This window comes from Micromonospora sp. HB375 (genome assembly GCF_017872985.1).
GTDB lineage: Bacteria > Actinomycetota > Actinomycetes > Mycobacteriales > Micromonosporaceae > Micromonospora > Micromonospora chalcea.
Genome location: NZ_JAGGJO010000001.1, coordinates 4892834 through 4948298, shown reverse-complemented (window position 1 = coordinate 4948298; position 55465 = coordinate 4892834). Strand labels below are relative to the sequence as shown.

The window sequence follows — 55465 nt, the reverse complement described above, 5'->3', positions numbered from 1 at the left end:
GGCACGGCCACCACGAGCGCGTCCGCGGCGTGCGAGGCCACGCTGCCGAAGGGCACGCACACCGTCACCGCGACAGTGGGCGGCAACTACACGGGCAGCACCACCGCGCAGGTCACAGTCGCCGTCTCCGACGGCGGGTTCCTCACCGGTGGCGGTCACCTGACCGCCACCCGCTCGGCGGGCACCTACCCGGCCGACGTGAACTCCACCGTCGAGGTGGAGCTGAACGCGAAGCCGGGCAAGGCGAACAAGCCCGCCACCGGCAAGGCCGAGATCGAGTTCCGCTCCGGCGGGAAGGCGTACACGATCAAGTCCGGCACCGTCGACGCGCTCGGCGTCACCTCGGCGGGCAAGGTCGCCCAGGTGCGCTACCAGGCCGCCCTGTACGACAACAAGGGCAAGCTGGTGGCCTCCGGCCTGACCCTGGCCGTGACGGTGACCGACCGGGGCGCCCCCGGCAGGAACGACACCGTCGGGGTCACGCTGTGGAAGGGCGGCGCGCTGCTGTTCTCGTCCGACTGGACGGGCGGCGGCACCGCCGAGGTCACGCTGAAGGGCGGCAACCTCACCGTCCACTGATCCACCCGGTAGACGCGGGAGGGCACCGGTCACGGTGTCCTCCCGCGTTGCGTTCCCGGGTCCGGCGATGGCGTACCGTCGGGCCATGAGCAGCCGACCCGCCGCCGGCGGCGGCCGGTGGGTCGAGGTCGACCCCGGCCGCGTCGCCCGCTGGGTCGAGGGTTTCACCGACCGGCACGGCCCGCCCACGACCACAGTCCAGGAGTACGGGCTCCTCCTCACCGCCCCGGACGACGCCACCGCCGAGCTGCACACCCCGCCCGGGGCGAGCGCGTCGGCGGACGTACCCGGATTCGTCGCCTCCGCCACCGCGGCCCGCCGGATCGGTCTGCTGCTTGCCCGCAAGGGCGCTGTCGCGGTCGGCGTCGCCGACGGCGCCGACCTGGTGGTCTCCAAGGTGGACACCCGGTACGTGCAGGGGCGTACCGCGGCGGGCGGCTGGTCCCAGCAGCGGTTCGCCCGGCGGCGCGACAACCAGGCGAAGGCGGCCCTGGGCGACGCGGCCGAGCTGGCCGTACGCCTGCTGTTGCCGGAGGCCGGAACGCTGTCGACGCTGGTGTGCGGCGGCGACCGGCGCGCGGTGGACACGGTGCTGGCCGACCGGCGGCTGGCCCCGCTCGCGGCGCTGCGCGCGCCGCGCCTGCTCGACGTGCCGGAGCCCCGGCACGCGGTGCTGGTGGCCGCTGTCGCCGCCGCCCGGGCGGTCCACATCCTGGTCCGCTGAACAGGAAAGATCACCTCAAGACGGCTCAATCCCGCTCCTCGATGGTGCATCGAATCGACTCGATGCCTATCGTCGGTGTCACGAAGCAGCGGGTCTCCGGGCGACCCGCAGGGGCAGCTTCACCTCCGCCATCACGCGCCGACATCGTTGGGAGACAACAACTTCATGAGCGGATATCAGGACGGCCGCCTGCGGGCCCGGTGGCGCCGTGCGACGAGACTCCTCGTCGCGGCGGCGGCAATGAGCGCCGGAAGCCTCGTGCTCACCGCCACACTCACCGCCGGTACGGCGAACGCGGGCCCGGCGCAGCGCGCCGCGCTCGCCGCGCCCACCGTCAGCAGCGTCACCGCGGGCGGCGCGCACACGTGCGCGATCAGCACCGACGGGGGACTGTGGTGCTGGGGCTCGAACTACGGCGGTCAGCTCGGCGACGGGACCACCACGAACCGCAGCGCCCCGACGCGGGTCGGCACCGCCACCTGGACGAACGTCGACGCCGGCACCGGCCACACCTGCGCGGTCCGCACGGACGGGACGCTGTGGTGCTGGGGCTCGAACTTCCGGGGCCAGCTCGGTGACGGGAGCACCACCAGCCGCAGCGCCCCGGTGCAGGTCGGCACCGCGACCACCTGGGCCCGGGTCGACGCCGGCCCCCAGCACACCTGCGCGATACGCACCGACGGCACGCTCTGGTGCTGGGGCTTCAACCGGACCACCCAGCTGGGCGTCGGCGCCTCGCCGTACGTCGCGAACACCCCGCTGCAGGTCGGCACGGCCACCGACTGGGTGAGCGTCTCGACCGGCTACGGGCACACCTGCGGTATCCGGACCGGCGGCACGCTCTGGTGCTGGGGGGCCAGCTCGGACGGCCAGCTCGGGCTCGGCAACCTGACGCCGCAGACCGCGCCCGCGCAGGTCGGCACCGCGACCGGGTGGACCGGCGTCGCGGCCGGGTACGCGCACACCTGCGGGGTCCGCGCCGGCGGGCTGTGGTGCTGGGGTGAGAACGGATACGGTCAGCTCGGCGTGAGCGGCTCGTACCGGACCGCGCCGGTGCAGATCGGCACCGCCACCACGTGGAACCGGATCGCCGCGAGCAGCGACACGTCCTGCGCGTCGCGTACCGACGGGACCCTCTGGTGCTGGGGCAAGAACTCGGCCGGCCAGGTGGGCGACGGCAGCACCACCCACCGGTCCGCGCCCGCGCAGGTCGGCACCGCCACCAGCTGGACCGGCGGGCTCGCGGTCACCGACCACGGCTGCGCGATCCGTACCGACGCCGGCCTGTGGTGCTGGGGCGACAACAGCGGAGGCCAGCTCGGTGACGGGACGACCGTCAACCGGTCCACTCCGGCTCAGGTGACACTGCCGGCCTGACCGGCCCCGGAAACGACATCGGCCCGCACCGCCGTCCGTGGCGGTGCGGGCCGATGCGCCGAGCGGGGATCAGGCCCCGGCGCCGAAGGTGTCGCAGGACTTCGGGTCACCGGTGGTGAAGCCCTTGGTGAACCACTGCTTGCGCTGCTCCGAGCTGCCGTGGGTGAACTCGTCCGGGTTCACCGGCCGACCGGAACGCTCCTGGATCGCGTCGTCGCCGATCTTCTCGGCGGCGTCGATGGCCTGGGAGATGTCCTCCTCGGTGATGCTCTTGAAGATCTTCTGCCCGCGCTCGTCGGCGGTGCCGGTGGCGTTCTTCGCCCACGCGCCGGCGTAGCAGTCGGCCTGCAGCTCCAGCTTCACCGACAGCGCGTTCGCGCTCTGCGGGTCACGCTCCTGCTGGCGGCGCATCTGCGCCTCGGTGCCGAGCAGGTCCTGCACGTGGTGGCCGTACTCGTGGGCCAGCACGTACGGCTGGGCGAACTCGCCCTTGGCGCCGAGCTGGTCGGCCAGCAGCCGGTAGAACGTGAGGTCGATGTAGACCTGGTCGTCGGCCGGGCAGTAGAACGGGCCCACGCCGGAGTCGGCGGCGCCGCAGGCGGTGCTGACGTTCTGGCTGAAGAACACGGTCTTCGACGGCTTGTACTGCTCGCCGAACGCCTCCGGCATCGCGGTACGCCAGTACGCCTGGATCGAGTTGACGTAGAGAGTGTTGCGGCAGTCGAGCTGCTCCAGCGCGTCCTGCGCCGAGCACTTCTGCTCCAGCGAGGTGTTGTCGCCCTGCTCGGAGCCGCCGCCGTTGGTGGCGGCGTTGAGGCCGAAGCCGCCGCCCACCAGGGCGACGAGCACGGCGATGATGATGCCCACGATCCCGCCCCGGCCGCCGCCGATCGGGATCGGAATGCCCATCCCGCCGCCTCCGCCGGACCCTCGCCGGTCGTCCACCTGGCTGGTGTCGACCCGCGCGTTCTCGTTCAGCTCCATGTTGACCCCGATCACCGATGTGTCCGTTTGTGATGGTTGCGGTACCGGACCGGGTCCGGACGGCGGTTTCGGTACCCGATGATCTTGCCCGGTAATCCGGCGGAAGGGACCTGCGGGGCCCGGTACACTTGCCCCCGTGCTGCGCTGCGAAGGCTGAACCGCCCCGCGCCGACGGGAAAACACCACCCGCCGGCGCTTTCGCGTGCCCTGAATCAGCCCTTCCGGACCCGAGAGCGAGTACTCCGAGATGATCACTGCCACCGGCCTGGAACTGCGCGCCGGTTCCCGGATCCTGCTGTCCGACACCACCCTGCGGGTGCAGCCGGGGGACCGGATCGGCCTGGTCGGGCGCAACGGCGCCGGCAAGACCACCACGCTCAAGGTGCTCGCCGGCGAGGGACAGCCGTACGGCGGCCAGATCGACCGGCGCAGCGCCATCGGCTACCTGCCGCAGGACCCGCGCACCGGTGACCTGGACGTCACCGGCCGGGACCGGGTGCTCTCCGCCCGTGGGCTGGACGCGCTCATGGCGCAGATGAAGGAGCTGGAGAACAAGCTCGCCGAAGGCGCCGACGACGAGCGGCTGGTCCGCCGCTACGGCGCGCTGGAGGACCAGTTCGCCTCCCTCGGCGGCTACGCGGCCGAAGCCGAGGCCGCCCGCATCTGCGCCAACCTCGGCCTGCCCGACCGCGCCCTGGCGCAGACCATCGGCACGCTCTCCGGCGGTCAGCGCCGCCGCATCGAGCTGGCCCGGATCCTGTTCCGCGACGCCGGCGAGAACGGCGGCGGCATCCTGCTGCTCGACGAGCCCACGAACCACCTCGACGCCGACTCGATCACCTGGCTGCGCGGCTTCCTCGCCAACCACAAGGGCGGCCTGATCGTGATCTCCCACGACGCCTCGCTGCTGGAGGCGGTGGTCAACAAGGTCTGGTTCCTGGACGCCACCCGGTCCGTGGTCGACACGTACAACCTGGGCTGGAAGGCGTACCTGGAGGCGCGGGAGACCGACGAGCGGCGCCGCCGCCGGGAGCGCGCAAACGCCGAGAAGAAGGCCGGCGCGCTGATGGCGCAGGCGGACAAGATGCGGGCCAAGGCCACCAAGACCGTCGCCGCCCAGAACATGGCCCGGCGCGCCGAGCGCCTGCTCTCCGGCCTGGACGAGGTCCGCGTCGCGGACAAGGTCGCCAAGGTACGGTTCCCGAGCCCCGCCCCGTGCGGCAAGACGCCGCTGACCGCCACCGGCCTGTCCAAGTCGTACGGGTCGCTGGAGATCTTCACCGACGTCAACGTGGCGGTGGACCGGGGTTCCCGGGTGGCCATCCTCGGCCTCAACGGCGCCGGCAAGACCACGCTGCTGCGGATGCTCGGCGGGCTGCTGGAGCCGGACACCGGCGAGGTACGCCCCGGGCACGGGCTGCGGCTGGGCTACTACGCCCAGGAGCACGAGACGCTCGACGTGGACCGGACGATCCTGGAGCACATGCGCAGCGCCGCGTCCGACCAGACCGACACCGACCTGCGCAAGATCCTCGGCGCGTTCCTCTTCTCCGGCGAGGACGTGGACAAGCCGGCCGGCGTGCTCTCCGGCGGCGAGAAGACCCGGCTGGCGCTGGCCACGCTGGTCTGCTCCGGCGCCAACGTGCTGCTGCTGGACGAGCCGACGAACAACCTCGACCCGGTCAGCCGTGAGCAGGTGCTGGACGCGATCGCCCGTTACCCGGGCGCGATCGTGCTGGTCACGCACGACCCGGGCGCGGTCAGCGCGCTCAAGCCGGACCGCGCCATCCTGCTGCCCGACGGCGACGAGGACGCCTGGTCCGACGACCTGCTGGAGCTGGTCGAGCTGGCCTGACCCGCCCTCTTTTCCCCGTGGGCCGGGTCGGGGCGGGTCGGGTCGGTCAGGTCAGGAGATCGGCCAGGTGGGGGAGGACGCCGGAGGTGAGCAGGATGGTCGCGCCGATGACTATGAAGATCACCGGCACCAGCCAGTGGCCGGCGCGGCCGACCAGGGCCACCACCCGGGGGTGCCCGCCGAGCGCGGCGGCGACCGCGCACCACACGGCCACCAGTAGCGCGAACACCAGCAGCCAGACCAGGCCGGTGGCCGGGTCGAGGGAGCGGAACACCGGCACGTAGACGGCGACGTTGTCGGCTCCGTTCGCCACGGTCACCCCGGCGACGCCGAGCAGGCTGCCGACCACCGCCGGCGGCTCGTCGTCGTCGCCACGGGACATCAGCGCGCGTACGCCGAGCGCGACCGGCAGCAGGCCGAGCAGGCCGGGCCACGGGTCCGGCACCACGAGCAGCCCGGCGGCGGCCACCACCGCGACCGCGACGAGCGCGCCGATGCCCGCGTACTGCCCGGCGACGATCTGCCAGGGCCGGGGGCGTCCGGTGTGCCGGAGGGCCACGAACAGCACCGTGAGCACGACGATGTCGTCGAGATTGGTGGCGGCGAAGACACCGGCGGCACCCGCCGCGGCCGTGATCACGTCAATCACCCCGCGCACGATACGGCCCGCCGCACCGGCCATCGCATGATCCACACCAGTTCGCCGAAGTGGAGGTGTCCGGAGCACGGTGACGCAGCCACTTCGGGGAACTGGTGTCGATCATGAGGGAGGATGCGCTCGTCCGGCGGGGCGGTACGGATCAGCCGGTCGGAAGGATCACTCTATCGGGAAGCTGACATTGCGTAGCGTGTCGGTTGGCGAATAGTTGATATCTGGCGCATGATCGTCCGAGGCGGTCTAATAGGTGGGACCGTATCCGAACCGCACAGTCTGGGACGTGAGGGATCAGCATGGCAGCCACCGGCACAGCCACCAGCACTGAGAAGGGTCGCCGGATCGTCGGGGCCGAGCGTCAGACGCTCGCCAAAGACCTGGTAAAGCGGTACACCGGGGGTGAGAGCATCCGTGCTCTGGCGGCCTCTACCGGCCGTTCCTACGGGTTCATCCACCGTGTGCTCACCGAATCCGGCGTGCAGCTGCGGCAGCGCGGCGGCGCCCGGCGCCGGAAGAAGGCGTGACCCGCCGCCCAGCGTCGTCCATCAGCGCAGTGTTCCGGGGCGTCCGGTGACCGCCGAGACGACCGGAGTGCGCTTCGACTGCGACGGGCCGGTTGCGACGGTGACGTTGTGCCGGCCCGACGTGCTCAACGCCCAGACCCCGGCGATGTGGCGGGCGATGAGCGACTTCTCCCGCGACCTGCCCGGCGACGTCCGCGTCGTCGTCGTACGCGGCGAGGGGCGCGCCTTCTCCGCGGGCCTGGACCTGGCGGTCGCCGGTGCCACCGGGCCGGGCTCCTTCGCCGAGCTGGCCGCGCTCCCGGAGGCGGAGTGCGCCGACCGGATCGCCGAGTACCAGGGCGGCTTCACCTGGCTGCACCGGCCGGACGTGGTGTCGATCGCCGCGGTGCAGGGCCACGCCATCGGCGCCGGCTTCCAGCTCGCGCTCGCCTGCGACATGCGTGTGCTCGCCGCCGACGCCAGGCTCTCGATGGCCGAGGTGACACTCGGCCTGGTGCCCGATCTGGCCGGCACGCGCCGCCTGGTCGAGCTGGTCGGCTATTCGCGCGCCCTGGAGATCTGCGCCACCGGCCGCCGGATGGACGCCACCGAGGCGGACCGGATCGGCCTGGCCACGCTCGTGGTGCCGAACGACGAGCTGGACGCCGCGGTGCGTGACCTGTCGGCCGGGCTCCTCGCCAACAACCGGGACGCGATCGTCGAGATCAAGGCGCTCCTGGCGGGCGCGGCCGACCGTACGCACGCCGAGCAGCAGCGCGCCGAGCGGGAGGCGCAGACCCGGCGTATCCGGGATCTGGCCGGCCGGGGCGAGTAACCGGCCCGGAGCGCGATTTCGTAAGGACCGTTTGGGAAGATCTGGGTTACTCGCGAGGTTGTCACAGGCGTCTGGAGAATGGACTCCGACGATTCATGCTGCCTGACGACCTGGAGGTGACGAGTGTCCCACCCGATGGCCGGCGGCGGCATGGGCGGCTGGAGCATGCTCCGGTCGCTGCGCAACCGGGACGAGGTCTCCGCCCACGAGCTCAAGCGCGGCACGGCCCGGCGGATCGTCGCGTTCGCCCGGCCCTACCGGCGTGACATCGTCGTCTTCCTGATCACCGTGATCATCGCCGCGGTGATCGGCGTGGCCACGCCGCTGCTCGCCGGCGACGTCATCGACGCGATCGCCGGCGGCGGTCCGGACGCCCGCACGACTGTGGTCCGGCTCGCCCTGATCATCGCCGCGCTCGCCGTGGCCGATGCCCTGTTCTCCCTGGTCCAGCGGTGGTATTCGGCCCGCATCGGCGAGGGCATCATCCTCGACCTGCGCACCCGGGTCTACGACCACGTCCAGCGGATGCCGCTGCAGTTCTTCACCCGCACGCAGACCGGCGCGCTGGTGAGCCGGCTCAACAACGACGTGCTCGGCGCGCAGCGGGCGTTCACCTCGACGCTGTCCGGGGTGGTCAGCAACGTCATCCAGCTCGTGCTCACCGCCGGCGCGATGCTCGTGCTGTCCTGGCAGATCACCGTACTGGCGCTGGTGCTGCTGCCGATCTTCATCATCCCGGCCCGCCGGGTGGGCCGGCGCCTGGCCGAGATCACCCGCGAGTCGTACAACCTCGACGCGAAGATGAACGCGACCATGACCGAGCGGTTCGGCGTGGCCGGAGCGCTGCTGGTCAAGCTGTTCGGCGCGCCGGAGGTCGAGGCCGACCGGTTCGCCCGCCGGGCCGAGCGGGTGCGCGACATCGGCATCCAGTCCGCGATGTACTCGCGGACGTTCTTCGTGGCGATGCTGCTCGTCGCGTCGCTGGCCCAGGCGCTCACCTACGGGGTGGGCGGCTGGCTGGCGGTCACCGGTGCGGTCAGCGCCGGCACCGTCGTCAAGCTGGCGCTGCTGCTGACCCGCCTCTACGGCCCGCTCACCGCGCTCTCCAACGTCCGGGTCGACGTGATGAGCGCGCTCGTCTCGTTCGACCGCGTCTTCGAGGTGCTCGACCTGCGTCCGGGCATCGCGGAGAAGCCCGACGCGGTGCCGGTGCCGCGCGGCAGCGGCCGGGTCGAGTTCCGCGACGTGCGCTTCCGCTACCCGAGCGCCGCCGAGGTGTCGCTCGCGTCGCTGGAAGAGGTCTCGACCCTCGACCGTACGGTGAACGAGCCGGTGCTCAAGGGCGTCTCGTTCGCAGTCGAGCCCGGGCAGATGGTGGCCCTGGTCGGCCCCTCCGGCGCCGGCAAGTCGACGCTGTCCATGCTGATCTCCCGGATCTACGACGTCAGCGAGGGCCAGGTGCTGGTCGGCGGCGTCGACGTGCGGGACGCGACGCTCGCCTCGCTGCGCGACGAGATCGGCGTGGTCACCCAGGACTCGCACCTGTTCCACGAGACCATCCGCGAGAACCTGCGGTACGCCAAGCCCGACGCCACCGACGACGAGATCTGGGCCGCCCTGGCCGGCGCGCAGGTGGCCGACCTGGTCCGGGCGCTGCCGGACGGGCTCGACACGACGGTCGGCGAGCGCGGCTACCGTTTCTCCGGCGGCGAGAAGCAGCGCATCGCCATCGCCCGGTTGCTGCTCAAGGCCCCGTCGATAGTGATCCTGGACGAGGCCACCGCCCACCTGGACTCGGAGAGCGAGGCAGCGGTGCAGCGGGCGCTGTCGGTGGCGCTGACCGGCCGTACCGCGCTGGTGATCGCGCACCGGCTCTCGACGGTGCGCGACGCGGACCAGATCCTCGTGCTCGACGAGGGGCGGATCGTGGAGCGCGGCCGGCACGACGAACTGGTGGCCGTCGGCGGCCTGTACGCCGAGCTGTACCGCACCCAGTTCGCGGTCACCGACTCGCCCGCGCCTCATGCCGAGGCGGAGCAGCCGGAGCCGGTGGTGACCACTGTGCCGATGGGCACCTACGTCGCCCACGAGGCCATGCCCCCGGCGGCGGCCAACTAGCGGCCCGCGAGGCCTCAATCCCGGTGCCGACGGGCGTGGATCGGCACCGACCGGGTGGACGGGCACCCAGCGGCCGGGCCGTGGCGACCCGGACGGCCGCAGCCCTAGCTCGCGGCGACCGGGGCCCTAACCCGCGGCGACCGCGGCACGCAGCTCGGCGAACGCGGCGCCGAGCGTCTCCGGGGTGAAGTGGGCGTTCAGGCCGCTCGGGTTGGGCAGCACCCACAGCCGGGCCGGCCCGAGCGGCTCGGGCTGCGGCCCGAAGCCGGCCTTCGGCCGGGTGAACCCGATCCGGTACGCGGTCACGCCGACCACCGCCACCCAGCGCGGCCGGTACCGCTCGACCTTCGCGGTGAGCGTCGCCGCGCCGTCGACCAGTTCGGCGGCGTTCAGCTCGTCGGCGCGGGCACTGGCGCGGGCCACCATGTTGGTGATCCCGAGGCCGAGTGCGGGCAGCGCGTCCTGCTCGCTGGGGTGCAGCAGACGCGGGGTGAACCCGCCCCGGTGCAGGGCGGGCCAGAACCGGTTGCCCGGACGGGCGAAGTGCCAGCCGGTCGCCGCCGACCACAGACCCGGGTTGATGCCGACGAAGAGCACGTCCAGGCCGGGCGCGATGACATCCGGCAGCAGCCGGTCGGTCGCCGCCGCGAGCTGCTCGCGGCTGGGGCGTGGGTGCCGCCGGGCGGGCGTGCCCGGCCCCGGGGCCGCCTCGGGCCGCCCACCGCCCGGGCGCCGTCGGTCGCTCACCGGCCCGCCGCCCCGGGCGCCCGGCCCACCACAGCGGCCACTGTCACAGCCCGCGCAGCGCGCCGCCGTCGACCGGGACGGTCACCCCGGTGACGTACCCGGCGGCGGGGGAGAGCAGGAACGCCGCCACCCGGCCGAACTCCGCCGGGTCGCCGATGCGCCCGAGCGGGATCGCCGCCTCCGCCTGGGCGCGGGCGCGCTCGGGATCGCCGGAACCGGCCAGCAGCTCCCGGTTGCGGTCGGTCATGATCCGCCCGGGTAGCAGGCTGACCACACGGACGCCGCGCGGGCCGAACTCGTCGGCCATGTCCTTGGCCACGCCGGCCAGGCCCGGTCGCAGCCCGTTGGAGATGCCGAGGCCGGCCAGCGGTCCGCGTACCGAGGTGGACAGCACCAGCCCGATCGCGCCGCCGTCGGTGAGCGCGCCGGCCACCGTGCGGGCGAGCCGGACGCTGCCCAGGAAGACCGTCTCGAACGACTCGCGCCACTGCTCGTCGGTGACGGTGGCGGCGGTGCCGGGCGGCGGGCCGCCGACCGAGATCAGCGCGCCGTCGAGGCGGCCGAAGTGTTCGCGGGCGGCGGCGACGAGCCGCTCCGGGGTGGCGGAATCGGCGAGGTCGGCGGTCAGCCCGATCGCCCGCTGCGGGTCGCCGAGCGCCTCGATCGCGGCGGCCACCCGTTCCGGGGTACGCGCGGAGATGACCACCCGGGCGCCGTCGGCGACGAGTTGTTCGGCGGTGGCGAAGCCGAGGCCGCCGGAGGCGCCGGTCAGCACGTACACCCGGTCGGCGAGTCCGAGATCCATACGCCCGATCCTGCCGTACCCGGGGGCGCGTGTCAGCGCGGGGCGGGCCGCAGCAGGCGTACCCGGCCGGCGAACTGGGCCGCGACGGCGCCGCCGGCCCGGGCGACGGCCGGCATCCGGCGGGGCCGGGGCGGGCGGTGGCCGTCGTAGCGGCTCGCGGCCTCGCGTGCGGCCAGCTCCTCCGCGCCCAGCGGCGGCAGCGTGCCCTGGTCGCGCAGCTCGCGGGCCAGGTCCCAGCCGTCGCGCAGGGAGCCGTTCGAGGGGCGTCCGTCCGCCCACGCGGTGAACGTCGCCGGCCAGTGCGCGCCGAGGCCGGCGGCGAGCAGCGGCCAGTGCCGGGCCACGTCCGCGGCCCGCTTGCGCAGCAGCGCCCGGCGGGCCGCCTCGACCGGGGCCGGTGCGAAGCCGGGCGGCAGCGGTCCACCGGCGACGAGCGCGGCGACCAGCTCGGCCTGCCGGGCCGCCAGGTCGCCGCTCACGTGACCGCCGGGTGGCCGGAGGCGGCGGCGAGCGCGTCGAGCTCCGCGCGCAGCTCGGCCGCGGGCGGGTAGTGCCCGTCGCGTTCCAGCAGCAACGCGGGCGGCCGGCGCCGCCGGCACAGCTCGCGGACCAGGTCCAGCACGGCGGCGGGCACCGGGTCGGTGTGCGTGTCGTGGTAGAAGCCGCCGTGTTCGGCGCCGCCCGCGACGTGCGCATAGGCGATGCGTTCCAGCGGCAGCCGGTCCAGCAGCGCGGTCGGCTCGCCGCCCCGGTTGCGGGCGTTGGCGTGCACGTTCGCGACGTCGAGCAGCAGCAGCGCGCCGGTGGCGTCGAGGATCTCGGTGAGGAAGTCCGCCTCGTCCAGCTCGTCGTCGGGCCAGTCGAAGAGCGCGGCGATCGGCTCCAGGGCCAGCGGCACCGGCAGCTCCGCCTGCGTCCGCCGCACGTTCGCCACCACCGCGGCGACCGCCTGGCGGCTGCGCGGCAGCGGCAGCAGGTGACCGGCCTCCAGACCGCCGGCCCGCACGAACGCGATGTGCTCACTCACCAGCGGCGCGTCCAGGGCCGCGGCCACCGCGGCCAGGTGCGCCACCCGGGCCGGATCGACCGGTTCCGCGCCGCCGAGGGACAGCCGCACCCCGTGGGGTACGACATCGACGCCGCGTCCGCGCAGCTCGGCGAGCCCGTCCGGGAGCGGCCCGGCCGGTGCGACCGCCTCCGCGACCACCTCGACGAAACGCAGCCCCGGCAGCCCGGCCACGAAACCGGCGATCTCGGGACGCCAGCCGATGCCGACGCCGGACGGGCCGCTCATCCGCCGCACCCGCCTCCGCCGCAGCCACCGCCTCCGCCGCAGGAGCTGCCACCGCCGCACGTGGAGGCGCCGCCTCCACAGGAGGTGCCGGAGCTCGCGCCGCCGACGTTGCCCATCGCCTGCCGCTGGATCTCGGCCTGCTCGGCGAAGCCCGGATCCATGGTCCAGAGCGTGGCGGTGCCGAACAGCGCCACGCCCAGCGCCACATCCGTCGCGCCGTACGTGGCGTACGCGGGGGAGGCGGCCGGTCGCAGCCAGGCGTGCCGGCGGCGCATGTCGTTCAGCGCGGCGGTGGCCGCCCGGGTACGCCAGGGCACGCGGTTGAGCAGCAGGAACGCGAGGCCGAGCGGGAACAGGCTGAGCAGCAGCCAGCCGGTGGGCCGGTCGTTGAGCAGGCCGGAGATCGCACGCACGACGCCAATTGCCAGCAGGAAGCCGATCAGCAGCGCGCCGCGCCGCAGCGTCCGGCGCCGCTCCTGGTCCAGGGCCAGGCCCCGGCGTACCAGGCCGTCGCGCAGCTCGTCGAGCGCGCGCCGCACCCACTCGTCGGCGGCCAGGTCCCGGGTCCGCAGGCCGCGGCTCGCCGCGTGGTGGACCGCCTGGTCCAGCGGGGTGGCCCCGGCCGGCAGCGGACCGCCGGTGGTGAGCCGCCGGTCGGGTCGTACGCCGACCGCGCCCGCGTGGCGCAGCGCGCCGAGCGTGGCCCAGACGGCGAGCTGGTCGCCGCCGTTGAGGTAGGCGACCTGCTGCGGACCCAGCGCGCCGTGATCGGTCACCGGCGTGCCGGCCAGCATCCGACGCCGGTACACGATCGCGCCGATGACCAGGACGACGGCGAGCAGGAGGTACCAGCGCAGGAATACGGGGCCGGGGATGCCCCAGGTGTCGGAGGGGGTCATCGTCTGCTCCTGTCGCGAGGAGGGGTCGCGGCTCATTGTGGAGCAGGCGTGCCAGAGTCGATCTCCTGGAGCGGCGCAGTTACCGGACCGAGACCGGCGGTCTCAGTGCCGGCGCACTGCCTCCTCGACCAGGTCGAGCACCCGGGCCAGGTCGCCGGCCGGGCGGCCCATCGCCAGGTGCAGCACCAAGCCGTCGTAGGCCAGCTCCAGGAACTGGGCCAGCACGTCGATCGGGACGTCGTCGCGCAGCACGCCGGCCTCGCGCTGGCGTACCAGGCGCTCCCGGGTCGCCGCGGCGATGGCTTCGGAACGCTCCGCCCAGCGCTTGGCGAAGGCCGGGTCGGTACGCAGCCGGCGCGAGACCTCCAGCTGGCTGCCGAGCCAGCCGGTCGTGTCGGGCGAGACCGCCCGGGCCAGCAGGTCGCGCATGACCTGCACCAGGCCGTTACGGGCGACCGTCTCCACCATGGCGGCGGCGTCGTCCTCGGCGACGGCGAGGAACAGGGAGTCCTTGTCCCGGAAGTGGTGGAAGATCGCGCCCCGGGACAGGCCGGTGGCCTCCTCCAGCCGACGCACTGTGGCGCCCTCGTAGCCGTGCCGGGCGAAACACGCCCGCGCCGCCGCGAGGATCTCCTGCCGGCGCGCGTCGAGCTGGTCCTGACTTACTCTGGGCACGAACGGATCGTCGCAGGTGGAACCGCGTGATGCAAACCGTACGTACGGCTTGAGATGCGAATTCGGAAGATCATCCGGCCGCGTCCGATGGTTAGGATCGGTGTGTGACCGCCCTTCCCGCGCGCCCGCTCACCGTCGCCGCCGTCCAGGCCCAGCCCGTCCCCGGTGACGTCGCCGGCAACGCCCGCGCCGCCGCCCGCCTCGTCGCCCGGGCCGAGGGCGCCCGGGTCGTGGTGCTGCCCGAGCTGTTCCTGCCGGCGTACCACCCGCCGACGCTGGGCGCCGACCCGGAGGGCACCGACGTGGCCGCCGACGCCGACGGCCGGGTCGCCGACCCCCGGCTGGACCCGCTGCGGACCGCCGCCGCCGACACGGGCGCGGCAGTGGTGATCGGCGCCGCCGTCCGCCACCCCGACCGGCGGCGCACCATCTCCTCGCTCGTCGTCGACCCGGCCGGCACTGTCACCGCCGCGTACGACAAGCAGCAGCTCTGGAGCGGCGAGCGCGAGCTGTTCGACGCCGGCCGCCGGGGCGCCACGCTCGAAGTCGACACGTGGCGGCTGGGCCTGGGCGTCTGCTACGACGGCTGCTTCCCGGAGCACGCGCGGGCGGCGGCCGGGGACGGCGCGCACGGGTACCTCTGCCCGAGCGGCTACCTGGCCGGCTCGGCACACCGCCGCGACCTCTACTACGCCGCCCGGGCGCTGGACAACACGATGTACGTCGTGTTCGCCAACGCGGTCGGCGGCGCGGACCCCTGGCGGTTCAACGGCGGCGCGGCGGTGTACGACCCGGAGGGCCGGCCGCTGGCGCGGGGCGCCGACACCGGCGAGGACGTGCTGGTGGCGACGCTGGACCCGGACGCGCTGGCGGCCACCCGCGCGGCGCACACCATGCTGCTCGACCGGCCGGCGGACGCCGGCGCGGCCCGTACGGCGCTCGTCGCCTGACCGTGGCTGGGCCCGGGGCCCTGTCGGTGCTCCGAGCGTTCCCGTAGGGTGCCCAAGTGCCGTTGCTCCTGCTCGATCTGGACAACACCCTGCTGGACCGCGACGGGCCGTTCCGTGTCTGGGGAGAACGCTTCCTGGCGGGCATCGGCGCGCCGCCCGCCGACCTCGACTGGCTGGTGTCGGTGGACGCCGACGGGCTGACCAACCGGTGGGACGTCGCGGACGCGATCCGCGACCGGTACGCGCTGCGCATCCCCTCGATCGACCTGGTGGACGAGCTGCACGACGGCGTGGTGGCGCACATGCGGCTCGATCCGCTGGTGGCCTGCGCGCTGCGGATCGCCGCCGACGCCGGCTGGGTGCCGGTGGTGGTCACCAACGGAGCGTCCCGTCAGCAGGACGCCAAGATCCGCAAGACCGGCCTGGACCGCTACGTCGCCGACTGGGTGATCTCGGAGGAGGCCGGCGTCAGCAAGCCGAACCCGAGGATCTTCGCGCTCGCCGCCCAGCGGGCCCGGATGCCGCTGCGCGGCGCGTGGGTGGTCGGCGACAGCCCGGAGGCGGACATCGGCGGCGCGACCGCGGTGGGCCTGCCCAGTGTCTGGCTGCACCGGGGGCGCCGCTGGTCGGACCCCCGGTTCGCGCCGACCCGGATCGAGGACGGGCTGATCGCGGCCGTCGCCGCAGTGCTGGCCGGCTGACCGGCGGCGCGGGCCGGCAGGCAGCGCGGCGGCACCGCGCGGAAATCCGTTGACCCGCGCCGGGGCGCGTACGAGCATGGTGCCGCGCGAGTGCGCAGCCGGGGGTGCCCGGTCGAGGAGAGGAGGTCGGTCATGGCCGTTTTCGCAGGGTCGTACCACCTGCCTCCACCAGCCTCGATCGAAGGACAGATCCACCCGTGCGCGATCACGACTTCCCGGCGCCGCAGCGCCGTGGCCGCGGCAAGAGCCGCTTCGACGACGACGAAACCGACTTCCTGAAGCGGGGGCGGCCCACGCCGACCCTCGCCGACCCGGACGCCGAGCCCGACGCGGAGGACAGCTGGTCCTCCTGGGACCGGGCCGTCCACGGCCCCGAGCCGTACCCGGACTGGCTGGTCACCGAACTGGCCGCCCGGGACACCGAGCTGGGGGTGCTCAAGACCGGCAAGGAGGCGGACGTCCACCTGGTCCGCCGCGCCGTGCCGGACACCGACCGCTCGTGCCTGCTGGCGGTCAAGCGGTACCGCGACGCCCAGCACCGGCTCTTCCACCGCGACGCCGGTTACCTGGAGGGCCGCCGGGTACGCCGGTCGCGGGAGATGCGGGCGATGACCGGCCGGACCGCGTTCGGCCGGCAGATGATCGCCGGGCAGTGGGCGGCGGCCGAGTTCGCCGCGCTGTCCCAGCTCTGGGAGATCGGCGCCGCCTCCGGGCGGATCGCGGTGCCCTATCCGGTGCAGCTGCTCGGCACCGAGCTGATGCTCGAGTTCGTCGGCGACGCCGAGGCGGGGGAGGCCGCGCCACGGCTGGCGCAGGTCCGGCCCGACGCGGCCGAGCTGCGTGACCTGTGGGATCAGCTGGTCGAGGCGCTCACCGTGCTGGCCCGGGCCGGGTACGCCCACGGCGACCTGTCTCCGTACAACCTGCTGGTGCACGCGGGCCGGCTGGTGATGATCGACCTGCCGCAGGTGGTCGACGTGGTGGCCAACCCGCAGGGCGGCGAGTTCCTGGGCCGGGACGTGCGGGTGGTGGCCGCCTGGTTCGCCGCCCGCGGCATGCCGGCCACCGTCACCGATCCGGAGGCGCTCACCGAGGCGCTGCTGCGGGAGGCGGGGATCCGCTGACGGGCGGGCGTCCCGGGTGGTCGAGCCGCCCGGGACGCCCACCCGTGCGGGTCATTGCAGGTAGCGCTCGACCTCCGGCACCGGGCGCTCGCCCTGGGCGTCCGGGTCGCCGTGCGCCTGGCGCGCGGCCCGGCGACGGCGCAGCAGGTCCCAGCACTGGTCCAGGGACTCCTCCAGGGCCCGCAGCCGCTCCCGGGCCTCGTCGTCGGTGCCGGACTCGTGCTGCTGCGCGTCGGCCCGCAGCCGGTGCTCCTCGTCGACGAGTTCCGAGATCCGGCTCAGGATGGTCTTGTCGTCCATGCCCGAAGCTTGGCACAGCGGACGGGTCCGCGCCCGCGTTCTGCCGGCGTCCGCGATAGGTGAGCGCTGCTCGCGCTCCGCAACCACCACTGTGTACGGGAGTGACGCACATCCCACGGGCTCCATTCTCGACAAAGAGATTGTTGTTGCGTGAAATATCCTCCGACCTGCCTTTTGATCTGCGGCTCAGGATGGCATGCTCGCGAGCAACGTCACGGGTCGATACGAAGCCGCGACCCTGAGTCAACCGAGGGAGCGTTCAGGTGCCCGAACCAACGGACACACCGGGACCCACCGGCCGACCCCGAACCGTGCCGCTGCGGCAGATCCTGCCGGCGGTGCTCCGCGACCCCGCCCGGGCGCTCATCGACATCGGCAACCGTACCGAAGGTGAACTGGTCCGGCTGAACCTCGGCTCGTTCCGCCCCTACCTCGTCACCCACCCCAAGCACGTGCAGCACGTCCTGCGCGACCGGGCGGACAACTACGAACGAGCAGGCGACGGGCTGTTCTGGCGTCCGGTCAAGCGGCTGTTCGGCGAGGGCATCCTCGGCGAGGGGCAGATCTGGTCGGCCAGCCGGCGCATGCTCCAGCCGATGTTCACCGCCAAACGGGTCGAGGCTCTGGTCGACGGCATGGCCGACGCGATCCGCGACGCGGTCGACGAGCTGGACGAGCCGGCCCGCGCCGGCCGTCCGGTCGACATCGGCGTGGAGCAGGCGCGCATCGTCAGCCGGGCGATCATGAAGGTGCTCTTCGCCGACCGCATCTCGGTGCCGGACGCGATGCGCGTGATCGAGGCGCAGGACCGGATCGCCACCGCCGTCATTCCCCGCATCATCGTGCCGTTCGCGCCGCTGTCGCTGCCGATGCCGGGCGACCGCACGTTCGCCCGTGCCGTACGCATCGTGGACGACGTGCTGGTGCCGATCGTCCGCGAGACCCGCGAGTCCGCCGACCAGGGCGACGACGTCATCTCGACGCTCTGGCAGGCCCGCACCGACGACGGGCGGCAGCTCGACGAGCGGCAGGTCCGCAACGACACAGTGGCCATGTTCGCCGCCACCACCGAGACCACGATCAACGTGCTGACCTGGGCCTGGCCGCACCTGGACCAGCACCCCGAGGTGGCCGAGCGGCTCTACGCCGAGATCGACGAGGTGGTCGGGGGCGAGCCGGTACGTCGCGAGCATCTGAGCCGGCTCACGTACACCCGGATGGTGCTGGACGAACTGCTGCGGCTCTACCCGATCGGATGGATCATCCCGCGCCGCGCGGTCGCCGGGGACGTCATCGACGGCGTGCCGATCGAGCCCGGCGCCACGATGGCGGTCAGCCCGCTGATCACCCAGCGGATGCGGCAGTTCTGGGACCGTCCGGACGAGTTCGACCCGGAACGGTTCCGGCCCGAGCGGGTCCGGGCCCGGCACCGGTACGCCCACTTCCCGTTCGGCGGTGGGCCGCACCAGTGCCTCGGCATGTACCTGTTCTACCTGGAGGCGCAGCTCATCCTCGCCACCATGCTCAGCCGCTACCGGTTCCGGCTGCACCGCCCCGGCGTACCCGGGTTGCGGCTGGCCGCGGCGCTGCGGCCGCGCGAGCGGGTGGAGCTGACACTCGTCGCGGCCGGGCGGGCGGAGCGGGCATGACCGACGGGCCGACACCGGATTCACTCGCCGTCGCCGCGGAGCAGGGCCGGGTCTGCGCGCTCGCCGCGCAGGGCCAGCGCGGCCTGCGCAAGGCCGCCGCCGCGCACCCGGAGCTGTTCCCCGCGGACCCGTTCGACGCGACGCTGTTCAGCAGCATCGCCCAGGCGATGGCGTTCAGCGCCCCCTGGCACAGCGCCGCCGAGCTGGCCGTGACCAACCGCGCCGTGCTCTGGGGCTTCGCCGTGGACTGGCTGGTCGACCACCAGGCCACCAGCCGGGCCGAGGTCGACCGGATCACCGGCGTCTGCCTGGACGTGCTCGACGGCGCCGGCACCGACGACCCACTGGGCCGGTTCCTGGCCGAGCTGCGCGACGACGTGGCCGCCGCGCCCGGCTACCCGGCGCTGCGCGGCCACTGGCGTGCGGCGATGGAACGCACGCTCGGCGCGATGGCCCGCGAGTGGGACTGGCGGCGCACCGGCCGCCCCACGCTCGCCGACTACCTCGCAAACGCCGACAACCTCGCCGCCACAGTGGTCAACGTGGCGCACTGGATCCACACCGGATCGGTGTCCACCGCCGAGGCGATGGACCACGCGGTCGCCGTCAGCGACGAGGTGCAGCGGGCCCTGCGGCTGGTGAACGACCTCGGCACCCACCGCCGCGACGCCGAGTCCGGCGACCTCAACGCGCTGCTGCTGGTGGACGACCCGGCCGAGGTCGAGCGGCGGTTCGCCGAGCAGGTCGACCACTGCCGCGTCCGGCTGGCGAAGCTGGCCGGTGAGGCGCCCCGGGAAGCCGACTTCCTGTCCCGGCAGCTCGGCTTCACCACCGGCTTCTACCGCAACACCGACTTCTGGGGCGTGCGGTGACGCTCACCGCCGGATCGGTGCCCGCCACCCGGTCCGGGACCGCGCACGACCTGGTCGCCGCGCTCACCGGCGAGCCGGCCGGGCAGACGTCGCCGTCGGTCTACGAGACCGCCCGGCTGGTCGCGCTCGCGCCCTGGCTGGACGGCCACGACCGGCGCCTGGCCTGGCTGCTGGCCCGGCAGCGGCCGGACGGCGGCTGGGGCGGTCCCGGCGGGTACGCGCTGGTGCCGACGCTGAGCGCGGTCGAGGCGCTGCTGACCGTGCTGCGCCGCGACGGCCCGGCTGCCGTGCCGGCCGCCGCGGCCCACCGGGGCCTGACGTTCCTGTCCGGCGCGCTGCGCGGCGACGCCCCGCCCGACCTGCCGGCCACCGACCTGATCGTGCCCGCGCTGCTCACCGCCGTGGACCGGCACCTCACCGGACCGGCCGGGCCGCCACCCGGGCTGGCCGAGTGGGCCGGCCGGCCCCGCCTGCCGCTGCCGGCCGGTCTCGACCCGGCCCGCCTGACCCGGGTACGCGCGCTGCTGGCCGCCGGGCGGCCCGTGCCGGAGAAGCTGGCGCACGCGCTGGAGGTCGCCGGTGAGCTGGCGTACCGGGCGGCCGGCGTGCGTCCCTCGGCCAGCGGCGCGGTGGGCGCCTCCCCGGCCGCCACTGCCGCCTGGCTGGGCCGTCCGGAGCCCGGAGCGGCGCTGGACTATCTGCGCGCGGTGGCCCGGCCCGGCCCGGTGCCCTGCGCCAGCCCGATCACCGTCTTCGAGCGCGCCTGGGTGCTCGGCATCCTGGTCCGGGCCGGTGTGCCGGTCGGCGCGCCCGAGCCGGTGCTCACCGAGCTGCGCGCCGCCGTCGGCCCGTCCGGCGCGGCCACCGCGCCCGGCCTGCCCGCCGACGCGGACACCACAGCTGTCGCGCTCTACGCGCTGGCCCGGCTGGGCCGCGCCCCCGGCGTCGGGCCGCTGGCCGGGTTCGACACCGGGCGGCACTTCTGCACCTGGCCGGGGGAGGACGGCGCGTCGCTGACCACTAACGCGCACGTGCTCGACGCGCTCGGCGAGCAGCCGAGCGGACCCGGCGTCACCGGCGCCCGCCGCCGGGTCACCGAGTGGCTGGTGGAGCGGCAGCAGCCGGACGGGCGCTGGGAGGACCGCTGGCACGCCTCGGCCTGCTACGCCACATACGCGGTGCTGCTGGCGCTGGCCGACCACGCGCCCGACGGCACGGCGCGTGCCGCCGTCGAGCGGGGCGTCGCCTGGCTGCTGGACACGCAGCGCCCGGACGGCTCCTGGGGACTGTGGCACGGCACCGCCGAGGAGACCGCGTACGCGGTGCTCGCACTGGCCGGCGCGGGCCGTTCCGGGGACGCGCGGATCGCCGCGGCGCTCGCCCGCGGACGCCGTCGACTGTCCGAGCTGGACGGATGCGACGACGAACCGGCACTATGGCACGACAAGGATCTCTACCGCCCGACGCAGATCGTGCGCGCGGCGGTGCTGGCGGCCTCCGGCCGCGCCGTCGAGGCCGGACCCACCATGATCAGGATCGCTTGAATGGAGTTCACGACGGCTGCTAGCGTGCGCCGGAGTCGATCGGATTTCGGACCGACCGTAGACCGGGCCAGGACGGTGTGATGGGTTCCCGCAGTACGAATCTCCGTACGAAGATCATCGCGCTGCTGGCGTCGCTGACCGCGCTCTGGGCGTTCGCCGCGTGGGTGACCGTGCGGGACGGGTTCAACCTGCTCGGCGTGCAGACGCTCAACGCGCGCGTCTTCGAGCCGAGCGACCCGCTGCTGCAGGAGCTGCAGGCCGAGCGGCGGCTGTCGCTGCGCTATCTGGGCGAGTCCGATCCGGGCCGGCTGCGGGAGCTGGACGCCCAGCGCGCCCGTACCGACGAGACCGCCACCGCGCTGTGGCGCTCGGTGCAGGACTGGCGTACCGAGATCCCGGCCAGCGAGGAGCTGATGCAGCGGCTCGGCGAGCTGAAGACCGAGCTGGACCAGATCGGCCAGGTACGCGCCGACGTCAGCCGCAAGACCATCGACCGCACCGCCACGCTCACCGCGTACGACGAGGCGGTCGACGCGATCTTCGCCGTCTTCGACGCGCTCGGCGGCCTCGACGACGACGAGATCGCCAAGGACACCGCCGCGCTCATCGACCTCAACCGGTCCCGGGAGCTGCTGTCCCAACAGGACGCGCTGATCACCGGCGCGATCGCGGCCAACCGGATCACCGTGGCCGAGCAGACCGCGTTCGCCCGCCTGGTCGGCGCGCAGTGGTTCCTCGCCGACCGCACCGCCCGGGAGCTCGCCCCGACCGACCGCGCACGCTTCGAGCGGATGGTCGAGGGCGACGCGTTCCAGCAGTTGCAGACCCTTCAGGACCGGGTCCTCGCGGCCAAGGGCGCCGACGTGCGCCCGCCGGTGACCGCAGCGGCGTGGCAGGCCGCCGCCGAGCAGGCGATGGCCGACCTGCGCGGGGTGATCCTGGCCGGCGGCGAGGACATCGTGTCCCGGGCGATGCCGGTAGCGATCGGCGTCATCGTGCGGCTGGTGCTCGCCGCCGGTCTCGGCCTGCTCGCCGTCATCGCCTCCGTGGTCGTCTCGATCACCACGGCCCGGTCGCTGGTGCGGCAGCTCGAACGGCTGCGCGAGGCGGCCTTCAACCTGGCGCACGAGCGGCTGCCGAGCGTGGTGGAGCGGCTGGGCCGCGGCGATGAGGTGGACGTCGCCCGCGAGGCGCCGCCGTTGCAGTTCGGCGACGACGAGATCGGCCAGGTGGGCAAGGCGTTCAACGTCGTGCAGGAGACCGCCGTCCGCACCGCCGTCGAGCAGGCCGAGCTGCGCCGCAGCGTACGCGACGTCTTCCTCAGCCTGGCCCGGCGCACCCAGGCGCTCGTGCACCGGCAGCTCACGCTGCTGGACGCGATGGAACGCCGGGAACACGACGCCGAGGAGCTGGAGGACCTGTTCCGGGTCGACCACCTGGCCACCCGGATGCGGCGCAACGCGGAGAACCTGATCGTGCTCTCCGGCTCCACGCCTGGCCGGGCCTGGCGACGCAACGTGCCGATGGTCGACGTGGTCCGCGGCGCGGTAGCCGAGGTCGAGGACTACACCCGGGTCACGGTGCGCCCGCTCGGCGAGGTGTCGCTGACCGGCCGCGCCGTCGGTGACGTCATCCACCTGCTGGCCGAGCTGATCGAGAACGGGCTCTCCTTCTCGCCGCCGCAGACCACTGTCGAGGTTCGCGGTCAGCTCGTGGCGAACGGCTTCGCCATCGAGATCGAGGACCGGGGCCTCGGCATGAGCCCCGACGAGCTGGCCGCCGCCAACGCGCGCATCGTCGACCGGTCCGAGCTGAACCTGGCCGACGCCGCCCGGCTGGGCCTGTTCGTGGTCAGCCGGCTCACCGAGCGGCACGGCGTCAAGGTGCAGCTCAAGGAATCCGCGTACGGCGGGACCACCGCCGTGGTGCTGATCCCGCGTGAACTGATCACCGCTGACGGCGCCGACGCGGCCGAGGCCCTTCCCGCACCCGGGATGGCCCTGCCCGTGGCGCCCGCGCCGGACCCGGTGCGGAGCACTCCGGTCGGCGACGGGCCGGCGATCCCGTCCGGCCCGGACGGCGCCGCCGAACCGGACCAGCCGGCCGAGCCCGCCCCGCAGGTGCCGGAGCCGGTGACGCGGGCGCCCCGGCTGACCCCGTCCGGGCTGCCGGCGCGTACCCGCAAGCGGCAGCCCGCGGTGGCCGGGCCCACCACGGAGCTGGCGGTGGTGGAGCGGCGGCCCGCCGCCATGACCGACGCGGCGGAGGCGTCGCCGGAGCCGGAGACCGAGGCGGAGACGACGCCGGTCACCGACGCGGGACTGCCGGTCCGGGTACGCCAGGCCAGCCTCGCGCCGGAACTGCGGCACGACCAGACCGAGGCGGACGACGACGCCGCCGACGATGACACGGCGCGTGCACCGGAGCAGGTGCGCCGGATGATGAGCTCCTACCAGAGCGGCACCCGACGCGGCCGTACCGATGCCGCGCGCCTGCTCGGCGGGGCTCAGGGGGCCGGCGGTGCGCCGGCCGACGCGGACGAGCAGGTTACCTGACCGGGACGTCGACGCGACGGAAACCGGAAGCTGACGGCACACAGCCGGAAAGAAGAGGACGACGAGTGGCGCAGAAGACGGCTTCGAGCGCGGATCTGACGTGGCTGCTGGATGACCTGGTCGGCCGGGTCAAGCAGGCGGAGCACGCCGTGGCGCTCTCCACCGACGGACTGCTGATGGCCTCGTCCCGCGGATTGAGCCGGGACGACGGCGAGCACCTGGCCGCCATGGCGGCGGGCATCCAGAGCCTGGCCCGTGGCGCGGGCAAGCGGTTCGGCGGCGGGCAGGTGCAGCAGACCATCATCGAGATGCAGTCCTCCTTCCTGTTCGTCACAGCGGCCGGGCGTAACGCCTGCCTGGCGGTGCTGGCCTCGGAGGACGCGGATGTCGGCCTGATCGCGTACGAGATGGCCATGCTCGTCACCCGGGTCGGCCGGTTCGTCGCGTCACCGACCCGGGAACAGCCCCTCGGCGAGAACGCGGCACGATGACCGGCCGGGGGGAGTCCGCGGAGCAGGAGTGGGTGGACGACCACGCCGGCCCGGTGGTGCGCCCGTACGCGGTCACCGGCGGCCGGGCCCGCCCGGTGACCGGCACGTTCGACCTGATCTCGCTGGTCACCGCGACCCGCACGGATGTCGGGTCGGAGTCCGGGCTGGGCCCGGAGCACGTGGCGATAGTCGGCCTCTGCCAGCGGATTCTCTCCGTGGCCGAGATCGCCGCCCATCTCGACCTGCCGGTGGGCACGGTCCGGGTCCTCCTCGGAGACCTGGCCGCCCGCAGTCTGGTGCAGGTACGCGAGCCGCGCGCGACCACCGCCGGCCTTCCCGACGAGCACGTTTTCGAGGCGGTTATCAATGGACTACGGGCGCTCTGAGCGGCCGGCGGGCGCCGGGCCGCTGCCCACCGCGATCAAGATCCTGATCGCGGGCGGGTTCGGCGTCGGCAAGACCACCATGGTGGGCGCGGTCAGCGAGACCAAGCCGCTGCGCACCGAGGAGGTGCTGACCGAAACCGGGATCGGCATCGACGACCTGTCCGGCGTGGAGGAGAAGTCGACCACCACCGTGGCGATGGACTTCGGCCGGATCACCATCAGCGACGACCTGGTGCTCTACCTGTTCGGCACGCCCGGGCAGGACCGGTTCTGGTTCGTCTGGGACGAGCTGGCGCTCGGCGCGCTCGGGGCGGTGGTGCTCGCCGACACGCGCCGCCTGGCGGACTGCTTCCCGTCGATCGACTACTTCGAGGGGCGCGGCACGCCGTTCGTGGTGGCGGTGAACTGCTTCGAGGGGGCCAAGAAGTTCCGGCTCGACGAGGTGCAGGCGGCGCTCGACCTGGACCCGGGCGTACCTGTGGTGCTGTGCGACGCGCGCAAGCGTGAGTCGGCCAAGGAGGTGCTGATCACGCTGCTGGAACACGCCATGAAGCTGCGCGAGGCGCGCCGCCGCGCCGCCGGCGACTGAGGCTGCGTCGCATGACCGAGCTGAGTGTCCGGGCGATGTCACCGGAGGAGTTCGACAGCTGGCAGGACGAGCTGGCCGCCGGGTACGCGCGCGAGCACGTCACGGCCGGCAACTGGACGCCCGAGGAGGCGCTCGACCGGGCCCGGGAGGCCACCGCCGGCTTCCTGCCGCAGGGCATGGCCACGCCCGGCATGCTGTTCCTGGTCGGCGAGCTTGCCGACGGCTCACCGGTCGGCTGGCTGTGGATCGGCCTGACCCACCCGCGCGGTCTCGCCGACTGCGCGTTCCTCTACGACATCGAGGTGGCCGCCGGGCACCGGGGCCGGGGGCTCGGGCGGGCGCTGCTCGCGGCGGGGGAGCGGGTGGCCCGGGAGCACGGCGCCCAGGCGCTGGAGCTGAACGTCTTCGGCACCAACGAGACGGCGCGCAAGCTGTACGAGACGTCGGGATACCGGGTGGTCACCCAGCAGATGCGCAAGGACCTGCGGGCCTAGGCGCGGGCGTCAGAGGCGGGTGGCGGTCCGGATCAGGCCGGCCAGCGCCCGGGACCGGCTGTGCGGTGGCCACGCGATGACTGTGGTCACCGCCGGCGCGTCCGGCACCGGCACGGTGGCCAGGTCGGCGAGCAGCAGCGACCGGGCCGACTCCGGCAGCACCACCACGGTCCGGCCGAGCGCGATGAGCTGGAACAACTGGGCGTGGTCCCGGACCTCGGGGCCGGGCCCGTCCGGATACGACCCGTCGGCCCGGGGCCAGCGCGGCATGGGCAGGCCCGGCAGCGCCTCCACCTCGGCCATCAGCAGGTGCGGTCGCCGGGCCAGCGGATGCCCGGCCGGCAGGATCGCCACCTGCGGCTCGGTGATCAGCTCTTCGGTGTCCAGCCCGGTCGTCGAGTCGTACGGCAGGTGCAGCAGCGCCACGTCGGCCCGCCCGTCGCGCAGCAGCCGTTCCTGCTCGCCGATGCCGCACAGCAGAACCTCGACCGGGACCGCGTCCGGCTCGGCGGCGTACGCGCCGAGCAGTTTCGGCAGCAGCTCGCTCGACGCCCCGGTCTTGGTCGCCAGCACCAGCCCGGGGCCACCGGTAGCGGCCTGCCCGGCGCGTCGGGTGCGGCGGTCGGCGGCGGCCACGGCGTCGAGTGCGGCCCGGCCCTCCCGCAGCAGCACCGACCCGGCCGCGGTGAGCGCGACGCTGCGGCTGTCCCGCTCCAGCAGAGTCACGCCGAGACGGCGTTCGAGCTGCCGGATCGCTCGCGACAGCGGCGGCTGGGCGATGCCCAGGCGGCGCGCGGCGCGGCCGAAGTGCAGCTCCTCGGCGACCGCCACGAAGTAGCGAAGCTCCCGCGTCTCCATCCCGCCACCGTACCGCCGCATCGATGCCTTCCGGGTATCGCGCGCCACCGAAGCGGTGTTGGAGGCCCGCGCGGCCCGCGGACAGGATCGAGGGCATGAGCGAACGGACGATCGCGCTGGTGACCGGCGCGAACAAGGGAATCGGGTACGAGATCGCGGCCGGCCTGGGCGCGCTCGGCTGGCGGGTGGGCGTCGGCGCCCGGGACGAGCGGCGGCTCGCCGAGGCGGTGGCGAAGCTGCGCGCGGGCGGCGTGGACGCGTTCGGCGTACCGCTGGACGTCACCGACGACGCGAGCGTTTCCGCCGCCGCCCGGCTGCTGGAGACGGAGGCCGGCGGTCTGGACGTGCTCGTCAACAACGCGGGCGTGACAGGTGGCGTGCCGCAGCACCCGGGCGACGTCGACCTCGCGACCATCCGGACCGCCGTCGAGGTGAACGTGATCGGGGTGGTCCGGGTGACCGAGGCGATGCTGCCGCTGCTGCGCCGCTCGGCGTCGCCCCGGATCGTCAACATGTCCAGCGGTGTCGGCTCGCTGACCCGGCAGAGCGCCTCCACCGGAGAGGACCAGACCGGGCCGCTGTCGGTGGCGTACTCACCGTCGAAGAGCATGCTCAACGCGGTGACCATCCAGTACGCGCGGGCGCTGGCGGACACCGGCATCCTGATCAACGCCGCCTGCCCGGGCTTCACCGCCACCGACCTCAACAGCTTCCGCGGTGTGCGGACCCCGCAGCAGGGAGCGGCGATCGCGATCCGGCTCGCGACGCTGCCCGACGACGGGCCGACCGGCGGCTACTTCGAGGACGCGGGCACGATCCCGTGGTGACTCCGGTCAGCTTCTAGACGTGACTGAGCGTGACGCTCACGGCGGGGTATACCGCTCTCAGGTGACGTCATCTTCCCCGGACGACACGCCCAGACATGCGGTGGTCCATCAGAGCGCGGTGCGGACCGGCTGTCGAGGGTGGCCCGTCAGAACCACATGACCGGGTTGCCGGTCGCCACCGACGCCGCGCACAGCCGGCGCAGCGGCTCCACGATGTAGGCGAAGTCGCTGCCCGACCGGCTCCGGGTCCGTACCGCGAGCCGTTCGGGCGGCGGCTCGCCGTGCTCGCCCACGGGTCGCATCGCCAGCACCGTCCGTGTCCCGCCGGCGGTGAGCTCCACCCGGTCGCCGGGCAGCGGCCGCTGGCCGAACCGGACGGCCCGGAACAGCGTGGCGGGCGGGTCGGCGGTGTCGACGACGAAGAAGCCGTCCGGATCTACCCCGGCCCGGAAGTCCGGGCCGAGCATGAACACCCCGTGGTAGCTCTCGACGTACTGCATCAGCACCCGGCCGGTCGCCTCGTCGATCAGTTCGACCCCGTCGGTGATCCGATCGGTGCGCGCGAACGCGTCCAGCTCGGCGAGCGCCACCGCCGCCCGCTCGGCCGGCAGCGAGCCGCCGTTGAGGTTCGGCAGCGCGGTGGCGAGCGTCGGGAAGCGCTCCGGGCCGGCGGCGCGTAGCGCCTGCTGGAACAGGCGTACGCCGGCCCAGTTGGAAACGTGCTCGCTCGCCTGCTCCATGGCCTTGTGCGGGCACGCCTCCGCCAGCCAGGCGTCGAACGTGCGGTGCGCGGCCTCGTTGCCCTCCCACTGCCGCAACAGCGCGAGACAGCCGTCCTCGTCGATGCCGACCGGTCCGACCGGGCACGGCGTGGTGAGGCCGTCCTGCCAACACCGGCAGTACACGAACGCGTCGAGTCCCACGCCGGCACGCTACCGGCGCCCGTTCGTCGGCGCGTACCCGCTTTCCCCCGGTTCGTTTCCGGCGGCCCACTTCGGGCGCGGGTCACGTGATGGCGAGCAGCATGCCGTCCCCGTGGTCGGCCGCGGCGCGGTAGAAGTCGCGCAGCGCGGTGAAGTTCGGCAGCAGGTAGGCGTCGAACTCGTCGGCGCCGTCGTCCCAGATGTGCGGGTAGATCTCGGCCTCCGACAAGGCTGCCGGGTCGAAGCGGGCCCGCAGCGTCGCCTCGTCGATCGCGTCGAGCCCGCCGGCCACAGCGCGGACGGCGTCGGGCATCAGCAGCCGGGCCGGGCCCATCCCCAGGTCCGGCCCGATCGGGTCACCACCCAGGACGGCCGGCCCGGCGTCGCCCCGGATCTCGTACGTGTCGCCGGTCAGTAGGTAGTGCAGCCCGTGCCACGCCTTGTCGAGGTCGAGCTCGTCCGGGCCACCCTGGAACAGGGTGTCGACCTTCTCCGGGTCGGCGAGGACCGCCGCCAGCTCCTCGGCGGACAGCCGACGTGCGTTGAAGATCATGCCCACGGGGTGCCTCTCGGGGGTGCCGGTCGGAATCGGCGGCAGCGTAGCGTGCGCTTGCGACAGGCATGGCACCATCGGCGCATGGCCACTGACACCCGCCACCTCGCCGTCCACATCGACCGTCCGGTCGCGGAGGTCTACGCCTTCGCCGCCGACCCGGCGAACCTGCCCCGCTGGGCGCCGGGCCTCGGCGGTTCGGTGAACCTCATCGACGGCCAGTGGTTCGTGGACACACCCGAAGGGCGGGCGCGGCTCACGTTCGCCCCGGCCAACGAGTACGGCGTGCTCGACCACGAGGTGCGGACGCCGTCGGGCGAGACGGTGTACGTGCCGTTGCGCGCCATCGCCGACGGCAACGCCACCGAGGTGGTGTTCAGCCTGCGCCGGATGCCCGGCATGAGCGACACGGACTTCGACCGGGACACCGCGCTGGTCGAGGCGGATCTGGCCCGGCTCAAGGCCGTGCTGGAGAGCGCCGCCGGCTGAGAGGCGCGCGTGGTCAGTCGGCAGTCCGGCCCCGACAGTGGCAAGGAGGGCGCGTCATGCCCCTGCTGCGGATCCACCTCGACAGCGACCCGACCACCGCCCGCCGCGTCCTGCAGACGCATCGCGAGGGCGGCGTGCATCACGAGTCGCGGGAAGCGGCCCGGGAGCAGGTGTGGCGCCAGGGCCGCACCCCGGCCGGTGACCCGGTCTTCGTCGGCATCACCAACGGACGCCGCAACGTGCAACTGCTCTACGACGTCGAGGTCTACTCCGATACCGTCCCGTGAACGCAAGCGGCACTCACGCCCCTGAAATGGGAATTGCGCGCCGGGCTCGGCCGGTGATCGTGAGCGGGACGAAATTCGACGCACCTGGGCGCCGAATGCAATTCTTGATTCAGTCGCCGATCGCGTCCCGCATTCGTTCCCTCGTCCAGTATTCGGACGGGTCGGTGGCACCCGGGCTCGGATTGTGGGTAGCGACCACCGGGCCGGGCGGCGCCGGCCGCGCCGCGCCGCCGTCGCGCGCCGCGACGACCACGACGGCCACAGCCACGGCGAGCGCCGCGACGGCGGCCGCGCCGAGCAGTACACGATGTGACATGTCGCCTCCTCCGGACCGGTCGACCGGTGCCGGTCCGCCTGGTGCGCCGGCGGCACACCAGGCGGACCGTCGTTCACCAGGTGTCGTTCGCGTACGTGTTGTAGAGCGTCCCCACCACCGCGGCGGAGAAGTACGGCGAGCCGTTCGTGTTCGTGCCGCTCGAGTAGCTCATCACCCCGTGCACGTCACCGCGCCTGGTGGTGTTGTCGTAGCTGTAGTACCACGGGCCGCCGCTCGAACCGCCCCCGAAGCCGCAGTTCATCTCGATCCGGTTGCTGCCCGCGTCCCGCGACGTGCCCGAGCAGACCCACTGGATCTCGCCGCTGTCCTTGTTGCTCGGGTAGCCGAAGACGTCGTAGTGGTACGCGCGCCCACCGCCGGTGAGCAGGCCGTTCGCGCCGACCGCGTCCACGATCGACCGGCTGCCGTAGACGAGCGCGACCGCCACGTCGTACTGCCGCTCGCGGGTGCTGATCCAGCCGCTGGGCACCGCCAGCGTGGACCAGTCCCAGGTGCCGTACGGCTGCGCGCCGTTGCGGTAGGACGGCACGAACATCCAGTTCGCGGTGTGCCAGTCCCGGCCCGGCCCGTCGTGCACGCAGTGCGCGGCGGTGAAGACCATGTTGCGCGCCGGGCTGTTCACCACGCTCGCCGAGCAGTAATGGCCCAGGCCGTCGGTCGAGCTGGTGTAGAAGATCTTCCCCACCGTGATCGACTCGTTGAGCTGGGCGCCGAAGCCGCTGCCGTCCTTCGGCGCCACCGCCTCCGCGAAGCGCCGTACCCGCTCCGCCGTGGGGCTCTGGGTGACCGGGCCGGCGGCCTTCTCCACCTCGTCGGCGGGAGTGGCCGCCGCCATCCGCTCGGCCGTCCAGTATGCCCTGGCCTGCCCGGCCGACGACCCCACCTTGCGCTCGATCGAGGTCACCGCGGCCGGAGCAGCGGTGCCGGAGGTGGTGTCGGTGGCGGCCTGAGCCGGAGTGCCGGCGAGGATCGTCGGCAGGATCAGGGCCGGCAGGGCCAGAAGTCTGATCGTCGTCTTCATGAAATCCTTCCCAGTTTTCGATTCCCGGATCGAAACTGGAGCGCCCCGTTGTTCATCGCGATGTCGGCAACGTATCGACGGGATTCGGAGCGTGTCAATGAATCATGGACGTCGATTGTTTGCGGTGTCGGATGTGCGATCGGGGAGGGCGGGGACATCATCGAATTGCAATTCCGGGTCCGTGAGCGGCGCTCGACCTCGGTAGCCTCGAAGCCGTGACGAAGCGACCGGGGCCACGATGACTGCTGATCCGCCGCCTGCCGCCGAACGACTGATCTTTGCCGAGATGACCGTCGACGACCTCGACGACATGGCCGCCATGCTCGGCGACCCGCTCGTGATGCGCTACTACCCGCGGCCGAAGACCCGGGCGGAGGCACTGGACTGGATCCGCTGGAGCGAGGGCCTCTACCGCAGCCACGGCTTCGGACTGTGGGTGCTCAGGTCACGGGCGACAGGCGAGTTCGTCGGCGACTGCGGTCTCACTCCGCAGCCGGTGGACGGGGTGATGGAGGTCGAAGTCGGTTACCACCTGCTGACCGCAACGCAGGGTTACGGGTACGCCACGGAGGCGGCGGCTGCGTGTCGCGACCACGCGCGCGACCGGCTGGGCGTCGACCGCCTCGTCGCGATCATCCACCCGGACAACACGCCCTCGCAGCGGGTCGCGGAGCGGATCGGGCTGAGCTTCGAGCGTGCGACGACGTCCGGATCGGGGGATCCGGTGCACGTCTACGCTGCGCGGCTGGCCTGACCGGCTCAGCGGCGGGTCGACGTCAGGAACCGGGTCCACGCGGCCGGGGTGAAGGTGAGCACCGGCCCGGCCGGGTCCTTCGAGTCGCGGACGCCGACCACACCGGGCAGGTTGCCGGCGACCTCGACGCAGTTGCCACCGTTGCCGCCGCTGCGGGTGCTCTTGCGCCACCGGGCGCCGCTCAGGTCCATGCCGCCGCCACTTCCCTCAGCAGTTCCAGGGTCCGCGCGCGGGGCAGCGCTTCGCCCCGGATGCGTTCCCACCGACGCTCCAGGGTAGCAATCTCCGAGGGCTGCTCGATGATCTGCGCGCGGGCCTGGCTGTCCACATGCGCCACCCGGTTGCCGTCGCGCAGCTCCGCGATGACGAACGGCCCGTCCAGCCCGGGATAGGTCGGCGTGTCGGCCGGCACCACGTGGAGCTGCACGTTCGGCAGCTCGGCGCAGGCGAGCAGGTGGGTCACCTGCGCGGCCATCAGCGCCCGGTCGCCGGCGGCGGCGCGGCGCAGCACCTGCTCGTCGAGCACCACGACGTACAGCGGCCCGCGCGGCCGGGTGAGGATGCCCTGCCGGTCCAGCCGGGCGGTGACCAGGTCGGTGATCTCGTCGGCGGTCAGCGGCTGGCCGATGAACGTGGCCCGGGCGTACGCCTCGGTCTGCAACAGACCCGGCACCCACGCCAGCTCGAACGTGCGTAGCGCGACCGCCTCGCGTTCGATGTCCACCCACGGGCGGAACCAGACGGGCTCGCGGCGGCGGACCGCGTCCGGCCAGAGCGCCTCGATCGGCTGGCCCAGCAGGTTCGCCACAGTCGCGCGGTGCCGGCTCTGCGGGATGTGCCCGGGGTTCGCCCACCGGGCCACCGTCTCCGGGTGCAGGCCGAGCCGCTCCGCCAGGCTCTCGGCGGTGTGGCCGGCGCCGGCCAGCGCGGTGACGAAGGCATGGTTCATGCCCATTCCTCCCCGGAGCAAAAGAACCGTCCGGAGGAGATTACACAACGCTGTGTGATTGTTCGGGCACCCTCGGCACGGTGGAGGCATGACCGAACCGACACCCACATCGGCGTACCCCCGGGTGGTGCTGCCGCTCACCGGCCACCGCGCGTGCGGTCCGGCCTGGCGCTGCGACCGCTGCGGCGAGCCCTGGCCGTGCCCGACCCTGCGGGCCGCGCCCACCGACGCGGCCCGCCGCGCCACGATGATCCCCGAGTTCTCCCGGCTCACCCGGCAGGCCATCCGCGACCTGCGCGGCCACCCCGACGGCCCGGACCCGATCGCGATCGTGCGGCGCTTCCTGTGGTTCCTGCCGCTCACCGACGCCGAGGCACGCGCCGTCGCGCTCCGCCTCCGCTGAGATGTAAGGAAGGGCCCCTTCTTAACAGACGTCTGTTAAGAAGGGGCCCTTCCTTACATCCAAGATCAGCTGGCGATCATGCGGCGCAGCACGTACTGCAGGATGCCGCCGTGCCGGTAGTAGTCCGCCTCACCCGGGGTGTCGATGCGGACCACGGCGTCGAACTCCACGCCGGTGTCGGTGGTGACCTTCACCGTGCGCGGGGTGTCGCCGTCGTTCAGCGCGGTCACGCCGCTGATCGAGAACGTCTCCGTGCCGGTCAGGCCCAGCGACTCGGCGGTCTCGCCGCCCGGGAACTGCAGCGGCAGCACGCCCATGCCGATCAGGTTCGAGCGGTGGATCCGCTCGTACGACTCGGCGATGACCGCCTTCACGCCCAGCAGCATGGTGCCCTTCGCCGCCCAGTCCCGCGACGAGCCGGAGCCGTACTCCTTGCCGGCCAGGATGACCAGCGGGACGCCCGCCTCCTGGTACGCCATCGAGGCGTCGTAGATCGAGGTCTGCTCACCGGTCAGGTGGTTGACGGTGAAGCCGCCCTCGACACCCGGGACGAGCTGGTTACGCAGCCGGATGTTGGCGAACGTGCCCCGGATCATCACCTCGTGGTTGCCCCGGCGGGAGCCGTACGAGTTGAACTCGTGCCGGGCCACGCCGTGCTCGGCCAGGTACTTGCCGGCGGGGGAGTCCGCCTTGATCGAGCCGGCCGGGGAGATGTGGTCGGTGGTCACCGAGTCGCCCAGCTTCGCCAGCACGCGCGCGTCGGCGATGTCCTGCACCGGGGCCGGCTCCTGCTGCATGCCCTCGAAGTACGGGGGCTTGCGCACGTACGTCGACTCGCCGTCCCAGGAGAACGTGTCACCGGTCGGCGTCGGCAGCGACTGCCAGCGCTCGTCACCGGCGAACACGTCGGCGTACGCGGCGCTGAAGCCGGTCGCGCCGATCGCGGAGGCGATGACGTCCTGGATCTCGGCGCTGTTCGGCCAGATCTCCCGCAGGTACACCGGGTTGCCCTGGGCGTCCTCGCCGATCGGCTCGTTGGCCAGGTCGATGTCCATGGTGCCGGCGAGCGCGTACGCGACCACCAGCGGCGGGGACGCCAGGTAGTTCATCTTGACGTCCGGGTTGATCCGGCCCTCGAAGTTGCGGTTGCCGGACAGCACCGACACGACGGCGAGGTCGCCCTCGTTGACGGCGGCGGAGACCTCCTCCGGCAGCGGGCCGGAGTTGCCGATGCAGGTGGTGCAGCCGTAGCCGACCAGGTTGAAGCCGAGCTTCTCCAGGTACGGGGTGAGGCCGGCGCGGTCGTAGTAGTCCATGACGACCTTCGATCCCGGCGCGAGGGTGGTCTTCACCCACGGCTTGCGGGCCAGGCCCTTCTCCACCGCGTTGCGGGCCAGCAGCGCGGCGCCGATCATGACCTGCGGGTTTGAGGTGTTGGTGCAGGAGGTGATCGCGGCGATCACCACGGCGCCGTGGTCCAGCTCGTACTCGACGCCGTCGGCGCCGGTCACGCGTACCGGATTGCTGGCCCGGCCGCCCGCGCCCACGGCGGCGGTCTCCAGGTCGCGCGGTGCGTCCGCCGGGTCGTTCACGCCGTTGGCGGGGGAGTCGCTGGCCGGGAAGGACTCGGCGGACGCCTCGTCGGCCGGGCCGTCGGCGCCGAACGGCTTCTCCTGCTGCGGCACGCCCGGCTTGCGGCCCGGGTCGCCACCGGTCTCGTCGGCGGCCACGTAGTCGCTGAGCGCGGAGCGGAACAGCGTCTTGGCGCTGCCCAGCGGCACCCGGTCCTGCGGGCGCTTCGGGCCGGCCAGCGACGGCTCGATGGTGCTCAGGTCCAGCTCGAGGCGCTCGGAGTACTCCGGCTCGCGCTCCGGGTCGTGCCAGAGGCCCTGCTCCTTGGCGTACGCCTCGACCAGCGCCACCTGCTGTGCGTCGCGGCCGGTCAGCTCCAGGTAGCGGACGGTCTCGGCGTCGATCGGGAAGATCGCCACGGTGGAGCCGTACTCCGGCGACATGTTGCCGATGGTGGCGCGGTTGGCCAGCGGCACGGCGCTGACGCCGGGGCCGTAGAACTCGACGAACTTGCCGACCACGCCGTGCTTGCGCAGCATCTCGGTGATGGTCAGCACCAGGTCGGTGGCGGTGGTGCCGGCCGGCATCTCGCCGGAGAGCTTGAAGCCGACGACGCGGGGGATCAGCATGCTGACCGGCTGGCCGAGCATCGCGGCCTCGGCCTCGATGCCGCCGACGCCCCAGCCCAGCACGCCCAGGCCGTTGACCATGGTGGTGTGCGAGTCGGTGCCGACGACCGTGTCCGGGTACGCCTGGCCGTTGCGCTCCATGATCGTACGAGCCAGGTACTCGATGTTGACCTGGTGCACGATGCCGGTGCCCGGCGGGACGACCTTGAACTCGTTGAACGCGGTCTGGCCCCAGCGCAGGAACTGGTAGCGCTCCTTGTTGCGCTCGTACTCCAGCTCGACGTTGCGCTCGAAGGCGTCCTCGCGGCCGAACAGGTCGGCGATGACCGAGTGGTCGATGACCAGCTCGGCCGGAGCGAGGGGGTTGACCTTCGTGGCGTCGCCGCCGAGGTCGCGTACCGCCTCGCGCATGGTGGCCAGGTCGACCACGCAGGGCACGCCGGTGAAGTCCTGCATCAGCACCCGCGCCGGGGTGAACTGGATCTCCACGCTCGGGTCGGCGGTGGCGTCCCACGCGCCGAGCTGCTGGATGTGGTCGGCGGTGATGTTCGCGCCGTCCTCGGTCCGCAGCAGGTTCTCCAGCAGGATCTTCAAGCTGTAGGGCAGTCGCTCGTGGCCCTCCACCTTGTCGATCTTGAAAATCTCGTAGCTCGCGTCTCCGACGCGTAGCTGGGTCTTCGCACCGAAGGTGTCGAGGCTCGCCACGTCGTACTCCTTCACACCAGCGACCGTGAGTAGTCCTGAGCAGTTTGTCGCACCGACCGGAGCGCCGCCGTGCTTAGGCAACACTTACCTGCGTCGGTCTCTACAAAACCGTACGTCCGTCTTGCTATTCACGCAACCTCGTGCCACGCTGCGGGACGAGGAGGTGCCACCATGATCCATCACGTCCTGCTCGCCTGCCCCCGCGGCTCCGAGGATCTCTCCCGCTCCTTCTACGTCGGCCTGCTCGGCCTCACCGAGAAGCCCAAACCCCCGGCCCTCGCCGCCCGCGGTGGTTGCTGGTTCACCGGGTACGACGCCGAGCTGCACCTAGGCGTCGAGGACGACTTCCGCCCCGCCCGCAAGGCTCACCCGGCCCTGATGCGGCCCGACCTGGACGAGCTGGCCGCCCGCCTGGTCGCCGCCGGCCACGCCGTGACCTGGGGCGACGAGGAGATTCCCGGCATGCGGCGGTTCCACACGCACGACCCGCACGGCAACCGGCTGGAGTTCTTGGCCCCCGCCGGGTGACCGGGCGCGGGTAGGGTCGGCGGGGTGGTCGACGTACAGCACTGGCTCGCCGCCCTCCCACCGGGCCTGATCTGCCTGCTCGTGGGCGTGGTGATCGGCGTCGAGAGCATGGGCATCCCGCTGCCCGGCGAGATCGTGCTGGTCAGCGCCGCCCTGCTCGCCGCCACCGGCGCCGTCGGGCCCGAGTGGGTGGCCGCCGCCGCAGCCACCGGCGCGATCCTCGGCGACTCCGTCGGGTACGCCGTCGGCCGCCGCGGTGGCCGTCCCCTCTTGGAGCGGCTCGGTCGGCGCTTCCCGAAACACCTCGGCCCCGCGCACCTGGCCCGCGCCGAGTTGAGCTTCGCCCGGCACGGTGTCTGGGCGGTGTTCTTCGGGCGGTTCGTCGCGCTGCTGCGCATCCTCGCCGGGCCGCTCGCCGGAGCGCTGCGCGTGCCGTACCGCCGGTTCCTGATCGCCAACGCCGCGGGCGGGCTGGTCTGGGCGTTCGGCACCACCTACCTGTTGTTCTATCTGGGGCAGGCCGCCGAGCACTGGCTCAAGGACATCTCCTGGGCCGGGCTGGTGCTGGCCGTGCTGGCCGGCGTGGTGAGCACCGCGTGGCTGCGCCGCCGAGCCAAGCGCCTGCAGCCCCTGGACAGCCCCGACACCCCCGACCCGGTCCCCGCAGCCGACCGCTGACCCACCCCGCCCGCACTCCGGTCCCCGCCCTGGGCCATGGCCCCTGCTCCGGTCCCCGGCCCTGCTCCGGTCTCCGCCTCGCCTAGCTGCCTCCCCCCGGGCGCCGCCGCCGAGGTGATCAAGGAGTTTGTGTACGGATTCGGCCCGCCAGAGGACCAAAACTCCTTGATCGTCCGGCGTGGGCGCTGGCTGGTGGGCTGTAGGCCGGGAAAGCGAGAACGGGCGGGGCGAGCGGGAACGGGTGCTCAAGCGCGGGTGCGGGATTCCGGTGCGCCGCCCGCCCCGTTGATCATGAGGTTGGCGGCAGTTTGTGTCTGCTTTGTCCCGGCCAACCTCATGATCAACGAGGCGGGGTGAGGGCGTGGGGAGATCTGGTGGTGCGATGGCCGGTGGTCAGGGGGCGGTCAGCAGGTCGAGCAGGGTGTCGCGGGCGGTGCGTACGGCGGCTCGGGACTCCTCGGTGTGATCCAGCGCGTCGAATCCGTGCTGACCGTTCGGCACGTCCACCACGTGCAGCGGGATGCCGCGCCGCCGGGCGACCACCGTGAACGCCTCGATGGTGGGTGCGACCTCGGGCCGTTCCCGGCCCGCCCTGGTCAGCACCAGCGTCGGCCGAGCCGGCTCGCCCGGCCGCGCGGCGTCGATGCCCGTGTCGCCGGAATCCACGCTGCCCGGCGTCGTGGTGTCGTCCGGCCGCGCCGGGGTGGCGGTGGCGTCGCCGGTGGGGGCGGGCAGGTCGAGCGCGTCGATCGGGCGGAAGCGCGGATCCACCGGGGGCCACCCGGGCAGCGGGGCCAGCAGCGGATAGGTCGCGGCCAGGCCGCGCAGCCAGCGGGGCGGGTCGCGGAGCCAGTCGCCGAGCAGCAGGCCGGCGCCGGAGAAGAACCAGAGGCCGAGCCGGTCGGCGTCGACGCGAGAATCGGCGCGGAGCAGTTCGGCGGCGGCGGCGACCCGCGCGGCGACGGCGTACAGGTCGTCCGGGCCGGCCACGGTGAGCTGGGGAATCGCGGCCAGCACGCCCCGCTCGGCGAGCAGCGCGCCGTAACCGCGGTAGAGCGGCCAGTCGCGCGCGTCCGGCGCGTCGGGCGGGCCCGGCACGCCGTGCACGATCACGACTGCGGGGTGCCGGCCGTCGCCGGTGGGGACGTGCAGGTCGACGTCGCCGTGCCGCTCCACCGCGGCGGGCCGGGGGTCGAGGACGAACGGGCTTTCCCAGAAACTGGTTCCCATCACGCCGATGCTAGGAGAACCCGCCCGGCCGCGCCGCCCCGTGACTGTCCGTTCAGGAGGACGACGACGCCTTCGCGTGCCGCTCGCGCAGCCGGTCCCGGATCTCCTCCGGGGTGTACGCGCGGCGTCGCCGTTCCGCGCGCGCCACGACCACTCCGGTCGCCGCGACGCCGGCGAGACCCGCGAGTCCGAGTACCTTCCACCACCGCATCCGTTGCCGCATCCGCTTAGGGTAGTCCTCCATGAGCATCAGCCTGGACGAGGCCGTGGAGCTGACCCGCACCGGCGATCTGTGGGTGTTCCGCGGGCGCAGCGTGCCGGACCGCGCCATTCAGCTCACCACCAACAGCCCGGTCAACCATGTGGGCATGGCGGTGGTGCTCGACGACATGCCGCCGCTGATGTGGCACGCCGAGCTGGGCCGTTCGCTGCCGGACATGTGGACCGGCACGCACCAGCGTGGCGTGCAGCTGCACGACCTGCGCGACGCGGTCTGCGTCTGGGCCAACCGGTACGGCCAACGGGGCTGGCTGCGTCAGCTCGAACCGCCGGCCGACCCGGCGATGGAGGAGGCGGTGCTGCGTACCGTGGCCCGTCTCGACGGCACGCCGTTCCCGTCCACCGCGCAACTCGCCTGGCGGTGGGCCCGGGGCCGGGTGCCGCACCCGCGCCGCCTGAGCCTCGACGGCATCAAGGGCCGGATCGGCGGCCGGGGCCGGACCAGGAGCGGAGACGAAAGCACGGACGGCGGGCAGAGCAGCGACAACGCGTTGGAGACGGCGTACTGCGCCGAGGTGGTGGCGGTGACGTACGAGGCGATGGGTCTGCTGCCCGCCGGGCGGCGACCCAACTGGTACGACCCGGGACGGTTCTGGAGCGGCGACGACCTGGCCCTCAGCGGCGGCGCGCGCCTCGGAGCCGAGATCGAGGTGCGGATCCCGCCGCGCTGAGGAAGGTTTGCCGCCGCGCCGGGCCGGTAATGAGGAGCGTCGTGACGGCTTCCACCGACCTCGACACGCTCACCGACTTCTTCGACCGGTACGGCGTGGCGCTGACCACCGCCGACGTGCCGGCCATCGCCGGCTGCTACGCCCTGCCCGGGCTGGTGGTCGCCGACACCTACAGCTTCTCGTTCACCTCGCCGGCGGCGGTGGCGCTCAGCTTCGTCGGCGCCGCCCCCGACTACCAGGAGCGGGAACTGGTGGCCGCGAACGCGCAGATCGAGGACGTGCAACAGGTCTCGGCGCTGCTCACCGAGGTGGCGGTGCGCTGGGAGTTCCTGGACAGCCAGGGCGGCGCGGTGCCCGGCGAGCGTTACCGCTACCTGCTGCGTACCACCGAGGACGGTCCGGTCATCTGCACTGTCATCCGTACCGCCTGATCGTGGTGGTGCGGCGGCCGGCCACGCGGGCCGGCCGCCGCACCGACGGACGTCAGCGGTGGTGGGCGCCGGCCCAGCGGTCGGCCTCGGGGGCCGGGTGCAGGCCGGGCTCGTGCAGGCCCTCCTCGGTGACCTGGCCGATCCGGCGGTACGTCTCGGGCCGGCTGGTGCGCAGCACCGCGCCCCAGATCAGGCCGAGCACGCCCGCCGCCACCGGAATCGCCGGCAGCAGCCACTTCAGGTAGCTCGCGGTGTCGGGCGCGAGCAGCGCGTCGAAGTTGAACAGCAGCACCAGCAGCACGGCGGTGAGCAGGATCGTGCCGAGCCCCGGGGCGATCGCCCGCTGCCACGCGCTCTCCGGGCCGGGACGGCCCCGGAAGAAGCCCACGACGGAGGCCGAGGTGAGCGTCATCAGCAGCACGACGCCGACCGCCGCCGCGCCGGACAGCCAGGTGAACAGGTCGATGACCGGGTCACGGCCGGTCATCGCGAACGCCAGGAACACCACCACGGCGAGGATGCTCTGCACCAGCGAGCCCGCCACCGGGGCGCCGCTGCGGCTGGAGGTCGCGCCGAGGAAGCCCGGCAGGACCCGCTCGCGGCCCAGCGCGAACAGGTACCGCGCCACGCCGTTGTGGAACGACAGCAGGGCGGCGAGCACGCTGGTGATGAACAGGACGTTGGCGATGTCCGCGACGACCGCGCCGGTGTACTGGTCGAGCGCGCCGAAGATGACGCCGGGCCCCGCCTCGGCGCTGGCCGCCGGCGCGTTCTCCGGGCCGGTCAGCACGGTCAGCGCCCACGCGGAGAAGGCGTAGAACAGGCCGGTGAACGCGACGGCGATGTAGGTGGCCCGGGCCACCGTGCGCCGCGGGTCCTTGACCTCCTCGCTGTAGATGGCGCCGCTCTCGAAGCCGGTGAAGGAGGCGATGGTGAATGCGAGCACCGCGCCGAAGCCGGCGCCGAACAGGTGGCCGGGGCTGATGCCGGCGGTGGTGACGGCGCCGCCGGCCGGGTTCGCGAAGGCGACCAGGTCGAAGATCAGCACGGCGATGCACTCGAGGATGAGCAGCACCGCCAGCACGGTGGCGTTCAGGTCGATGCGCAGGACGCCGAGCGCGCCGATGAAGACCCAGGCCAGCAGCGCCCAGACCCACCAGTCGAGGCTGATGCCGGTCTTGGCGTCCATGAAGTCGCCGAGGATCGCGCCGAGCAGGCCGTAGAGACCGATCTGAATGGCGTTGTACGCGGCCAGCGCGACGGCCGAGCCGGCCACCCCGCCGGCTCGACCGAGGCCGTTGGCGATGTACGCGTAGAACGCGCCCGCGTTGGCGACGTACCGGCTCATCGCGGCGTAGCCGGTGGCGAAGACGGCGAGCACTGCTGCGAGCAGCACGTATCCGAGCGCGGCGCCGATGTTGCCGCTGACCGCGTACATGGTGGTGACGCCACCGCCGAGAACGGTCAGCGGCGCCGACGCGGCGACGGTGAAGAAGACGAGGTGAGCGGTGCCGAGACGACCGCGGCGCAGCCCACCGTCAGAGAAAAACGGATCGGAGGACAAGGCTTCTCCAGGGGAGGGGAGTGAGGGGGTTCAGCTGTCTACTTCGGAACAACCTGAAGCAGGGTATTGGTGATCACTGATCGTCACAACCCCGTCTCGATATCGATTTGGGGGGCTCCTGATCGACCGGAATTGAGCTGTGCGTGGTCATGCCGTACCGTCCCGTGTCGACGTTCACGGCCACCGTTCGAGGATGGACCATGACCTACCCCGGGGCGCAGGCCACGTATCGGCTTGCGGATGCGCTGTTCCTTATCGGACACGACGAGTTCACCGGCAAGCCGCATGTCGCCGTCGACCGGCTGGAGTGTGGGCTGGCCGGCGCCGCGCTCGCCGAATTGATGTTCGAGGGCCGGATTGCCCTCGACGGCGGCGGAATCGCCGCTGTCGATCCGCGACTGTGGCAGGAGCCGCTCACCGATCTGCTCATTACCGAGATTCTGCGTCGGGAGGGCGCGCACCCGGCCCGGCTGTGGATCCGTTATCTGCGGACCCAGCTCAACATCAACGAGCGTGTCGGCACCCGGCTGGTCACCGCCGGTGTACTCCGCCGGGAGCAGGGCAAGCTGATCGGCCGGACGGTGCGCTGGCCGGCCAACGACCCGAACCAGGCGGCCTCGCCGCGGGTACGGCTGACCGCCATGCTGATGCACTCGTCCCCGGCCGAACTGGACCCGGGCACGCTGCTGCTGGCCAGCCTCGCCGAGGCGGTCGGGCTGGCCGCGAACATCTTCGACCCGCAGGTCGGCGTCCGGATGCGGGACTGCCGGCGGTTCCTGCCGGGGCAGCTCGACGGACTGCTCGCCGCCGTCGTGGGCGCGCTCGACGTCAGCACCACGACGGTACGGCGATGACGTCCCGCCCCGGGTGAGGCCGGGGCGGGACGATCCCGGTCAGGCCGGGTCGCGCCACATCGGGTAGAGGCTGGGCCCGTCCGGCAGGTCGAGCGTGACCGGGCGGCGCCGGAACCCGAGGCGCTCGTAGAGCGCGGCGTTGCGCGGCGAGCTGGCTTCCAGGTACGCGGCGGAGCCGGCCTGATCCAGCTCGGCCAGCTTGTTACGCAGCAGCGCCGACCCGACGCCCTTGCCGTGATGGTCCGGGTGTACCGCGATGAAGGGCAGGTACCAGTGCGGCTCGCTCGGGTGCCGGGCGCCCATCATCTCGTCGAGCATGCCGAACCGCTTCATGGCCTCGGCGCCGATCGCGGCCTCCATCCCGGCGAACTCATCGCCCTCCTCGGCCTCGTGGCCGTCGCCGGTGGGCAGCCAGAGCGTGGCGCCCAGGCCGTCGCCCGCGAGGTGGACCTCGCCGGTGCGCAGCGCCAGCGCGACGAACGGCCCGAAGAAGGCGGGATGGACCCGCGCGCGGTGGTCGTCGGCCGGGAAGACCCAGCCGCTCACCGGATCCTGCATGAACGCCTCGGCGAGAATCGCGGTCACGACGGCGGCGTCCGCCGTGGACGCCCGCCGGATGTTGCCCTGCCACTCAGTCACTGGCCATCCGTCCTACCGGCTCGACGAGCCATTGTGGTCATTGATCGGCGTGCAAGGTATCAGGAGTCCGCGCCGTGCGGCAGGCCCGATTCCGGCCGCTCGCCGCGGCCCGGTCCCGGTGGCTACGCTGGCCCGGACCCCGACAGGAGGACCATGTCCCACACGCGTCGCTCCGGCCCGCAGCCCGGGGCCGCCATGACCTCGTCCCCCTGGATCCTCGTCGCCGCCGGCGTGGTCGTGATGGTGGTCCTGTTGGCGGTGGCGCTCGGTTCGGTGCGGGGACGGAGCACGTTCCCGGCGGCCGGTCCGCCCGATCCGCTGATGCCGCTGCCGCACGTGCCGCCGACCCCCACGGCGGTCAGCGCCAGCGGTCCGTCGCCGGTCTCCGCCACCGCTCCGGTGTTGCCGGGCCTGTCGCCCCGCTCCACGGAGCTGCCCGCCCGGCCGACGCCGGCCGCGTCGACGCCCAGCCCCCGGGGCGTCGCCCGGCCGGTGCCGCCCCCGTCGTCTCCGCCGCCGGTGGCGCCGCCGTCCGCGGTGACCGGCAGGTACAGCGTGCAGAGCGCCTTCGACGGCGGCTTCATCGGCGAGGTGCTGCTCGTCAACACCGCGCGTTCGCACCGGGGCTGGACGGTGCGCGCGGTCTTCCCCGGCGGAAGGCTGGTCACCGCCTGGGTCGAGGGCGCCGAGCAGGGCGTGTTCCGTTTCGACGACGGCGTCTTCACCTACCGCAGCGGATTCGACCTGGCCCCCGGGCAGTCCCTGGCGGTGCGGTTCCACATTGAGCGGGCGGGCACCCGGCCGGCGAGCTGCACCGTCGACGGCACGCCCTGCGTCGCTCGGTAGAACCCGCGCCCCGGATCGGGGCGACACGCGTGCACTCTCTTGCAAGGTAACTGCTTTGTTGCGGCATGGTTTGCAAGGTATTGCAGAATGTTTCGGCAAGGGCTAGCGTGCGGGCGAATCAGCGACCAGAGAAAGGCCGTCGATGAAACCGCCGCCGATATCCCCCAAGGCGCTGCTCGCCCTGGTCACCTCCCTCGTGCTCGCCGTCGTCGGCGTTCCGGTGGCCCTCCATCAGCTCGGCGACGACGCTCCCGAGCGCGCCGCCACCCCCGACGTCCTCGCCGCCGGCAACGCTCCCCAGTGGAACCACGAGCCCTCGCCCGACGCGCTGCTCGCGGCGAGCCGCAACACCGCCAAGGCCGAGCAGTTCTACTTCGTCCTGCCGGACCGCTTCGCCAACGGCGACAAGCGCAACGACAACGGCGGCCTCACCGGCGGCCGGCTCACCACCGGCCACGACCCGACCGACAAGGGCTTCTACCACGGCGGCGACCTCAAGGGCCTGATCGACCGGATGGACTACATCCAAGGGCTCGGCACCACCGCCATCTGGCTCGCCCCGATCTTCAAGAACCGGCCCGTGCAGGGCACCGGCGCCGACGTCTCGGCCGGCTACCACGGCTACTGGATCACCGACTTCACCCAGGTCGACCCGCACTTCGGCACGAACGCGGAGCTGAAGAAGCTGGTCGACCTCGCCCACCGGCGGGGCATCAAGGTCTACCTCGACATCATCGTGAACCACACCGCCGACGTCATCCGGTACGCCGAGGACAAGTACGGCTACGTGGACAAGAAGACCGCGCCCTACCGCGACGCGCAGGGACGACCCTTCGAGGACCGGAACTACGCCGACGGCACCCGTAAGTTCCCCGCCGTCAACGAGAAGTCGTTCCCGTACACCCCGGTGTTCGCCACCCCCGCCGACGCGAAGGTCAAGGTACCGGCGTGGCTGAACGACCCGACCATGTACCACAACCGCGGTGACTCCACCTTCGCCGGGGAGAACAGCGAGTACGGCGACTTCTCCCGCCTGGACGACCTGTGGACCGAGCGGCCCGAAGTGGTGCGCGGCATGACCGACATCTACGCCGAGTGGATCGGCAAGGCCGGCGTGGACGGGTTCCGCCTCGACACCGTCAAGCACTCGAACCTCGAGTTCTGGCCGCAGTTCGCCCGCGGCATCGACGCCGCCGCGGCAAAGGCCGGCAAGAAGGACTTCTTCATGTTCGGCGAGGTCTACAGCGCCGAACAGGAGATCCAGTCCACCTACGTGCGGCGCGGCGGCCTCCCCGCCACGCTCGACTTCTCCTTCCAGGAGGCGGCACGTGGCTACGCCGCCGCCGACGGCTCGGCCAAGGCCCTCGCCGACGTGTACGCCAAGGACGACCTCTACACCGCGCGGGACACGAACGCCAACCGGCTCACCACGTTCCTCGGCAACCACGACATGGGCCGGATCGGCTCGTTCGTCGCCGCCGGCGGCGGGGACGACGCCGCCCAGCTGACGCGCAGCCGGCTCGCCCACCAGCTCATGTTCCTCACCCGTGGCCAGCCGGTCGTCTACTCCGGCGACGAGCAGGGCTTCACCGGCCCGGGCGGGGACAAGGACGCCCGGCAGGACATGTTCGCCTCCCGGACCGCCGACTACCTCGACGACGACCTGATCGGCACCACCCGCACCCACGCCGTCGACCAGTACGACACCCGCCACCCGCTCTACCGGACCATCGCCGAGCTGGGCGGCCTGCGGGCCGCGCACCCGGCGCTGCGCGACGGCGTCCAGGTCACCCGGCACGCCGCCGACGGCCCCGGCGTCTTCGCGTTCTCCCGCGTCCTGCCCGCCGACCGGATCGAGTACGTGGCGGCGGTGAACAACGCCGCCACCCCGCAGACTGTCACGGTGGACACCTGGTCGGCCGGCGCCCGCTTCACCGGCGTGTACGGCGGCGCCGCAGACGTGACGGCCGCCGCCGACGGCAAGCTGAGCCTCACCGTGCCGGCGATGTCGGCGGTGGTGCTCAAGGCCGACCGGGCCATCCCGCACCCCGGGGCCGCTCCGAAGATCACGATCACCGAGCCGGGTGACGAGCCCGCCCCCGGCAAGGCCACCGTCACCGCCCAGGTCACCGGCGACCCGCTCGCCACCGTCACGTTCGCCGCCCGGGTCGACGGCGGGAAGTGGACGCTGCTGGGCAGCGCGCACCGCGCCCCGTACACCGTGCACCACGACCTCACCGGCCTGCCCGGCGGCACCACTGTCGAGTACAAGGCAGTGGTCCGCGACGGCAAGGGCCGCACCGCCACCGCCCGCGCCACCGGCACCGTCGGCACCCCGGACCGGGGCGAGTCGCGGGACTGGGCGATCGTGCACTACAAGCGCCCGGCCGGCGGGTACGACGACTGGCGGCTCTACGCCTGGGGTGACATCGACCCGGCGTACGTCACCGAGTGGCCCGCCGGGCAGCCGTTCGCCGGCGAGGACTCGTACGGCCGGTTCGCCTGGGTGAAGCTCAAGCCGGGCGCGAAGTCGGTCGGCTTCGTCGTGGTCGACTCCGGCGGCAACAAGGACGTCGCGGCCGACCGCTTCATCGACGTGACCCGGACCGGGGAGGTCTGGGTCAAGCAGGGCGACGCCGAGGTGTACCCGACGCGGCAGGCCGCCACCGGCGAGCCCGACCCGCCGGTGGCGCCGGACACGGCGCTGATCCACTGGCGCAAGGCCGACGGCAACTACGACGGCTGGGGCCTGCACCTGTGGGACGGCGCCGCCAGCCCGACCGACTGGGCCACGCCGCTCAAGCCGGAGAAGATCGACGCCTACGGCGCGGTGTTCCGGGTGCCGCTGAGCGCCGGCGCGACCGGGCTGAGCTACATCGTGCACTCCGGCGACCAGAAGGACCACCCCGAGGACCAGCGGCTCGACTTCGCCACCGCCGGGCGCGAGGTGTGGCTGCTCGCCGGCGTCAAGGGCCGGCTGCTGCCGACCACCACGTCCGGCGCCGCGACCGACATCGACATCACCAGGCAGAAGGCGAACTGGATCGACAGGTCCACAGTCGCCTGGGCCACCGGCCCGACCGACGGCAGGCGGTACGCGCTCGCGGTCGCCCCGGCCGGTGGAATCGGCGTCGCCGACGGCGAGCTGACCGGCACGTACACCGAGTTGCCGCTGCGGGCGCAGCGCAACGGGCTGACCGAGGCGCAACGACAGGCGTACCCCCATCTCTGGGACCGTCGCGCCTTCACGCTCGCGCGCGGCGACCTGGCCAAGGTGCCGGCGGCGCTGCGCGGGCAGCTCGTGGTGACCGAGCGGGACGCCGAGGGCGCCCTGCTCGCCGCCACCGGCGTGCAGATCCCCGGCGTGCTCGACGACGTCTACGCGGCCGCGACCGGCGCGAAACTCGGCCCGACGTTCGCCGGGCGGGTACCCACGCTGGCCGTGTGGGCGCCCACCGCGCAGAAGGTGGCGCTGGAGCTGTTCGACTCGCCCACGGCCGAGCCGACCACTGTGGCGATGCGACGCGACGACCGCACCGGTGTCTGGTCGGTGCGCGGGACGAAGGCGTGGACCGGCCGCTACTACCGCTACCAGGTGCAGGCGTGGCAGCCGGCGACACAGAAGGTGGTCACCGCGTCGGTGACCGACCCGTACTCGGTGGCGCTCGCGCCGAACTCCACGCACAGCCAGATCGTCGACCTGACCGACCCGGCGCTCGCGCCGGCCGGCTGGGCGAACCTGCGCAAGCCGGCCGCCCCGCCGGCGTCGAAGGCCCAGATCACCGAGCTGTCGGTGCGGGACTTCTCCATCGCCGACAACACGGTTCCGGCCGAGCGGCGCGGCACCTACCTGGCGTTCACCGACCCGCAGACGGCGGGCATGAAGCACCTGCGGGCGCTCGGCGACGCCGGGGTCAACTACCTGCACCTGCTGCCCGCGTTCGACTTCGCCACCATCCCGGAGAAGCGGGCCGACCAGGCCCAGCCGGCCTGCGACCTGGCCGCGCTGCCGCCGGACTCCGACCAGCAGCAGAAGTGCGTCGCGGCGGTCGCCGACACCGACGGCTACAACTGGGGGTACGACCCGCTGCACTACACGGTGCCGGAGGGCGGGTACGCCACCGACCCGAACGGCGCCAAGCGCACCACCGAGTTCCGGCAGATGGTCGCCGGGGTGAACAAGGCCGGCCTGCGGGTGGTCATGGACGTGGTCTACAACCACACCTCGGCCGCCGGCGCCGACCCGAAGTCGGTGCTCGACCAGGTGGTGCCGGGCTACTACCACCGGCTGCTCGACGACGGGTCGGTGGCCAACTCGACCTGCTGCGCCAACACCGCCCCGGAGCACGCCATGATGGGCAAGCTCGTGGTGGAGTCGATCGTCACCTGGGCCAAGGCGTACAAGGTCGACGGCTTCCGGTTCGACCTGATGGGTCACCACCCGAAGGCGAACATCCTGGCCGTACGGGCCGCGCTGGACAAGCTCACGCTCGCCCGCGACGGCGTCGACGGCCGGAAGATCCTGCTCTACGGCGAGGGCTGGAACTTCGGCGAGGTCGCCGACGACGCCCGGTTCACCCAGGCCACCCAGATCAACATGGCCGGCACCGGCATCGGCACGTTCAACGACCGGCTTCGCGACGCGGTGCGCGGCGGCGGCCCGTTCGACGCGAACCCGCGCGCGCAGGGCTTCGCTTCCGGCCTCTACACCGACCCGAACGGCGACGAGGTCAACGGCACGGCGGCCGAGCAGCGGGCCCGGCTGCTGCACCAGCACGACCTGATCAAGGTGGGCCTGACCGGTAACCTGCGCGACTACCGGTTCACCGACTCCTCCGGGAAGCGGGTCACCGGCGCGCAGGTCGACTACAAGGGCGCGCCGGCCGGATACACGGCCGCGCCGGGCGAGGCGGTCACCTACGTCGACGCGCACGACAACGAGATCCTGTACGACGCGCTGGCGTACAAGCTGCCGCAGGGGACCTCGGCGCAGGACCGGGCCCGGATGCAGGTGCTCGCGCTGGCGACCACAGCGCTCGGGCAGGGCGCCGGGTTCGTCACCACCGGCTCGGAGCGGCTGCGCTCGAAGTCGCTGGACCGCAACTCGTACAACTCGGGGGACTGGTTCAACCAGATCCGCTGGGACTGCGCCCAGGGCAACGGGTTCGGCGCGGGCCTGCCGCCGGAGGCCGACAACCGCGACAAGTGGTCGTACGCGAAGCCGCTGCTGGCCGACCCGTTGCTGGTGCCGGACTGCGCGGCGGTCGAACTGGCCGACGCCCGGTACGCGGAGCTGCTGCGCGTCCGCCGATCCTCGCCGGTGTTCGGGCTCAGCAGCGCCGAGCAGGTGCAGAAGCGGGTGGCGTTCCCGCTGTCCGGGACGAAGGAGACGCCGGGCGTGCTCACCATGACCCTCGACGCGCGCGGGCTGGACGGGACGTGGAAGTCGGTGACCGTCGTCTTCAACGCCACGCCGGAGACGGCGAAGCAGACGGTCACCGGGCTGCGCGGGGCGAACGTGACGCTGCATCCGGTGCTGCGGAACTCGGCCGACCCGGCGCTGCGTACCGCCTCGTTCGACCGGGCCGCCGGCACGTTCACCGTGCCCGCGCGCAGCGTGGCGGTGTTCGTCCAGAGCTGACCGGCACGGCCGACCGGCCCCCTGCCACGTCACGTGGCAGGGGGCCGGTCGCGTACCCCGGGACCGTCAGGTCAGTTGAAGCAGTCCTCGACGGTGTTGGCGCAGTTGGTGGGGTCGTTGTTGCTGATGAGGGACTTGTCGTCGAGCTTGACGCGTCCTTCGTTGTTGAGGACGCCGCCGGCGACCCGGTGGAGCTTGCTGGAGTCGGTGGCGGTGTTCTTGGTGACGTGGGTCTTGGTGAGGGTGATCTTGGCCTTGTTGTTGAAGATGCCGCCGCCGTTGAGGGCGGTGTTGGCCTTGATCTCGGTGTCGCGGATGGTGAGGGTGGCGTTGTCGTCCTTGTCGTGCTCGCGGGTGAGGAAGCCGTCCTCGATCTTGATGAGCCACTCACCGTTGTAGATGCCGCCGCCGAAGCGGTTGGCGGTGTTGTCGACGATCTTGCTGTCGGCGATCGTGGCGCTGGCGTGCTCCTTGTCGTTCGGGTAGCCCCAGTGCTTGCCGCCGGTGACCACCACGCCGCCGCCGTTGCCGTCGGCGTGGTTCTTGGCCACGTGCACCTTGTCCAGGTCCAGGTCCGTGTTCTCGGCGTAGACGCCGCCACCGTTCTCGCAGGCGGTGTTGCCCGTGATCGCGGTGAAGGAGACCGTGACGGTGCCGCCGCTGCTGAACAGACCGCCGCCGTTCTTGCCGGCGCGGTTGTCCGACAGGCTGGACTTGATGCCGTCCTTGCCGTGGTCGGAACCGAAGATCTCGACGATCCCGGCCTCGTGGTGCTTCTCCTTCTTGTCGTAGCCCTTCGGCGCGGCCGAGGCCGCCGGGCCGTGCTCGCCGGAGAAGCCGCCGCCGTTGGCGATGCCGCCGCCGTTGCCGCCGGCGGTGTTGTCGTCGACGTGGGTTTCCTCGACCTTGAGGATGCCCTCGTTGAAGATGCCGCCGCCGTCGCCCTGGGCGTGGTTGTTGACGACCTTGCTCTCCTTGAGCCAGGTGCGGCCGTAGTTGGCGACGGCGCCACCGTCGCCCTCGGCGTTGTTGTCGACGAGCTTCACATTGTCCAGGTAGGCGCTGCCGCCGCGCTCGACCAGCAGCGCGCCGCCGTCACCCTCGACCCGCTTGTCGTCGTCCTTGCCGCCGTTCGTGCCGTCGGCGACGGGCGTGACAGCGGCGGCCGTGGTCGCCGCGGCCGGAGCCGCGACAGCCGGAGCGGCCGGGGCCGCCACCGCCGGGGCGGCCGCCGGAGCAGCGGCCGGCGGCTGGCCGCCGCCACCCGGGTACTTGAACTCGTTGGCGTTGCCGCCCTTGATTGTGAGGTCCTTGAGGGTGAGGTCGCCGCCGTCGCGGACGCGGAAGATGCGGAAGGTGTCTTCGGCGTCGCGCTTGATGGTGGAGCCGTTGCCCTTGATGGTGACGTCCTGCTTGATCTCGGGCAGGGCGGAGCCGAACTTGCGGTCCTTGACGCCGAGTTCGTAGGTGCAGTTCTCGGCGAGCTTGAGGGTGCCGCCGTGGTCGCGGTTGGCCAGTTCGAGGGCGTCGATCAGGGCGTCGTCGTCGCAGGCGACCTCGCGGGTCTTGCCGTGGTCGTCCTTGCCGTCCTTGCCCCAGTCGCCCTTGTCCGGGCCCCACTCGCCGCGGTCGCGGCCTTCCTGGCCACGGTCCTTGCCGTCCTTGCCGTCCTTGTCGTACCCGTCCCGGCCGTACTCGCCCTTGTCGCCGTGGTCGTCGTCGCTGAGCTGCTGCGTGGTCGACCACTTGACGTCGGCGAGCCGGTGCGGGCCGGTGGCCCCGGTGGTCGCGTAGGCCACGCCGGCGAGGCTGACCGCTCCGGTCAGGCCCACGACGCCCGTGGCGAGCCACATCCGGCGACGCCGGAGCGGGGAGATGGTCTTGCTGGTGGCGTCATTGTTATTGCGAAGGTAGTTGGACATCGGAGCTCTCTGCCCTCTCCTTGTACCTGACAAGGTCGCTTCGCCCTGGCGAGGCGGCCTTCGCTACAAATCGGTTGTAGCTGCTGAGAACGACCGTATGAGAACCTTCTTCGCCTCGTGGCCATATACGAAAAAAACCCGCATAAGGGTGCGGGTGGGATGGGCGGGCGCAGTGCGGTCCGGACGCCCCGGTGGGGGACACCACGGCCAGCCGGGCCGCTCCGAGGTCGGGTGCCCTCCTCCCGCCGTCGCGGCGGAAGGAGGGCACCCCGGGTTATGTGGTGGAGCGAATCAGTTGAAGCAGTCCTCGACGGTGTTGGCGCAGTTGGTGGGGTCGTTGTTGCTGATGAGGGACTTGTCGTCGAGCTTGACGCGTCCTTCGTTGTTGAGGACGCCGCCGGCGACCCGGTGGAGCTTGCTGGAGTCGGTGGCGGTGTTCTTGGTGACGTGGGTCTTGGTGAGGGTGATCTTGGCCTTGTTGTTGAAGATGCCGCCGCCGTTGAGGGCGGTGTTGGCCTTGATCTCGGTGTCGCGGATGGTGAGGGTGGCGTTGTCGTCCTTGTCGTGCTCGCGGGTGAGGAAGCCGTCCTCGATCTTGATGAGCCACTCACCGTTGTAGATTCCGCCGCCGAAGCGGCCGGCCGTGTTGTCCACGACCGCGCTGTCGGCGATCGTGGCGCTGCCCGCGAGGCCGTCCTTCTCGGCGCCGTTACCGGCCCAGTCGCGCCCGCCGGTCGTCACCACGCCGCCGCCGTTGCCGTCGGCGTGGTTACCCGCCACGTGGACCTTCTCCAGGAGCAGGTCGGTGTTCTCGGCGTAGACGCCGCCACCGTTGTCGCAGGCGACGTTGCCGCCGATCGCGGTGAACGAGACGGTGACCCAGCCGCCGCTGCTGAACAGGCCGCCACCGTTGTGGCCCGCCCGGTTGCGGCTCAGGGTGCTCAACGAGGCGTCCTTGCCCTCGTACGCCCCGGTGATCTCGACCGTGCCGGCGCGGTGCTTGCCGTGCTCACCCTTGTCGGCCTTCGCCGCCGAGGCCAGGTCGACCGGCCCGTCGTGGTGCTCACCGCTGCCGTTGGCGATGCCGCCGCCGTTGCCGCCGGCGGTGTTGTCGTCGACGTGGGTTTCCTCGACCTTGAGGATGCCCTCGTTGAAGATGCCGCCGCCGTCGCCCTGGGCGTGGTTGTTGACGACCTTGCTCTCCTTGAGCCAGGTGCGGCCGTAGTTGGCGACGGCGCCGCCGTCGCCCTCGGCGTTGTTGTCGGTCAGCTTCACGTTGTCCAGGTGCGCGCTGCCGCCGCGCTCGACCAGCAGCGCGCCGCCGTCGCCCTCGACCCGCTTGGCATCCAGCTCGGCCGGGTCGGCCGCCTTCGGCACGGACGGCCCGGGGTACTTGAACTCGTTGGCGTTGCCGCCCTTGATTGTGAGGTCCTTGAGGGTGAGGTCGCCGCCGTCGCGGACGCGGAAGATGCGGAAGGTGTCTTCGGCGTCGCGCTTGATGGTGGAGCCGTTGCCCTTGATGGTGACGTCCTGCTTGATCTCGGGCAGGGCGGAGCCGAACTTGCGGTCCTTGACGCCGAGTTCGTAGGTGCAGTTCTCGGCGAGCTTGAGGGTGCCGCCGTGGTCGCGGTTGGCGAGTTCGAGGGCGTCGATCAGGGCGTCGTCGTCGCAGGCGACCTCGCGGGTCTTGCCGTGGTCGTCCTTGCCGTCCTTGCCCCAGTCGCCCTTGTCCGGGCCCCACTCGCCGCGGTCACGGCCTTCCTGGCCACGGTCCTTGCCGTCCTTGCCGTCCTTGTCGTAGCCGCCGTCGGAGTCGTTGCCGGCGTTCTGGGGAGCGACGGCGTGGTTGTCCGCCACCGGCTCGGTGCCGGACTTGTCGTCGCGGGCGGCGAGACCGCCCAGCGCCGCCAGCCCGACGACGCCGGTCAGCCCGGCCACGCCGGTGGCGACCCAGAGCGCCCGCCGCTTGCTCGTCCGCGGGGCAGGCGCCATCGGCGCTCCACCGTCGGGTGTCGTTACATCGTTCGACATGAGATGAGAGCCCTTTCGGTTCTTCCCAAACGGGTCGCACCGCCCCAGGCCGGGCGACCAGCTACAAACCGGTTGTAGCCTCTGACCAGCACCGTATGAGAAGGTTCCTCGCGAGGAAGACGTATCCGAAAAAAGCCCGCATTCCTCCCACGATCGGCGGTCGGTGACCAACCACGTGAGCGGACCGCAACTCCCCCAGACGGCGGCGGGCCCCACCACCTGCCGTGAAGGCGCGGTGGTGGGGCCCGCCGGAAGATCGCGGCCCGCAGGACTCAGCCGGGCAGGCGGGGGCCCGCCTCACGCTGCTCGGCCAGCCAGGTCTCCACCTCGTCGGAGCGCCGCGGCAGACCGGCCGACAGGTTCACCGGACCGTCCGCGGTGACCAGGATGTCGTCCTCGATCCGCACGCCGATGCCCCGCAGCTCCTCGGGGACCATCTCGTCCTCCGGCTGGAAGTAGAGCCCCGGCTCGACGGTCAGCACGTACCCCTCGCCGAGCGGACCCTCCCGGTAGTTCTCCTTGCGCGCGTTGGCGCAGTCGTGCACGTCGATGCCGAGCATGTGGCTGGTGCCGTGCAGCGTCCACCGCCGGTAGACCGTGGAGGCCGGGTCCATCGCCTCGTCCACGCTCACCGGCAGCAGCCCGAGATCCTTCAGCGCCTCGGCCAGCACCCGCATCGAGGCCAGGTGCACGTCCCGGAACGCCACGCCCGGCCGGCACATCTCGATGCCGGCCTGCTGGGCGGCGTACACGGCGTCGTAGACCTGGCGCTGCAGCGGCGTGAACCGGCCGTCGACCGGCAGCACCCGGGTGACGTCGGCGGTGTAGAGGTTGCGGTTCTCCACGCCCATGTCCATCAGCAGCAGGTCACCCGGACGGGTGGCGCCGTGGTTGTGCACCCAGTGCAGGACAGTGGCGTGCTCGCCGGCCCCGACGATCGAGCCGTACCCGACGTCGTTGCCGTCGTGCCGGGCGCGCAGCGCGAAGACGCCCTCCAGCAGCCGCTCGGAGACGCCGCGGTCGGCCGGCAGCGCCCGTGCCACGTCCTCGAAGCCGCGCACCGTGGCGTCGCACGCCTCCTGGAGCTGCGCGATCTCCCACTCGTCCTTGACCAGCTTCAGCTCGGCGATCGCGATGGCCAGTTCCCGGTCGCGGCCGGGCTGACCGTCGGCGCGCGCGCCGTCGTACTGACGCACCGCCGCGTCCACCCGGGCGTCGAAGCCGCGCAGCACCCGGGTACGCCCCGGCGCCAGCTCGGCCAGCGTCGCGTCCAGCTCGCTCAGGTCGGCCGTCGGCAGGCCCAGCTCGGTGGACTTCTCCCGCAGCGTCGGCCGGCGGCCCACCCACAGCTCACCGTGCCGGCTGCGGAAGAACTCGTCGGTCACCCGCGACGACCGGGGCCGCATGAACAGCGTGGACTCGCCACCCGGGCGCAGCACGAGGACGCTGTCCGGCTCCAGGTCGCCGGTCAGGTACGCGAAGTCGCTGCCCGGACGGAACCGGTGCTCGGTGTCGTTGGCGCGTACCTTCTCGTTGCCCGTGGGGATGACCAGCGTCTCGCCCGGGAAGGCCTCGGCCAGCGCGGCCCGCCGCTTGGCGTGGTTGGGCGCCTCCGGGCGCGGGGCGACCGGCAGTTCGGTGTCCCGCCAGCCCTGGCGCATGAACGACAGGAACGCCTCCGGGAAGTCCGGGTCGTGCGACTCCGTACCGTCCGCCGGTTTGCCCTGTCGCGTCCGCTCCTCGGCCATGATCCGTCCCTCCCTGAGCCTCGTCGCTGGTCCAGACGGTACCGCGCGCACGACAGCGGGAGGTGCCTGCGGTGCCGCGACGGAGGCTTCCGGCGCGTGGAAAGATGGCGGCCATGTGCGGACTCCTGGCCTTCTTCAGCGCGCGCGGCGACGCCGCCGCCCACCGCGACAACATCGCCGGCGCACTGGAGTGCCTGCACCACCGTGGCCCGGACGAGACCGGGGTCGAGGTGGTCGGCGACGCCTCCGGCCGGTACGCGGACGGTGTGTTCGCGCACAAGCGCCTGGCGATCATCGACGTGGCGCTGAGCCACGAGCCCCTGCCGTACGCGGGCGGGCGGTACCTGCTCACCTTCAACGGCGAGATCTACAACTACATCGAGCTGCGCGA

55 protein-coding genes (2 of these 55 cut by a window edge) are annotated in these 55465 nt (G+C 72.6%); 31 read left to right on the top strand and 24 right to left on the bottom strand.

Features of this window, described 5'->3' with window-relative positions; translation table 11 throughout:
• The 3 genes from J3R08_RS21600 to J3R08_RS21590 form a co-directional block, all read left to right on the top strand.
• Window positions 1-579: the end of a M12 family metallo-peptidase gene (locus J3R08_RS21600; RefSeq protein ID WP_245254786.1), read on the top strand. The gene continues 3114 nt to the left of window position 1, outside the view; the window shows 579 of its 3693 coding nt (coding positions 3115-3693); the start codon falls outside the window, past its left edge; its stop codon occupies window positions 577-579.
• Between the two features lie 85 nt (window positions 580-664).
• Window positions 665-1303: an acVLRF1 family peptidyl-tRNA hydrolase gene (locus J3R08_RS21595; RefSeq protein WP_069089096.1), complete on the top strand. Its 639-nt coding sequence runs from the start codon at window positions 665-667 to the stop codon at window positions 1301-1303.
• A gap of 165 nt (window positions 1304-1468) precedes the next feature.
• The gene (locus tag J3R08_RS21590; protein ID WP_043329648.1) at window positions 1469-2680 is read left to right on the top strand and encodes a chromosome condensation regulator; all 1212 of its coding nucleotides are present in this window, start codon (window positions 1469-1471) and stop codon (window positions 2678-2680) included.
• 69 nt (window positions 2681-2749) lie between these two features.
• On the opposite strand, the gene J3R08_RS21585 is transcribed toward J3R08_RS21590, so the two are convergent.
• Entirely contained in the window at window positions 2750-3664 is a 915-nt protein-coding gene (locus tag J3R08_RS21585; RefSeq protein WP_043331134.1) for a neutral zinc metallopeptidase, read from the bottom strand.
• 247 nt (window positions 3665-3911) lie between these two features.
• Here J3R08_RS21585 and J3R08_RS21580 point away from each other — a divergent pair, with 247 nt between their 5' ends.
• Window positions 3912-5519, top strand: a complete 1608-nt coding sequence (locus J3R08_RS21580; RefSeq protein ID WP_209962623.1) for an ABC-F family ATP-binding cassette domain-containing protein — start codon at window positions 3912-3914, stop codon at window positions 5517-5519.
• 46 nt (window positions 5520-5565) lie between these two features.
• Here J3R08_RS21580 and J3R08_RS21575 read toward each other — a convergent pair whose 3' ends face one another.
• Entirely contained in the window at window positions 5566-6168 is a 603-nt protein-coding gene (locus J3R08_RS21575) for a cadmium resistance transporter (RefSeq protein WP_280841886.1), read from the bottom strand.
• 302 nt (window positions 6169-6470) lie between these two features.
• Between J3R08_RS21575 and J3R08_RS21570 the strand changes: the two genes are divergently transcribed.
• The 3 genes from J3R08_RS21570 (at window position 6471) to J3R08_RS21560 (ending at window position 9630) form a co-directional block, all read left to right on the top strand.
• Entirely contained in the window at window positions 6471-6698 is a 228-nt protein-coding gene (locus J3R08_RS21570; RefSeq protein ID WP_007072022.1) for a helix-turn-helix domain-containing protein, read from the top strand.
• 46 nt (window positions 6699-6744) lie between these two features.
• Complete coding sequence (locus J3R08_RS21565) at window positions 6745-7512, top strand: enoyl-CoA hydratase/isomerase family protein (protein ID WP_043329652.1); 768 nt, start codon at window positions 6745-6747, stop codon at window positions 7510-7512.
• 135 nt (window positions 7513-7647) lie between these two features.
• On the top strand, window positions 7648-9630 hold the full coding sequence (locus tag J3R08_RS21560; protein WP_064445314.1) for an ABC transporter ATP-binding protein: 1983 nt from the start codon (window positions 7648-7650) through the stop codon (window positions 9628-9630).
• 126 nt (window positions 9631-9756) lie between these two features.
• Here J3R08_RS21560 and mug read toward each other — a convergent pair whose 3' ends face one another.
• The 6 genes from mug to J3R08_RS21530 form a co-directional block, all read right to left on the bottom strand.
• The gene (gene mug, locus J3R08_RS21555; RefSeq protein WP_209962621.1) at window positions 9757-10377 is read right to left on the bottom strand and encodes a G/U mismatch-specific DNA glycosylase; all 621 of its coding nucleotides are present in this window, start codon (window positions 10375-10377) and stop codon (window positions 9757-9759) included.
• Between the two features lie 43 nt (window positions 10378-10420).
• Window positions 10421-11182 (bottom strand): SDR family oxidoreductase, encoded by a 762-nt coding sequence (locus J3R08_RS21550; protein WP_069089101.1) that lies wholly within the window; start codon window positions 11180-11182, stop codon window positions 10421-10423.
• A gap of 32 nt (window positions 11183-11214) precedes the next feature.
• Window positions 11215-11661, bottom strand: coding sequence for a hypothetical protein (locus J3R08_RS21545; RefSeq protein ID WP_209962619.1), 447 nt, complete (start codon window positions 11659-11661; stop codon window positions 11215-11217).
• Window positions 11658-12476 carry a DUF692 domain-containing protein gene (locus J3R08_RS21540; protein ID WP_166456852.1) on the bottom strand — a complete coding sequence of 273 codons (819 nt, stop codon included), beginning with the start codon at window positions 12474-12476 and terminating at the stop codon, window positions 11658-11660. Before J3R08_RS21540 ends, J3R08_RS21545 begins: the two co-directional genes overlap by 4 nt.
• Window positions 12473-13375: a TIGR04222 domain-containing membrane protein gene (locus J3R08_RS21535; protein ID WP_043329655.1), complete on the bottom strand. Its 903-nt coding sequence runs from the start codon at window positions 13373-13375 to the stop codon at window positions 12473-12475. Before J3R08_RS21535 ends, J3R08_RS21540 begins: the two co-directional genes overlap by 4 nt.
• Window positions 13376-13477: 102 nt before the next feature.
• Window positions 13478-14050, bottom strand: a complete 573-nt coding sequence (locus J3R08_RS21530; protein ID WP_030503274.1) for a TetR/AcrR family transcriptional regulator — start codon at window positions 14048-14050, stop codon at window positions 13478-13480.
• Window positions 14051-14154: 104 nt separating this feature from the next.
• On the opposite strand from J3R08_RS21530, the gene J3R08_RS21525 reads away from it, so the two are divergent.
• From J3R08_RS21525 to J3R08_RS21515, 3 genes are all read left to right on the top strand, one after another.
• Window positions 14155-15000 carry a carbon-nitrogen hydrolase family protein gene (locus tag J3R08_RS21525; protein WP_209962617.1) on the top strand — a complete coding sequence of 282 codons (846 nt, stop codon included), beginning with the start codon at window positions 14155-14157 and terminating at the stop codon, window positions 14998-15000.
• A gap of 56 nt (window positions 15001-15056) precedes the next feature.
• Entirely contained in the window at window positions 15057-15701 is a 645-nt protein-coding gene (locus tag J3R08_RS21520; RefSeq protein ID WP_030503276.1) for an HAD family hydrolase, read from the top strand.
• Window positions 15702-15898: 197 nt separating this feature from the next.
• Window positions 15899-16825 carry a serine protein kinase RIO gene (locus J3R08_RS21515; protein ID WP_043329659.1) on the top strand — a complete coding sequence of 309 codons (927 nt, stop codon included), beginning with the start codon at window positions 15899-15901 and terminating at the stop codon, window positions 16823-16825.
• Window positions 16826-16876: 51 nt separating this feature from the next.
• On the opposite strand, the gene J3R08_RS21510 is transcribed toward J3R08_RS21515, so the two are convergent.
• A complete protein-coding gene (locus J3R08_RS21510) occupies window positions 16877-17125 on the bottom strand; it encodes a DUF2630 family protein (protein ID WP_030503278.1) in 249 nt (82 codons plus the stop codon).
• A 311-nt stretch (window positions 17126-17436) separates the two neighbouring features.
• On the opposite strand from J3R08_RS21510, the gene J3R08_RS21505 reads away from it, so the two are divergent.
• From J3R08_RS21505 to J3R08_RS21470, 8 genes are all read left to right on the top strand, one after another.
• Window positions 17437-18774, top strand: a complete 1338-nt coding sequence (locus tag J3R08_RS21505) for a cytochrome P450 (protein ID WP_176722849.1) — start codon at window positions 17437-17439, stop codon at window positions 18772-18774.
• The gene (locus J3R08_RS21500) at window positions 18771-19646 is read left to right on the top strand and encodes a terpene synthase family protein (protein ID WP_043329662.1); all 876 of its coding nucleotides are present in this window, start codon (window positions 18771-18773) and stop codon (window positions 19644-19646) included. The genes J3R08_RS21505 and J3R08_RS21500 overlap by 4 nt, the downstream gene beginning before the upstream one ends.
• A complete protein-coding gene (locus tag J3R08_RS21495; RefSeq protein ID WP_113972472.1) occupies window positions 19643-21190 on the top strand; it encodes a prenyltransferase/squalene oxidase repeat-containing protein in 1548 nt (515 codons plus the stop codon). The genes J3R08_RS21500 and J3R08_RS21495 overlap by 4 nt, the downstream gene beginning before the upstream one ends.
• An 80-nt stretch (window positions 21191-21270) precedes the next feature.
• Window positions 21271-23745, top strand: coding sequence for a nitrate- and nitrite sensing domain-containing protein (locus J3R08_RS21490; protein WP_209962615.1), 2475 nt, complete (start codon window positions 21271-21273; stop codon window positions 23743-23745).
• A gap of 65 nt (window positions 23746-23810) precedes the next feature.
• Window positions 23811-24236, top strand: coding sequence for a roadblock/LC7 domain-containing protein (locus J3R08_RS21485; protein ID WP_030503283.1), 426 nt, complete (start codon window positions 23811-23813; stop codon window positions 24234-24236).
• Window positions 24233-24622 carry a DUF742 domain-containing protein gene (locus tag J3R08_RS21480; RefSeq protein WP_030503284.1) on the top strand — a complete coding sequence of 130 codons (390 nt, stop codon included), beginning with the start codon at window positions 24233-24235 and terminating at the stop codon, window positions 24620-24622. The genes J3R08_RS21485 and J3R08_RS21480 overlap by 4 nt, the downstream gene beginning before the upstream one ends.
• Window positions 24603-25211: an ATP/GTP-binding protein gene (locus tag J3R08_RS21475; protein WP_043329666.1), complete on the top strand. Its 609-nt coding sequence runs from the start codon at window positions 24603-24605 to the stop codon at window positions 25209-25211. The genes J3R08_RS21480 and J3R08_RS21475 overlap by 20 nt, the downstream gene beginning before the upstream one ends.
• 11 nt (window positions 25212-25222) lie before the next feature.
• Window positions 25223-25705 (top strand): GNAT family N-acetyltransferase, encoded by a 483-nt coding sequence (locus J3R08_RS21470; RefSeq protein WP_209962613.1) that lies wholly within the window; start codon window positions 25223-25225, stop codon window positions 25703-25705.
• Between the two features lie 9 nt (window positions 25706-25714).
• Here J3R08_RS21470 and J3R08_RS21465 read toward each other — a convergent pair whose 3' ends face one another.
• Window positions 25715-26563, bottom strand: coding sequence for a LysR family transcriptional regulator (locus J3R08_RS21465; protein WP_043329670.1), 849 nt, complete (start codon window positions 26561-26563; stop codon window positions 25715-25717).
• A gap of 95 nt (window positions 26564-26658) precedes the next feature.
• Here J3R08_RS21465 and J3R08_RS21460 point away from each other — a divergent pair, with 95 nt between their 5' ends.
• On the top strand, window positions 26659-27390 hold the full coding sequence (locus J3R08_RS21460; protein WP_113972470.1) for an SDR family oxidoreductase: 732 nt from the start codon (window positions 26659-26661) through the stop codon (window positions 27388-27390).
• 146 nt (window positions 27391-27536) lie between these two features.
• Here the strand turns inward: J3R08_RS21460 and J3R08_RS21455 are convergent, their stop codons facing one another.
• Window positions 27537-28313 (bottom strand): hypothetical protein, encoded by a 777-nt coding sequence (locus tag J3R08_RS21455; RefSeq protein WP_043329672.1) that lies wholly within the window; start codon window positions 28311-28313, stop codon window positions 27537-27539.
• A gap of 82 nt (window positions 28314-28395) precedes the next feature.
• Window positions 28396-28866: a YfbM family protein gene (locus J3R08_RS21450; protein ID WP_223201379.1), complete on the bottom strand. Its 471-nt coding sequence runs from the start codon at window positions 28864-28866 to the stop codon at window positions 28396-28398.
• Between the two features lie 84 nt (window positions 28867-28950).
• Here J3R08_RS21450 and J3R08_RS21445 point away from each other — a divergent pair, with 84 nt between their 5' ends.
• A complete protein-coding gene (locus J3R08_RS21445) occupies window positions 28951-29355 on the top strand; it encodes an SRPBCC family protein (protein ID WP_043329676.1) in 405 nt (134 codons plus the stop codon).
• A 56-nt stretch (window positions 29356-29411) separates the two neighbouring features.
• Entirely contained in the window at window positions 29412-29642 is a 231-nt protein-coding gene (locus tag J3R08_RS21440; protein ID WP_043329678.1) for a hypothetical protein, read from the top strand.
• Between the two features lie 109 nt (window positions 29643-29751).
• On the opposite strand, the gene J3R08_RS21435 is transcribed toward J3R08_RS21440, so the two are convergent.
• Window positions 29752-29958 (bottom strand): hypothetical protein, encoded by a 207-nt coding sequence (locus J3R08_RS21435; RefSeq protein ID WP_043329680.1) that lies wholly within the window; start codon window positions 29956-29958, stop codon window positions 29752-29754.
• Window positions 29959-30031: 73 nt separating this feature from the next.
• Complete coding sequence (locus J3R08_RS21430) at window positions 30032-31000, bottom strand: serine protease (RefSeq protein WP_043329682.1); 969 nt, start codon at window positions 30998-31000, stop codon at window positions 30032-30034.
• 238 nt (window positions 31001-31238) lie between these two features.
• Between J3R08_RS21430 and J3R08_RS21425 the strand changes: the two genes are divergently transcribed.
• The gene (locus J3R08_RS21425) at window positions 31239-31754 is read left to right on the top strand and encodes a GNAT family N-acetyltransferase (protein WP_043329684.1); all 516 of its coding nucleotides are present in this window, start codon (window positions 31239-31241) and stop codon (window positions 31752-31754) included.
• 5 nt (window positions 31755-31759) lie between these two features.
• Here J3R08_RS21425 and J3R08_RS21420 read toward each other — a convergent pair whose 3' ends face one another.
• Both J3R08_RS21420 and J3R08_RS21415 read right to left on the bottom strand, forming a co-directional pair.
• Window positions 31760-31945 (bottom strand): DUF397 domain-containing protein, encoded by a 186-nt coding sequence (locus J3R08_RS21420; RefSeq protein ID WP_043329686.1) that lies wholly within the window; start codon window positions 31943-31945, stop codon window positions 31760-31762.
• Window positions 31936-32703: a DUF5753 domain-containing protein gene (locus J3R08_RS21415; protein ID WP_209962611.1), complete on the bottom strand. Its 768-nt coding sequence runs from the start codon at window positions 32701-32703 to the stop codon at window positions 31936-31938. Before J3R08_RS21415 ends, J3R08_RS21420 begins: the two co-directional genes overlap by 10 nt.
• Window positions 32704-32791: 88 nt before the next feature.
• Here J3R08_RS21415 and J3R08_RS21410 point away from each other — a divergent pair, with 88 nt between their 5' ends.
• A complete protein-coding gene (locus tag J3R08_RS21410; RefSeq protein ID WP_043329691.1) occupies window positions 32792-33106 on the top strand; it encodes a hypothetical protein in 315 nt (104 codons plus the stop codon).
• 65 nt (window positions 33107-33171) lie between these two features.
• Here J3R08_RS21410 and J3R08_RS21405 read toward each other — a convergent pair whose 3' ends face one another.
• Window positions 33172-36027 carry an aconitate hydratase gene (locus J3R08_RS21405; protein WP_043329693.1) on the bottom strand — a complete coding sequence of 952 codons (2856 nt, stop codon included), beginning with the start codon at window positions 36025-36027 and terminating at the stop codon, window positions 33172-33174.
• 156 nt (window positions 36028-36183) lie between these two features.
• On the opposite strand from J3R08_RS21405, the gene J3R08_RS21400 reads away from it, so the two are divergent.
• Window positions 36184-36540, top strand: coding sequence for a glyoxalase (locus J3R08_RS21400; RefSeq protein WP_069089107.1), 357 nt, complete (start codon window positions 36184-36186; stop codon window positions 36538-36540).
• A gap of 24 nt (window positions 36541-36564) precedes the next feature.
• Complete coding sequence (locus J3R08_RS21395; RefSeq protein ID WP_043329697.1) at window positions 36565-37218, top strand: DedA family protein; 654 nt, start codon at window positions 36565-36567, stop codon at window positions 37216-37218.
• Window positions 37219-37611: 393 nt separating this feature from the next.
• On the opposite strand, the gene J3R08_RS21390 is transcribed toward J3R08_RS21395, so the two are convergent.
• Window positions 37612-38448, bottom strand: a complete 837-nt coding sequence (locus J3R08_RS21390) for a hypothetical protein (RefSeq protein ID WP_245254783.1) — start codon at window positions 38446-38448, stop codon at window positions 37612-37614.
• Between the two features lie 52 nt (window positions 38449-38500).
• Window positions 38501-38692, bottom strand: coding sequence for a hypothetical protein (locus J3R08_RS21385; RefSeq protein WP_036343738.1), 192 nt, complete (start codon window positions 38690-38692; stop codon window positions 38501-38503).
• On the opposite strand from J3R08_RS21385, the gene J3R08_RS21380 reads away from it, so the two are divergent.
• The gene (locus tag J3R08_RS21380; protein ID WP_064445335.1) at window positions 38691-39398 is read left to right on the top strand and encodes a hypothetical protein; all 708 of its coding nucleotides are present in this window, start codon (window positions 38691-38693) and stop codon (window positions 39396-39398) included. The genes J3R08_RS21385 and J3R08_RS21380 overlap by 2 nt on opposite strands.
• Before the next feature lie 41 nt (window positions 39399-39439).
• A complete protein-coding gene (locus J3R08_RS21375) occupies window positions 39440-39829 on the top strand; it encodes a hypothetical protein (RefSeq protein WP_064445336.1) in 390 nt (129 codons plus the stop codon).
• A gap of 52 nt (window positions 39830-39881) precedes the next feature.
• Here the strand turns inward: J3R08_RS21375 and J3R08_RS21370 are convergent, their stop codons facing one another.
• Entirely contained in the window at window positions 39882-41393 is a 1512-nt protein-coding gene (locus tag J3R08_RS21370) for an APC family permease (protein WP_043329703.1), read from the bottom strand.
• Window positions 41394-41593: 200 nt separating this feature from the next.
• Between J3R08_RS21370 and J3R08_RS21365 the strand changes: the two genes are divergently transcribed.
• Window positions 41594-42247, top strand: coding sequence for a GPP34 family phosphoprotein (locus J3R08_RS21365; protein WP_030503305.1), 654 nt, complete (start codon window positions 41594-41596; stop codon window positions 42245-42247).
• A 39-nt stretch (window positions 42248-42286) separates the two neighbouring features.
• On the opposite strand, the gene J3R08_RS32740 is transcribed toward J3R08_RS21365, so the two are convergent.
• Window positions 42287-42886, bottom strand: coding sequence for a GNAT family N-acetyltransferase (locus J3R08_RS32740; RefSeq protein WP_043329705.1), 600 nt, complete (start codon window positions 42884-42886; stop codon window positions 42287-42289).
• Between the two features lie 153 nt (window positions 42887-43039).
• Here J3R08_RS32740 and J3R08_RS21355 point away from each other — a divergent pair, with 153 nt between their 5' ends.
• Window positions 43040-43732 carry a cellulose binding domain-containing protein gene (locus tag J3R08_RS21355; RefSeq protein ID WP_043329707.1) on the top strand — a complete coding sequence of 231 codons (693 nt, stop codon included), beginning with the start codon at window positions 43040-43042 and terminating at the stop codon, window positions 43730-43732.
• 142 nt (window positions 43733-43874) lie between these two features.
• Window positions 43875-49373, top strand: a complete 5499-nt coding sequence (pulA, locus tag J3R08_RS21350; protein ID WP_209962608.1) for a pullulanase-type alpha-1,6-glucosidase — start codon at window positions 43875-43877, stop codon at window positions 49371-49373.
• Between the two features lie 71 nt (window positions 49374-49444).
• Here pulA and J3R08_RS21345 read toward each other — a convergent pair whose 3' ends face one another.
• The 3 genes from J3R08_RS21345 to J3R08_RS21335 all read right to left on the bottom strand — a co-directional run bounded on the left by J3R08_RS21345 (window position 49445) and on the right by J3R08_RS21335 (window position 55074).
• Entirely contained in the window at window positions 49445-51295 is a 1851-nt protein-coding gene (locus J3R08_RS21345; RefSeq protein ID WP_209962606.1) for a hypothetical protein, read from the bottom strand.
• 291 nt (window positions 51296-51586) lie between these two features.
• Window positions 51587-53287, bottom strand: a complete 1701-nt coding sequence (locus tag J3R08_RS21340) for a hypothetical protein (RefSeq protein WP_245254782.1) — start codon at window positions 53285-53287, stop codon at window positions 51587-51589.
• 311 nt (window positions 53288-53598) lie between these two features.
• A complete protein-coding gene (locus J3R08_RS21335; protein ID WP_030504250.1) occupies window positions 53599-55074 on the bottom strand; it encodes an aminopeptidase P family protein in 1476 nt (491 codons plus the stop codon).
• Window positions 55075-55187: 113 nt separating this feature from the next.
• On the opposite strand from J3R08_RS21335, the gene asnB reads away from it, so the two are divergent.
• A protein-coding gene (asnB, locus tag J3R08_RS21330) for an asparagine synthase (glutamine-hydrolyzing) (protein WP_043329713.1) crosses the window boundary here: on the top strand, window positions 55188-55465 show its 5' end (the start). The gene runs 1684 nt beyond the window's last position; 278 of the gene's 1962 nt are visible here — the first part of the coding sequence; it begins with the start codon at window positions 55188-55190; its stop codon lies off the right edge, out of view.

What these genes read in the sequence shown, in the direction of transcription:
- J3R08_RS21355 (WP_043329707.1), top strand. Translation starts at nt 43,040, where the DNA reads ATGTCCCACACGCGTCGCTCCGGCCCGCAGCCCGGGGCCGCCATGACC.
- J3R08_RS21345 (WP_209962606.1), bottom strand. Translation starts at nt 51,295, where the DNA reads ATGTCCAACTACCTTCGCAATAACAATGACGCCACCAGCAAGACCATC.
- J3R08_RS21340 (WP_245254782.1), bottom strand. Translation starts at nt 53,287, where the DNA reads ATGGCGCCTGCCCCGCGGACGAGCAAGCGGCGGGCGCTCTGGGTCGCC.
- J3R08_RS21590 (WP_043329648.1), top strand. Translation starts at nt 1,469, where the DNA reads ATGAGCGGATATCAGGACGGCCGCCTGCGGGCCCGGTGGCGCCGTGCG.
- J3R08_RS21465 (WP_043329670.1), bottom strand. Translation starts at nt 26,563, where the DNA reads ATGGAGACGCGGGAGCTTCGCTACTTCGTGGCGGTCGCCGAGGAGCTG.
- J3R08_RS21430 (WP_043329682.1), bottom strand. Translation starts at nt 31,000, where the DNA reads ATGAAGACGACGATCAGACTTCTGGCCCTGCCGGCCCTGATCCTGCCG.
- J3R08_RS21365 (WP_030503305.1), top strand. Translation starts at nt 41,594, where the DNA reads ATGACCTACCCCGGGGCGCAGGCCACGTATCGGCTTGCGGATGCGCTG.
- J3R08_RS21390 (WP_245254783.1), bottom strand. Translation starts at nt 38,448, where the DNA reads ATGGGAACCAGTTTCTGGGAAAGCCCGTTCGTCCTCGACCCCCGGCCC.
- J3R08_RS21475 (WP_043329666.1), top strand. Translation starts at nt 24,603, where the DNA reads ATGGACTACGGGCGCTCTGAGCGGCCGGCGGGCGCCGGGCCGCTGCCC.
- J3R08_RS21500 (WP_043329662.1), top strand. Translation starts at nt 18,771, where the DNA reads ATGACCGACGGGCCGACACCGGATTCACTCGCCGTCGCCGCGGAGCAG.
- J3R08_RS21435 (WP_043329680.1), bottom strand. Translation starts at nt 29,958, where the DNA reads ATGTCACATCGTGTACTGCTCGGCGCGGCCGCCGTCGCGGCGCTCGCC.
- J3R08_RS21445 (WP_043329676.1), top strand. Translation starts at nt 28,951, where the DNA reads ATGGCCACTGACACCCGCCACCTCGCCGTCCACATCGACCGTCCGGTC.
- J3R08_RS21490 (WP_209962615.1), top strand. Translation starts at nt 21,271, where the DNA reads ATGGGTTCCCGCAGTACGAATCTCCGTACGAAGATCATCGCGCTGCTG.
- J3R08_RS21380 (WP_064445335.1), top strand. Translation starts at nt 38,691, where the DNA reads ATGAGCATCAGCCTGGACGAGGCCGTGGAGCTGACCCGCACCGGCGAT.
- J3R08_RS21425 (WP_043329684.1), top strand. Translation starts at nt 31,239, where the DNA reads ATGACTGCTGATCCGCCGCCTGCCGCCGAACGACTGATCTTTGCCGAG.
- J3R08_RS21415 (WP_209962611.1), bottom strand. Translation starts at nt 32,703, where the DNA reads ATGAACCATGCCTTCGTCACCGCGCTGGCCGGCGCCGGCCACACCGCC.
- J3R08_RS21510 (WP_030503278.1), bottom strand. Translation starts at nt 17,125, where the DNA reads ATGGACGACAAGACCATCCTGAGCCGGATCTCGGAACTCGTCGACGAG.
- J3R08_RS21570 (WP_007072022.1), top strand. Translation starts at nt 6,471, where the DNA reads ATGGCAGCCACCGGCACAGCCACCAGCACTGAGAAGGGTCGCCGGATC.
- J3R08_RS21440 (WP_043329678.1), top strand. Translation starts at nt 29,412, where the DNA reads ATGCCCCTGCTGCGGATCCACCTCGACAGCGACCCGACCACCGCCCGC.
- J3R08_RS21480 (WP_030503284.1), top strand. Translation starts at nt 24,233, where the DNA reads ATGACCGGCCGGGGGGAGTCCGCGGAGCAGGAGTGGGTGGACGACCAC.
- J3R08_RS21420 (WP_043329686.1), bottom strand. Translation starts at nt 31,945, where the DNA reads ATGGACCTGAGCGGCGCCCGGTGGCGCAAGAGCACCCGCAGCGGCGGC.
- J3R08_RS21410 (WP_043329691.1), top strand. Translation starts at nt 32,792, where the DNA reads ATGACCGAACCGACACCCACATCGGCGTACCCCCGGGTGGTGCTGCCG.
- J3R08_RS21550 (WP_069089101.1), bottom strand. Translation starts at nt 11,182, where the DNA reads ATGGATCTCGGACTCGCCGACCGGGTGTACGTGCTGACCGGCGCCTCC.
- J3R08_RS21585 (WP_043331134.1), bottom strand. Translation starts at nt 3,664, where the DNA reads ATGGAGCTGAACGAGAACGCGCGGGTCGACACCAGCCAGGTGGACGAC.
- J3R08_RS21400 (WP_069089107.1), top strand. Translation starts at nt 36,184, where the DNA reads ATGATCCATCACGTCCTGCTCGCCTGCCCCCGCGGCTCCGAGGATCTC.
- J3R08_RS21595 (WP_069089096.1), top strand. Translation starts at nt 665, where the DNA reads ATGAGCAGCCGACCCGCCGCCGGCGGCGGCCGGTGGGTCGAGGTCGAC.
- J3R08_RS21470 (WP_209962613.1), top strand. Translation starts at nt 25,223, where the DNA reads ATGACCGAGCTGAGTGTCCGGGCGATGTCACCGGAGGAGTTCGACAGC.
- J3R08_RS21460 (WP_113972470.1), top strand. Translation starts at nt 26,659, where the DNA reads ATGAGCGAACGGACGATCGCGCTGGTGACCGGCGCGAACAAGGGAATC.
- J3R08_RS21560 (WP_064445314.1), top strand. Translation starts at nt 7,648, where the DNA reads ATGGCCGGCGGCGGCATGGGCGGCTGGAGCATGCTCCGGTCGCTGCGC.
- J3R08_RS21385 (WP_036343738.1), bottom strand. Translation starts at nt 38,692, where the DNA reads ATGGAGGACTACCCTAAGCGGATGCGGCAACGGATGCGGTGGTGGAAG.
- J3R08_RS21580 (WP_209962623.1), top strand. Translation starts at nt 3,912, where the DNA reads ATGATCACTGCCACCGGCCTGGAACTGCGCGCCGGTTCCCGGATCCTG.
- J3R08_RS21535 (WP_043329655.1), bottom strand. Translation starts at nt 13,375, where the DNA reads ATGACCCCCTCCGACACCTGGGGCATCCCCGGCCCCGTATTCCTGCGC.
- J3R08_RS21335 (WP_030504250.1), bottom strand. Translation starts at nt 55,074, where the DNA reads ATGGCCGAGGAGCGGACGCGACAGGGCAAACCGGCGGACGGTACGGAG.
- J3R08_RS21540 (WP_166456852.1), bottom strand. Translation starts at nt 12,476, where the DNA reads ATGAGCGGCCCGTCCGGCGTCGGCATCGGCTGGCGTCCCGAGATCGCC.
- J3R08_RS21450 (WP_223201379.1), bottom strand. Translation starts at nt 28,866, where the DNA reads ATGATCTTCAACGCACGTCGGCTGTCCGCCGAGGAGCTGGCGGCGGTC.
- pulA (WP_209962608.1), top strand. Translation starts at nt 43,875, where the DNA reads ATGAAACCGCCGCCGATATCCCCCAAGGCGCTGCTCGCCCTGGTCACC.